Origin of the sequence: Saccharomonospora sp. NPDC046836, assembly GCF_040645195.1 — a bacterium.
Classification (GTDB): domain Bacteria; phylum Actinomycetota; class Actinomycetes; order Mycobacteriales; family Pseudonocardiaceae; genus Prauserella_A.
The window spans coordinates 167693-225363 of sequence record NZ_JBEYXW010000006.1 but is presented as its reverse complement, the minus strand read 5'-3'; the positions used below and the strand labels follow the sequence as shown (position 1 = coordinate 225363).

Here is a 57671-nt window from a genome sequence, read left to right as displayed (position 1 = left end):
TGCTGCTGGCATTACCGCTCGCGCTGCTGGCCAGTGCCCTGCCGGTGTGGCTGCTGGTGCTCTGGCTGCTCCTACTCGCCGCCGCGGGCTGGATGGCGTGGCTACTGGTGCGGCGGCATCTCGCCACACTGCGCGCAGTGCGGGCGTTTCGCGGCGAGTTCGGCGGTAGGCGTGTGTTCGGTACACCGGGAGCCGACGCCGATCAGGTGGCCGAGCGGCTCACCGCCGACCTGCTCGCCCGCTACCTCACCCGGCTGCCCGGCGTGCGCATCTTTCATGGTCTCGCCTGGCCGGACTCCGTGTTCGCCGATATCGACCATGCCGTCCTGTGTGGCAGGCGCCTCGTGCTGATCGAGTCGAAGCTGTGGCTGCCGGGGCACTACGACAGCGACGAGACGGGGCAGCTCTACCGCAACGGGCAGCGCTTCCGGGGCGGCGGCAGCAGGCTGGCTGACGGTGTCGCGGCGTTCGAGGTGCTGTTGCCCGGTGTCGAGGTCTGTGGCGCGCTCATCCTGTATCCGAGCCGCTCGGGCGACATCACCACGGAACCGGAGCCCGCCGGGGCAACCCCGCCGACGACCCCGGAGCAGTTCGTTCGCGACATCGGCGACTGGCTCGCGATCGAACCATCCACAGTGGACCGTGAAGTGTTCCGAACCGTACTCGCCCAGGTGGTGGGCTGACACCGCGCTCACGCTCCCTATGGCTCAATACCTGCAAGGGCCGAGTCGCTAGCGGAGGGAGCCATGCGGGACGCCGCGGAGAGCCGGAACCGTACCCTGCCTGCGGCGGGGCTCGCCGCACTGGTCATCGGAAGCCTCCTGATGGGGCTGCTGCACGTGCTGCCGTTCGCCACGGAGGTGGACCCGGTGCGGCGCACGATCAGCGAGTACGCGCTGGGTACTGGCAAGTGGCTCTTCGACGTCGCGGTCCTGCTCATCGCCGCCGGGTCGGCGCTGGCGTTCGCCGCGCTCGTACGCAACGGGCGGGTACGACCACTGTCGGCGACCACCGTCTTCGCAGCCGGCTGGATACTGGGCCTGCTGACCATCGTCGTGTTCCCCAAAACCGACTGGTCAGTCGGGCCGAGCCTAGGCGGAACGATCCACCGTTATGCCAGCGTGCTTGCCTTCGTGTGCCTGCCGCTGGCGGTACTGGCGGCCGCGAGGGCGACGTTCCCGCACTCCCCCGCCGCCCGCCTGCTCACCCGGCTGCTGGCGATCACCTCGCTGGGCTGGTTCGGGGTGATCCTCGGTGCGGTCGGGCTCATGCTGGCCGGTGGTGAGCCGTGGTGGCGTGCGATCCCGCTCGGTCTGGTGGAGCGCCTGCTCGCGCTCAACGAGGTGCTCGCCGTGGGCGCGCTCGCGCTCGGACTGCTGCGGCGGCGCACTGCCGCTCCCACGGGGACGGCTCCCCTGGTACGTTGCTAAGCGCACGCTTACTCGATGAGGAGGTAACCAGTGCCGAACTCGCCTTCCCGTGTCGCGATCGTCACCGGGGCCGGCCGTGGTATCGGAGCCGCCATCGCCCGCAAGCTCGCAGGTGACGGATTCGCCGTCGGACTGCTCGACCTCGACGAGGCCAACGCCAAGGCGGCAGCCGACGCGATCGTGGCCGGCGGCGGCAAGGCGCTCGCGGTCGCACTCGACGTCAGCGACGCGGGCCAGGTCGCCTCAGCCGTCCAGACGGTCGCCGACGAGCTCGGCCCGCCGACGGTGCTGGTCAACAACGCCGGCATCATCCGCGACAACCTGCTGTTCAAGATGAGCGAGGGCGACTGGGACGCCGTCATGGGCGTGCACCTGCGCGGTGCCTTCCTCATGAGCCGCGCGGTGCAGAAGCACATGACCGAACAGGGCTGGGGCCGCATCGTCAACCTCTCCAGCACCTCCGCGCTGGGTAACCGCGGGCAGGCCAACTACGCGACGGCGAAGGCCGGACTGCAGGGGTTCACCAAGACGCTGGCGATCGAGCTCGGCCAGTTCGGTGTGACCGTGAACGCGATCGCACCCGGCTTCATCGCGACCGAGATGACCGCCGCCACCGCCGAGCGGGTCGGCATGCCGTTCGAGGACTTCAAGAAGGCCGCGGCCCAGCAGATCCCGGTGCGCAGGGTCGGCGAGCCCGAGGACATTGCCAACGTCGCCGGGTTCCTGGTCAGCGACGGTGCCGGGTTCGTCTCCGGCCAGGTGATCTACGTGGCCGGCGGCCCGAGGGCATGAGCGGCATGCGCATTTTCTCCGACCTCGGCGAGTTCACCGCAGCCGCTGATGAGCGGCTCGGCCAGAGCGACTGGCACACGGTCACCCAGGAGCAGATCAACCTGTTCGCCGACGCCACCGGTGATCACCAGTGGATCCATGTCGACCCCGAGCGGGCCGCGACCGGCCCGTTCGGCGCACCGATCGCCCACGGGTATCTGACCCTGTCGCTGATCCCCATGTTCGGCCGGGAAATCTACCGGGTCGAGGGGCTCCGCATGGGCATCAACTACGGGCTCAACAAGGTGCGCTTCCCGCAGGCGGTCACGGTCGGCTCGAAGATACGGGCGAGCGCTGAGCTCGCCCAGGTCACCGATGTGCCGCAGGGCAAGCAGGCGGTGGTGCGCTGGACGATCGAGATCGACGGCGAGCCGAAGCCGGCATGTGTCGCCGAGATGGTCTCGCTGCTGGTTCCCTGACTGAGTGCCGGCCGCTCACAAGGAGGGTCTCCCATGGGCGATGAGGACCCGCCGGGTCTTGATCTGACCCGGCTGCGCGCGTACCTCGACCGCGAGCGGCCTGGCCTGGTGCGGGGCCCGCTGACCGCCGAGCTGGTGGAGGGCGGCCGGTCGAACCTGACCTACCTCGTCACCGATGGCGCGAAGCGGTGGGTGGTGCGCCGCCCACCGCTGGGTCATGTCCTGCCCACCGCGCACGACATGGCGCGGGAACACCGGGTCATCAGCGCACTCGGACCGACGAGCGTGCCGGTACCGCCGACCTTGCTGCTCTGCCAGGACGACACGGTGCTCGGCGCGCCCTTCTACGTCATGGACTTCGTGGCCGGGACGCCGTATCGAACCAAGGAGCAACTGGCGCCGCTCGGCCCCGAGCGGACCCACTCGATTGCCAACGCGCTCGTGGACACCCTGGTCGACCTGCACAGTGTCGACCCCAGCCAGGTCGGCCTTGCCGACTTCGGTCGCCCGGACGGTTTCCTCGAGCGACAGCTGCGCCGCTGGAAGAAACAGCTCGACGCCTCGCGCAGCCGCGACCTGCCCGGCATCGAGTCACTGCACGAGCGGCTCGCCGCACACATCCCGGACTCCCCGGCGCCTGCGATCGTGCATGGCGACTACCGCCTCGACAACGTGCTCGTCAGCGCGCACGACAGGATCACCGCCGTACTCGACTGGGAGATGTCGACGCTCGGTGACCCGCTCACCGACCTCGCACTGCTGGTCGCCTACACCGAACGGAGGAAGCTCGATCTGAGCTTCGTCACCAACGTCAGCGGGGCACCCGGCTATCCCGGCAGCGACGAGGTGATCGCGCGGTACGCCGAGCGTTCCGGGCGCGACGTCTCGGCACTCAACTGGTACATCGGGTTCGCGTTCTTCAAGCTGGCCGCGATCCTCGAAGGCATCTACTACCGGTTCAGCCAGGGCAAGACGGTTGGCGAGGGGTTCGCGAAGATCGGCGCGGGAGTCGCTCCGCTCGTGGCGCACGGCAACGCCACTCTCGAGGAGGACTGATGGATTTCGGCTTCGACAGCACGACCGAGAAACTCCGCGAACGGCTCCTGGCGTTCATGGACGAGCACGTCTACCCCGCCGAGCCGGTGTTCCATGAACAGCTCGAGGCACGGGAGAACCCGTGGACCAGCGTGCCGGTCGTCGCGGAGCTCGCGGCCGAGGCGCGCAGGCGCGGGCTGTGGAACTTCTTCCTGCCGGGTGAGTACGGCGCGGGGCTGACCAACCTGCAGTACGCGCCGCTCGCCGAGATCACCGGTCGCAGCCCGGCGCTGGCACCCATCGCGCTGAACTGTGCCGCCCCGGACACCGGAAACATGGAGGTCCTCGCCATGTTCGGCACCGAGGACCAGCGCAAGCAGTGGTTGCGGCCCCTGCTGGACGGCGAGATCCGCTCGGCCTTCGCCATGACCGAGCCGGATGTCGCGTCCTCCGATGCTCGCAACATCACGACACGCATCGAACGCGACAGTGGGGGTATCCCCGCCGAGAAGGCCGTAGCCGGCCGGGGAGACGACTACGTCATCAACGGGCGCAAGTGGTACATCTCCGGCGCGATGAACCCGAACTGCCGGATCTTCATCGTCATGGGCAAGACCGATCCCGGCGCGGCCCCGCACCGCCAGCAGAGCATGGTGCTGGTCCCGCGGGACACGCCCGGCGTGCACGTCAAACGTGGCATGCAGGTGTTCGGCTACACCGACGGCGACCACGGCGGGCACGCCGAGGTCGTTTTCGACGACGTGCGAGTGCCGGCTGAGAACCTCATCGGTGCGGAGGGCGACGGTTTCGCGATCGCGCAGGCCCGGCTGGGCCCAGGCCGTATCCATCACTGCATGCGGCTGATCGGCATGGCCGAGCGCGCGATCGAGCTGATGTGCAGGCGCGCGTCGTCTCGTGTCGCGTTCGGCAAGCCACTCGCCGAACAGGGCGTGATCCAGGAGTGGGTTGCCGAGTCGCGCGTGCGTGTGGAGCAGCTGCGACTGCTGGTGCTCAAGACCGCCTGGTTGATGGACAACAAAGGCAACAAGGGTGCGCACACCGAGATCCAGGCGATCAAGATCGCCACACCGGCCTCGGTGGAGTGGATTCTCGACAAAGCCATCCAGACCCACGGCGCCGGTGGCGTCAGTCAGGACTTCCCACTCGCCGAGCTCTGGGCGGCCGCGCGGATGCTGCGGCTGGCTGATGGCCCCGACGAGGTGCACAAGCGTTCCCTCGGCAGGCACGAACTCACAAGGTATCGGTGATGAACGCACCCGCTGTCACGGCCTGACGTCTAGTCGACCGGTCGCGTTTCCCTGTCCAGCCACGACAGGTAGGCAGTGCTGCCGCCGGTGACGGGCGTGACGATCACCTCGGGCACGTCGTAGCTGTGTTGTGCGATGAGGTGGTCGGCCAGCGCCGCGGCACGGTCGGCAGCGGCCTTGACCTCGACCCGCCATTCCCGCGCGGTCTCCACCGCGCCCTCCCAGCGGTAGACGCTGGTGATGGGGCCGACGATCTGAGCGCACGCGCCGAGCCGTGCTTCGACGGCACCGGCTGCCAGGCGCCGAGCGGCGTCCTCGGAGTCGACGGTGGTCACGACGACGACGTGTTCGGCAGACATGGCACCAGGGTAGAAGCCCTCGCTCGACCTGCTCGCCTCTCCTGACAGAAGTAATGCACGGTCGGCTCAGTCACCGGAGAACTGCTCGACCTAGCGCTGCAGCTTGTTCATGCCGCCCAGCCAGCGGTCGGTCTCGGTGGTCCGATTCGATTGCGACGCGCCCATGATGAGCTCACCGTCCTTGCCGGTGTCGGTGAGCATCCTGGTGCGCACGCCCAGCGGACAGATCGAAGTGTCCACGACGGCGTGCGCGCCGCCCGGCAGCAGCTCCCAGGCGGCCCACGTGTGCCATGACAGTGACCTCCCAGGACAGGGCCCAGTCGGCCTCCGCCGCATCGGGGCCCGTGCCGCAGGACACCGGCGTTGGCGCAGAAAAGGTCGATCTCGCCAGCACCGCTTGCGCCTCGGTGATCAGCCGGCGCACACCTTCCTCGCCTGCTGTGTCCCCGGCGATCGCGACCCCACGGACCTCACCGGCGACCGCGGACGCGCCACCGCCGCCGGTGAGGACCACCCCGGCGCCGACCACCTCGAGAGTCACAACCCACCGCCCAAACCGACACCGCCGTCGACAACGAGGGTCTGCCCGGTCATCCAGCCGGCCTGCTCCGACAGCAGGAAACCGACGGCGCCCGCGATGTCGGCAGGCACGCCCAGCCGCTTCATCGGGTACCTGGCGGCGACCTCCTCCTCGCGGTCGGCGTAGAGCGCGGTCGCGAACTTGGTCTTCACCACGGCGGGCGCGACAGCGTTGACGCGGATGGCCGGTGCCAGCTCAGCCGCCAGTTCCATGGTCAGCCGGATGAGCGCGGCCTTGCTGACGCCGTACATCCCGATGCCCGGTGAGGTCCTGAGGCCGGCAAGCGAGGCGACGTTGACGATCGCGCCGCCGTGCTCGCCCATCCACGCGTCACGCGCCTTGCGTGTCCAGACCAGTGGAGACAACACGTTGACGTCGAAGAGCTTGGCCGCCGCCTCGGCATCGACGTCCAGAATGGAGCCGTACACCGGGTTGATCCCGGTGTTGTTGACGAGGAAGTCCAGGCCGCCGAACGTCTCGATCGTGCGGGCGATCGCATCGTCCTGGTGCGCCGGGTCGTCGGCCTTGCCCGGCACGCCGATCGCCGCGCCGCTACCGCCCAGTTCCCCGACCGCCTCCGCGAGCGGATCGGGCTTGCGCGCCGCGCGCGACCAGGTCCTTGGCTATACCGAGTCCGATGCCCCGGCTGGCGCCTGTCACAATGGCAACGCGATCATTGAGCGAGTTCACCGGTGCCGATCTCCTCTCCACGCTAAGCGCTCGCTTACAATCCAGACATGTCGATGTCGTTGGCGGCCGAGTTGTGGCCCGACGTCCAGCCGGAGACGGCACGGCGGCTGATGCTGGCCGGCGTGGAGTCCTTTGCGCAGCGGGGATATCACGCGACCACCACGCGCGACATCGCCACGAATGCGGGCATGAGCCCTGCCGCGCTGTATGTGCACTTCCCGTCCAAGGCGGCGTTGTTGTTCGCCATCAGCCGAAGCGGCCACCAGCAGGCGCTGGCTCTGGTCGAGCAGGCTGCCGCCAGCGCGGAGTCGCCGCCGGCGGCGATGCGCGCGATCGTCGAGCAGTTCGTCGCCTGGCATGCCCGGCGGCACCTGGTGGCGCGCGTGGTGCAGTACGAGCTCGGCGCGTTGCCGGAGGAGGAGTACGCGGTGGTGGCCGGGCTGCGCCGCGACATCGAACGCATCGTGCGTGATCTGCTCGCCGCCGGTGTCGAGTCGGGCCACTTCCACGTCGGCGATGTCGGGACGGCCGCACGCGCCGTGCTGTCGCTCGGCATCGACGTGGCGCGCTGGTACAGCGACCGATCGCGCCAGTCCCCCGCCGCACTCGGCCGCGAGTACGGCGAATTGGCGCTGCGCATGCTGGGCGCCGACACCACAGCCTGAACGGCGGGCCACCTGCACCTCCGAACTGTCGTCGCGGCGACATACTAAGCGGTTGCTCACCCATTGCGCCACGTCTCGCACGCCTGGCCCCCAGCCGACTGTGCTTGCCAGCCGGCTGGGGGCTGCACAAGGCTGGGATCATGGACATGAACGCCGCCATGGCAATGCTTACCGTCGCGCGGGAGGAAGCCCGCACAGGCGCTGCCGCGGGCGGTGTCCCCATCGGCGCCGCACTGTTCACGGTCGGCGGCGAGTTACTCGGCCGCGGGCACAACCGCCGCGTGCAGGACGGCGACCCGTCGATGCACGCGGAGACGAGCGCGTTCCGCGATGCTGGTCGTCGCGCGCACTACCGCGACACGGTCATGGTCACGACCCTGTCGCCGTGCTGGTACTGCAGTGGCCTTGTGCGCCAGTTCGGCATCTCCCACGTCGTCATCGGCGAGGCGACGACCTTCTCCGGCGGCCACGACTGGCTCGCCGAGCACGGCGTCGGCATCACCGTCGTCGGCGACGCCGAATGTGTCACGATGATGCGGCAGTTCATCGCGGCGCGACCGGACGTGTGGTTCGAAGACATCGGCGTTGAACGTCCCCCAGGCGAGTAGCGCCCCCTCGCCGGGAGGGCTCCCCTACAGGCGCGCGAGTCCCCCGCCCCAGCGCGCGAGTTGCCCATTCCGGCTCGCGAGTTGCCCGCTCGAGTCGGCGAGTCCCCCACTGCGGTCGGCGAGTCCCCCGTTCCCGCTCGCGAGTTGCCCGCTCGAGTCGGCGAGTCCCCCACTGCGGTCGGCGAGTCCCCCGTTCCCGCTCGCGAGTTGCCCGCTCCCATCGGCGAGTCCCCCACTCGGGTGCGCGAGTTCTGCGCTCAGGACGGCGAGTTCCTGCTCCGCTGCGGGAGCCCCGCTGCGGGGCCGCCAGTTCCGCACGCTGAGGCCCGTCCACAGGCAACTCCCGGGACCCGAGCGGGCAACTCACGAAGGGGGAACGGACAACCCGTGGGCCCCGACGGGCAACTCACCAGCCTGGGCGGGGAACTCGTCGGTCCGAGCGGGGAACTCGCGAGCCTGGGCGGGCAACTCACCAGCCTGGGCGGGCAACTCGCCGGCCTGGGCGGGCAACTCGCCGGCCTGGGCGGGCAACTCGCCGGCCTGGGCGGGGGACTCGCGCGGTCGTCAGGAGCCTGGCTGGGTTTCTGCCACCGTCGGTTCCAGGATCTTCGCCCATTGGCGGGTGATCTGCCTCCGGCGCCTGGTGTCGTCGGCCAGCAGGTTCGCCAGCCCGAGACCGCGGGCAAGGTCCAGGGTCGCCTGCACGGTCTCACGCACGCCCGGCTGGGATTCGTCGGCACCGAGCAGCTCCAGCGCCACGCGGTGGGCTTCCCTGCCGACCTCGGCCTGCAGCGGCACCAGGACCGCACGCAGGCTCTCGTCGCTGGAGGCCGCGACCCAGAGGTGCAGTGCCGCGCGAAACTTCGGTCCGATGTAGAGGTTCAGCAGCATCTCGGCGACCGGCAGTGCACGGGACGGCCCCGCCGGCAACGCCGCCGCCTGAGCGCGCAGCTCGGCGATCTGCTCGTCGGCCAGGTAGGCCACCGCGGCCACGACCAGATCCTCCCTGGTCGGGAAATGGTGCTGCGCCGCACCGCGGGACACCCCCGCTCGCTCGGCGACGACCGACACCGTGGTGCCCTGCCAGCCCCGTTCGGCCAGGGATTCGACGGCAGCATCAATCAGCCGCCGCCGCGTCGTACGGCTTCGCTCCTGCTGGGGTTGCCGTGTCGAGGTCAAGCCGGATCCACCCAGAATTCGAGCTGCAGGTCCTTCTCGCTGTCCCCGATCCGGTACTTCGACAGGTCGGTGACACCTCCGGCGGCCGCCGCGAACGTCGCCGACGATGGGCAGCGCCGTGCCGCTCGCGTCCTCGACGGCCTTCGCCGCCGTGTAGATCGTGCCTGGCAGCGCGGGGTGCGGTTCGGCGGTCTTGGCGAGCAGCCCGACGTTCCCGCCGCCGTGCCACCCGCCTCGCCGATCCCCCGGCTCCCGCCCGACATGATCAGCGTCATACCCGCCAGCGTGGTCATGCAGCGCTCCCGTTCGGTTGATCAGTAGGACTTGGGCAGGCCGAGGCTGTGCTGGGCAACGAAGTTGAGGACCATCTCCCTGCTCACCGGTGCGATCCGGCCGACCCGCGCGGCGCCGAGCAGCGTGCCGAGACCGTACTCAGAGGCCAATCCGTTGCCGCCGTGCACCTGCACCGCCTGGTCGACAGCCTTGATCGCGACCTCGGCGCCCGCGTACTTGGCCATGTTCGCCGCCTCCCCCGCGCCGAAATCGTCGCCGGAGTCGTAGAGCGCGGCGGCCTTTTGTGTCATGAGCTTGGCCAGTTCCAGCTCGATCTTCACCTGCGCGAGCGGGTGGGCGATGCCCTGGTGCGATCCGATCGGCGCACCGAAGACGCTGCGCTGCTTCGCATAGGCCACCCCCTTGTCCAATGCGTAGCGCGCGATGCCCACCGAGAACGACGCACCCATAATGCGTTCGGGGTTGAGCCCGGCGAACAGCTGCGCGATCGCGGCGTCCGCCGACCCGGCCAGCGCATCGGCAGGCAGCCGCACCTCGTCGAGGAACAGACCGAACTGTTTGTCGGCCGACACCAGGTCCATCGGGATCTGCCGGTACTCGAAGCCGGGCGTATCAGTGGGCACGATGAACAGTGCGGGCCTGAGCTTGCCCGTCCTGGCGTCCTCGGTGCGGCCCACGACGAGCACCGCGTCGGCCTCGTCGACACCCGAGATGAACACCTTCCGCCCGGTGAGTACCCAGTCGGAGCCGTCGCGGTGAGCCGTTGTGGTGATGCGGTGGGCGTTCGATCCAGCGTCGGGTTCGGTGATGGCGAAAGCCATGCGCACGGTGCCCGCGGCGAACCCGGGCAGCCAGCGCTGCTTCTGCTCGCCGGTACCGAATCGGGCGATGACTGTGGCGCAGATGGCCGGCGAGACGACCATCAGGAGCATCGGTGTCCCTGCGGCGCAGAACTCCTCGCACACCGCCGCCAGCTCACCGATCCCGGCGCCACCGCCGCCGTACTCCTCGGGCACCGAGACCCCGAGGTAGCCGAGCCGCCCTGCTTCGTCCCACAGCTCGGTGGTGTGCCCGCCGGAGCGGGCCTTGTCCTGGTAGTACTCGTGGCCGTAGCTCGTCGCGAGAGCCGCTGCCGCCGTGCGCAGTGCCAGCCGTTCCGGCGGCTCCGTGAAGCTCATTCCGCTTGCTCCTCACTGCTCACCACGGCGAGCACCGCGCCGAGGTCGACCTGCTGCCCCACCGTCACGGGCAGCTCCGTCACCACACCGTCGGCGGGCGCGGCGATCCGGTGTTCCATCTTCATCGCCTCGAGCCACAGCAGCGGCGCACCGGCAAGCACCCGTTCGCCCGGCGATACGGCGACGCGAACCACGGTGCCCGGCATCGGCGCGAGCAGCGAACCGGCCACCACCTCTGTGCCGGGGTCGCGTAACCGTGGCACCGGCGTCAGGCGCACCGGCCCGAGCGGCGAGTCCACTGTGACCAGACCGGGGTAGCGGCCGATGTGGAAGGTTCTGCGCACGCCGGCGGTCTCCAGCACCACCTGGTCCGGCCGCGCCGCCACGAGCGTGACGCTGTCGAACCCCTCGGCGCGTAGCCCATGCCTGGCGAGCCGGTAGCGGATCTCGTGTTCCTGCCCCGCCACGAGGTAGGCCTTGCGCTGCGGGACCGCGGCGACGTTGCGCCAGCCGCTGGGCAGCCCACCCAGCACAACCGCACCGGCGCGGTTGTGCGCGGCGTCGGCGAGCGCTGCCGCCAGCACCGACAGCCGCACGGCGTTCGCACCCGCAAGCGGGGCGGCGAGTACCCGCCCGTGCCGGTCGAGGAACGTCGTGTCGGTGCGACCGCCGAGGAACTCCGGATGCCGCAACACGTTCACGAGCAGGTCGCGGTTGGTCGTCACACCGTGGATACGCGCGCGTGCCAGCGCCGCCGCCAGACTTCGCGCAACGCCCGCCCGGTCCGGACCGCACGCGATCACCTTGGCGAGCAACGGGTCGTAGTGGACACTCACGACCGAACCAGCGGCGACACCGCTGTCGAGCCGGATCGTGTAACCATCGGAACGCGGCACCGTGAACTCGGCCGACACACCCGGCACGTCGAACCGGTGCAGCACACCGCTCTGCGGCTGCCAGTCCGCCGCGGGATCCTCGGCGTAGAGCCGCACCTCGATGGCATGCCCGCACGGCTGAGGCGGCTCGGGCGGCAGGCGATGCCCCTCGGCGACGCGCAGTTGCAGACCGACCAGGTCGAGACCGGTCGTGCATTCGGTCACCGGGTGCTCGACCTGCAGGCGCGTGTTCATCTCCAGGAAGAAGAACTCGCCGTGGCCGGTGGCCAGGAACTCCACGGTGCCCGCACCCACATAGTCGACGGCCGTGGCGGCGGCACGGGCGGCAGCGAGGAGACGTTCCCGCATTTCCGCGTCGACCAGCGGTGAGGGTGCCTCCTCGACGACCTTCTGGTGCCGCCGCTGGATCGAGCACTCCCGCTCCCCGACCGCCCACACCGTGCCGTGTGTGTCGGCCATGACCTGCACCTCGATGTGCCGTCCTTGTTCGAGGTAGCTCTCGCAGAACACGGCCGGGTCACCGAACGCCGACGCCGCCTCTGCCCGCGCACTCCGCACGGCATCGGCGAGGTCGGCCAGCTCCCGCACCACCCGCATTCCGCGCCCGCCGCCACCGGCGGAGGCCTTGACGAGCACCGGCAGGTCGGCCTCGGTCACCTCGGCGGGCAGCAGCTCCGGCAGCACAGGCACACCCGCCTTGGCCATGAGCCGTTTCGCCGCGACCTTGTCGCCCATCGCCTCGATGGCCTCAGGTGAGGGGCCGGCCCACACCAGCCCGGCATCGCGCACCGCGCGGGCGAACGCCGCGTTCTCCGCGAGGAAACCGTACCCGGGATGGACCGCGTCGGCGCCGGCGTCCACCGCCGCTTTGACGATCAGGTCGGCGCGTAGGTAGGTGTCCGCGGGGGCCGCACCCGGCAGCCGGACCGCGGCGTCGGCCGCCGCCACATGCGGCGCGTTCGCGTCGGCGTCGGAATACACGGCGACGGTGCCGATGCCCGCGTCCCGGCACGAGCGGAAGATCCGGAGCGCGATCTCACCGCGATTGGCGACCAGAAGTGTCTCGATCACGAACGAGCCCTCACATCCGGAAGACGCCGAAGCCGGTTCCGTCGAACCGGGCACGCTCGACAGGGTTGTTGTGGATGACGGAAAGGCACAGGCCGAGCACGGTCCTGGTGTCGCGCGGGTCGATCACGCCGTCGTCGTAGAGCCGGCCGGACAGGAACATCGGCAGCGACTCAGCCTCCACCTGTGCCTCCACCGCGGCCCGCAGCGCTGCGTCACCGTCCTCGTCGTAGGCCTGACCGCGGGTCTGCGCGGCCGCGCGGGCGACGATCGAGAGCACGCCCGCGAGCTGCTGCGGCCCCATCACGGCCGATTTGGCGCTCGGCCACGCGAACAGGAACCGCGGGTCATACGCGCGGCCGCACATGCCGTAGTGCCCGGCCCCGTAGGAGGCCCCGATCAGGAGCGAGATGTGCGGCACCTTGCTGTTGGCGACAGCGTTGATCATCATCGCACCGTGCTTGATGATGCCGCCCTGCTCGTAAGCTCTGCCGACCATGTAGCCGGTCGTGTTGTGCAAGAACAGCAGCGGTGTGCCGGTCTGGTTGGCCAGCTGGATGAACTGCGTGGCCTTCTGTGACTCCTCGCTGAACAGGATGCCCCGCGCGTTGGCGAGCACCCCGACCGGATAACCGTGCACGCGCGCCCAGCCGGTCACGAGGCTGCTGCCGTACAGCGGCTTGAACTCGTCGAACGCCGAGCCGTCCACCACCCTGGCAAGCACCTCACGCGGATCGAACGGGACCTTGAGCCCGTCTGGCACGATGCCGAGCAGTTCCTCGGCGTCGTGGCGCGGCGGGACCACCGGCCCCGGCGCCTCGCCGAGCTTGCGCCGGTTCAGCCTGCTGACGATGCGCCTGCCGATCCGGATGGCGTCGGGCTCGTCGCGTGCCAGGTAGTCGGCGAGCCCGGAGGTTCTGGCGTGCATCGCGGCGCCGCCCAGCGACTCGTCGTCGGACTCCTCGCCGGTGGCCATCTTCACCAGCGGCGGGCCGCCGAGGAACACCTTCGACCGTTCCTCGATCATCACCACGTAGTCGGACATTCCGGGCACGTAGGCGCCGCCCGCGGTGGAGTTGCCGAAGACCAGCGTGATCGTCGGGATCCCGGCGGCCGAGAGCTGGGTGAGGTCGCGGAACAGGCGCCCGCCGGGGATGAAGATCTCCTTCTGTGTGGGCAGGTCCGCCCCACCGGACTCCACGAGGTTGATCACCGGCAGCCGGTTCTCCAGCGCGATGTCGGAGGCACGGAAGATCTTGCGCATCGTCCACGGGTTACTCGAACCGCCCCGCACGGTCGGATCGTTGCCGATGATCATGCATTCGACGCCCTCGACGACGCCGATGCCGGTGACCACGCTGGCCCCGACCTGGAACTCGCTGCCCCAGCCCGCCAGCGGCGACAGCTCGAGGAACGGCGCGTCCTCGTCGAGCAGCAGCTCGATGCGCTCCCGCACCAGCAACTTCCCCCGCGCACGGTGCCGGACGACGTACTTCTCCCCGCCACCCGCGACGGCTTTCGCGTGCTCGGCCTCCAGTTCGTCCAGTTTGGTCAGCATGGCCACCCGGTACGCAGTGAACTCCGCGCCCGAAGTGTCCACTGTGGAGCTCAACGTTGTCACAACAGCACCTCCGGGATGTCGAGGTGCCTGCTGCGCAGCCACTCGCCGAGCGCCTTGGCCTGCGGGTCGAACCGCGCCCGCGCCGCTACGCCTTCGCCGAGCAGCCCGTCGATCACGAAGTTGACGGCGCGCAGGTTCGGCAGCACGTAGCGGCGCACAGGCAGCCGCTCGGTCTCCGGCAGCAACCGCCGCAGTTCGGCGACGGTGAGGGTATGCACGAGCCAGCGCCAGGCCTGCTCCGAACGCACCCACACGCCGACGTTGGCGTCGCCGCCCTTGTCCCCGCTACGCGCGCCGGCGACCAGTCCGAGCGGGGCCCGGCGCACCGGACCGGCAGGCAAAGGCTGCGGTAACAGCGGTTCGTCCACTTCGGACACTGTTCGGGTTCGCGCAGGGGCCGGTACGTCGATGCGTGAGCCGTCCGGCAGCACGGCGACGTGGGGCACCTCGCCTGCGCCGACAAAGGCCGCCGTGTAGACGCCGTGGGGCGCCGCGTCCGCGGGCGGCGCCGTCACATGGAAGCCCGGGTAGCCGGCCAGCGCCAGCTCGATCGCGGCACCGCTGAACGCACGCCCGGCGACCTGGGGATCGGCGTCTTTGACCGCGCAGTGCAGCAGCGCGCTCGCGGTCTCCTCGGTCGGCGCGTCCTCGTGGTCGGTACGCGCGAGCGTCCAACGGATATCGGCGGGCCTGCCGCCGGTCAGGGCGGCCTCGAGCTGCTCGCGGACCAGCGCCGCCTTCGCTTCGATGTCGAGTCCCGTGAGGACGAATGTCACCTCGTTGCGGAACCCGCCGAGCCGGTTGAGGCCCACCTTCAATGCCGGTGGTGGTGGCTCGCCGCGGACGCCGCTCAGGCGCACCCGGTCGGGACCGTCCTGGGCGAGCTCGACCGTGTCGAAGCGTGCGGTGACGTCGGGTCCGGCGTAGCGGGCGCCGCCGATCTCGTACAGCAGCTGTGCGGTGACGGTGCCGACGTCGACGACGCCGCCGGTGCCCGCATGCTTGGTGATCACGCTCGACCCGTCGGCATGGATCTCGGCGATCGGGAAGCCGGGGACCCCCAGCGTGTGCTCGGTGAAGAACGCGTAGTTCCCGCCGGTGGCCTGCGTACCGCATTCGATGACGTGACCGGCGGCGACGGCACCGGCGAGCGCGTCGTAGTCCTCACGTGCCCAGCCGAAGTGGGCGGCGGCAGGGCCGACGACCACCGACGCGTCGGTGACCCGGCCGGTGACCACCACATCGGCACCGGCCCGCAGGCATTCGGCGATGCCCCAGGCGCCGAGGTAGGCATTCGCGGTGAGCGGCTCGCCAAGGCCGAGCTCGCCCGCGCGTGGCAGCAGATCGTCACCCTCGACGTGGGCGACGGCGATCTCGATACCGAGCCGTCCTGCCAGTTCGCGCACCGCCTCAGCCAGCCCAGCCGGATTGAGGCCCCCGGCGTTGGTGACGATCCGCACGCCCTTGTCCTTGGCGAGCCCGAGACTCTGCTCGAGCTGGCGCAGGAATGTTCTGGCATAGCCGCGGGCGGGGTCCTTCAGGCGGTCCCGCCCGAGGATGAGCATGGTCAGCTCGGCCAGGTAGTCGCCGGTCAGCACGTCGAGCGGGCCGTCGCTGAGCATCTCGTGCACGGCTGAGAACCGGTCGCCGTAGAACCCGGACGCGTTGCCGATCCGGATCATGTGAACTGCCCGGGTTCGCGTCCCCGCCCTGGCAGCCCGGCGAAGGCCTGCGCGATGCCGAGCCACTGCCCGGCTCCGGCACCAGTGGCCCGGACATCGGTGTCGGCGAGATGGCGTCGCTGCGTCACCACCAGGCAGAAGCCGAGCGCACTGCCGGTGACACGCTGGGCCGCGTCCTCGGGGCCGAACGCCCAGGTGCTGCCGTCCGGTGCGGTGAGCTCCACCCGGAACTCCTCCTCCGGCGGCGCCAGCGAATGGAGCTGGAAGGAGAAGTCCCTGGTGCGCACGCCGAACCGGGCGATGTGCCGCAGCCGCGCCGTGGGGCGCCGCTCGGCACCGAGCGTGTCGGCGATGTCCTGGCCGTGTGCCCAGGTCTCCATCATGCGGCCGGTGGCCATCGATGCCGCGCTCATCGGCAAGCCGTACCAGGGCAGCCGTGTCCCCGCGGGCAGCGCCGCCAGTGCCGCGCTGAGCTCCGCGCGGTCCTGCCGCCACTGCGCCAGGAGGTCCGGAACCGGCTGACCGGCGCCCTCGGCGGCACCCTCGTCGATGTAGTCCCCGCCCGCGGCCAGTGCGCACTGGTACTCGTCGCCGAAGTCGTCGGGCGCGCGCGCCGCGAGGAGCGCCTTGCGATCGGTCCACGCGAGATGGGCGATCTGGTGGGCGATGGTCCAGCCGGGCGCCGGGGTCGGTAGGCGCCATTGGTCGGGCGGCAGGGTGGCCACGAGGCCGTCGACCTCCCAGCTCTCCGCGCCGAGATCGTCCAGGATCGCCGTCAGATCCGCCACGCCAGCACCTCCTCGGGCTGTCTTGGCCCAGCGTCGCACCACGCTCGCGGAAAAATCAAGCACGCTCGCTTGTTTTTGTTGGCAGCTAGCCAGCAAGCAGGTGGGGAACTACCGTTGCCGTCACCGACGACCGTGGGAGACCTTCGTGGGGGACTACACCGACATCACGTACCGGGTAGCCGATCGGGTGGCCACGATCGCGCTGAACCGGCCACACGCACGCAACGGCTACACCATGCGCATGGCCGACGAGCTGACGGCCGCGCTCGACCGGGCGGACGCCGATGAGGACGTCCGGGTCGTTGTGCTCACCGGCGAGGGCCGCCACTTCTCGGTCGGCGCCGATCTGTCCGGGGGCGGGTTCGACTTCGACTCCTCCCCCGAATGGCAGGAGCCTGCCGGACGGTGCTCGAAACGGATCTTCGCAATGAACAAACCCGTCATCGCCGCCCTCCGCGGCGCCGCCATCGGCGCCGGCATCACCGTCACCCTGTCCGCCGACTACCGGCTGGCCGCCACCGACGCACGGTTCGGTTTCGTGTTCGTCCGGCGCGGGATCTATCCCGAGGGCGCCTCGGCGTGGTTCCTACCGCGCCTCGTCGGCATGGGCCGGGCGCTGGACTGGATGATCAGCGGCCGGGTGTTCGGCGCCGAGGAGGCGCATGCCGCGGGGCTCGTGCACAGCCTGCACCCGCCGGAGCGGCTGCTGGACGCCGCCTACGAGCTGGCCGCCGACCTGGTGGCCAACACAGCCCCGGTGTCCGTGGCCGTTACCCGCCAGCTGCTCTACCGGATGTCCGGAGTGGACTCTCCGTTCCCGGTGCACGAGCTGGACTCCAAGCTCATCGCCACCATCGGGACCAATCCGGATGCGGTCGAAGGTGTCCTGTCGTTCCTGCAGAAGCGCCAGCCGGAGTTTCGCCTGAGCGCCAACACCGACCAGCCCGGATTCCTCCCCTGGCGCCAAGACCCGTGAGCTTGTGGGGCTCCGGTTCGGCGCCTGAACCACCCCGGGGCTCCGGCGACCGGGTGAAGGCGTCCCGCTCACTGGAGCAATGGCCACTGTGGTCCTAGCCTTTGCCAGATGACCATGATCCGCACGACCGCCCTCATCGTCGGCGCCGGATTCGGCGGTGTCGCCATCGCGGCCGAGCTGCGTCGCGCGGGCATGCACGACTTCGTCGTACTGGAGAAGGCCGCGGATCTCGGCGGTGTCTGGCGCGAGAACACCTACCCCGGATCAGGCTGTGACGTACCGTCGCCGTTGTACTCGTTCTCGTTCGAGCGCAACCACGCCTGGCCCCGCCGCTACGCCTGGCAGCCCGACATCCACGCCTACCTGCGGCGCACCGCGCGGCGACACGGCCTGCTCGCGCACCTCCGGTTCGACAGCGAGGTCGTCTCGGCGGAGTTCGACAGCGGCAACGCGGAATGGCGCGTGCGGACCGCGGGTGGCGAGGAATACGCCACCCGCGTGCTCATCCCCGCCACCGGGCAGCTGTCCCGACCGTCCTACCCGGACATACCAGGTATTGACAGCTTCGCAGGCCCGTCTTTCCACTCCGCACAGTGGGATCACGACTGCGAGCTGACCGGCAAGCGGGTTGCCGTCATCGGCACCGGTGCGAGCGCCGTCCAGTTCGTACCCAGGATTCAGCCCCGCGTGGCGCGGCTGACGGTGTTCCAGCGCTCGGCGCAGTACATCATGCCCAAACGCGACCGTGTCTACACACCGTGGCAGCACAAGGCTTTCCGGACACTGCCACTACTGCAGTCACTCGACCGGCTCAGTTTCTGGCTCTACGGCGAGTTTGCACAGCAGGCGCTGTCGAAGTGGCCTGCTCTCACGCGGATCTTCCTGTGGCAGACCCGAAAACGCCTGCGTTCTCAGGTCGCCGACCCCGACCTGCGCCGCAAGCTCACGCCGGACTACGCCTTGGGCTGCAAACGGATCCTGTTCAGCAACGACTACCTTCCCGCCCTCACAGAATCCACTGTGGACCTCGTCACGGAGAAGATCGTCGAGGTGACCCCGCGGGGCGTACGAACAGCGGACGGGACTCTCCACGAGGCCGACGTCATCATCTACGGAACCGGCTTCGCCACACAGGAACTGCTAGCCCCCATGACGATCCGCGGTCTCGCCGGCAGGCTGCTCAGCGACGCCTGGCGAGACGGCCCACGAGCGCACCTGGGCATCACGGTTCCCCGCTTCCCCAACATGTTCCTGATGTACGGCCCCAACACCAACCTCGGCGGCAGCTCGATCCTCTACATGCTGGAGAGCCAGGCGCGTTACATCGCCGACGCCGTACGCAGGCTCGCCGACCACCCCGGCCGCTACCTCGACGTCCGCCCCGAGGCGGAGCAAGCCTGGGACGACGAGGTACAGGGCAGGCTCGCGCACTCGGTGTGGTCGCGCTGCAGCAGCTGGTACCGCAACGAGCACGGCCGGATCGTCGCGAACTGGCCCGGCCGCACCCACGAGTACCGCAGCCGCACCCGCCGTGTCGACCTCGCCGACTTCCGGGTCTATGCGACGAGTCACTGAGTCGCTCCTACGTTGCCACGCTGCCTATCAGGCTCCACCGCCGATGATCACGGACAGTCAGCATCTGAGCGTGCGCACCACTCGGACGGACGGTAGACACCATGCCGTGTGCATGATGCGGTTGCGGGGCTCCGGGCCCTTCCAGGGCCTGCGTATGCTGATCATCAGCCGCGCCGGCCACACGCCGGTCATCAACCCTTCGGAGAGGTGCACGGTGCCCGAACCTGGTGACACACCAGGGTTGGTGGACATCGCCCGGCGGTGGGCGACTCAGCTGGCCGGCACGGAAGGGGTGGCTCTCCCCGCCGCCGAGCTGGAGCCCATCCTGGTCGCGGTGGCCGAGGAGGCACACGCACAGGCGGCGGTAGCCAAGGATGCGGCCATGCGCCGCTTCGCGGGCCTCTACTCGGCGTCGCCCAACGGGGTGGTGCTGGCCGATGAGGCCGGCGACATCCTCGACACCAACCCGGCGTTCACACGGCTGCTCGGCCACCGGCCCGAGGACCTGACCGGCACCGCGCTCACCGAACTCGGCGCCGCCGAGGAGGACATCGAGGTGATCAGCAAGGCGCTGGCGGAGCTGCGCGTACTGGGCCGGACCCAGCGCCGGGAACAGGTCGAGCTCGGCCACGCCGAGGAGGGCCTGCTGCGCGCCGACATCACGGTCGCCGGCCTGCCCGGCGACCGACCCGGCTCGGTGTACCCGGTGCTGATCGTCGAGGACGTCAGCGAACTCAGCCTGCTTCGCGAGGCGCTGCGCAAGCAGAACATTCAGGACCCGCTCACCGGCCTGCCGAACGTGAAGAGCTTCTTCACCACGCTCGAGGCCAGCCTCGGCGCACCCGAGGACGACCAGATCGCGCTGGTCTACCTCGACATCGACGGCTTCAAGGTGATCAACGACGGGCTCGGGTCCGGCGCGGCCGACACAGTGCTCGGCCATGTCGGCCGCAAGCTGAAGGCTGCCTTCGCCCAGCAGGACGCATTCGTCGCCCGGATCTCCGGCGACGGGTTCGCGGTGCTCATGCGCGGGCAGTTGACCAGCGCCGCGGTGATCGACCTCGTCGAGGACGTGATGGCCGACCTCGCCGAGCCGGTCTACGTCGACAACCGTGGCATCGGGGTCAGCGTGAGCGTCGGCATCGTCGTGCAGGACATCAAGGGCCGCACCCCGGAGGGCCTGCACCGCGCCGCCGAGATCACGCTGCATCGGGCCAAGGAGAACGGCCGCGCGCAATGGATGCTGTTCGAAGCCGAGCTGGACAACCGTGACCGGCGCCGCTACAAGATCGGCGCCGTCATCGGCGGGGCACTGGAGAACGGCGAGTTCGAGCTGGAGTACCAGCCGACCGTGAAACTGGACGGCAGCGAGGAGATCGCCGTCGTCAACGCGGTGCTGCGCTGGAACCACCCCGAGCACGGCATGCTGCGGCCCGAGGAGTTCTACCCACTCGCCGACACCACGGGGATGACGCTCAACCTCGGCCGGTGGCTACTCACCCAGTCACTGTCGGACGCTGCCGCATGGCATCACGGCTTTCCCACCGCGCCGGACCTGTGCGTGCGGTTGCCGAACCGGCTCGCCATCGACCCCAACCTGGTGGGCATCATCCGCGACGAGCTGGAACGCACTCAGCTACCACCGCAGAAACTGCGCATCTGCACCGACAGCATCGCGTTGATCGACCCGCGCGGTGAGGTGCTGGAGACCCTCGCCGTTCTCTCGGAGCTGGACGTCAAAATCACCCTCGCCGTGTCCGGCGCGGCGGATCTCGAGCTGATCCACGCCCACAACCTGCCGGTCGGCTTCGTCATCCTGTCCGGCCCGCTGATCGAAGCGCTCGCAGCCGAGGGCGCCGAGGCCGACACCGCACGCAAGAACCTCACCACGCTGCTGGAGCGAGCCCGACAACTCGGCGTGAAGCGGATCGGCGCGGAAGGCGTGCACACCCCGGAGCACGCGCGCCGCCTGCGGGAGCTCGGGATCGTCGCCGGGCGGGGCGAGCTCTACGGCGGTGCGGCCAGCGGAGCGGAGATCGCCGCGCTCATCGCGCAACGCAACTGACCCCTCGCGCGTACGATCACGGCCATGAAGCAGGGAGACCACGCACCGGAGTTCACGCTGCCCGACGACAACGCCAAGCCGCGCAGCCTGGCGGAGTTCCTCGAGACCGGCCCCGTGGTGCTGTTCTTCTACCCGGCCGCGATGACGCCCGGCTGCACTGCGGAGAGCTGCCAGTTCCGCGACCTCGCAGCGGAGTTCCGCGATGCCGGCGCTCACCGGGTCGGCATCAGCCCCGACCCGGTCGACAAGCAGCGGCAGTTCTCCACCACGAACGGCTTCGACTTTCCCTTGCTCTCCGATGCCGACGGCGCGGTGGCGACCCAGTTCGGTGTACGCCGCAGGTTCGGTCCCCTGCTCACCAAGCGGCACACGTTCGTCATCGACACCGACCGCACGGTGCTCGCCGTGATCAAGAGCGAGCTACGGATGTCCGTGCACGCCGACCAGGCCCTAGAGGTGCTCCGCACCCGCACCAGCTGAAGCGCGCAACCAGGTAAACCCCTCACGAGCGGCGAAGCCGCTTGCGACCACGCACCCAGCCCACACCGCTACCCGCACCGCCAAGCAAACCAACCACAAGACCCTCTAATTGACGATGACGCTGTCGGGGATGGGGGTGTCGTTGCGGAGGGCGTCGAAGAGCTGCTGCGACTTCTCCTCGTCCCACTGCTCTGCGGAGGCCGACGTGATGGGCATCGTGGTGGTCACCACGCCACCGTCGGAGATGCCGCGCATGGCCCACGCGAGCCCGACCAGGTTGTGCAGGTGGTCGTTGGTGTCGATGGTCAGCGCGTCGGGAGCGTCTGCCAGCAGCGGGAACACGGCGAACGGGTTCAGCAGCGTCGACGGGCTCGCCATCTGGCTGACCATGGCGCCGATGAACTTCCGCTGGTTGGCGATGCGGTCGAGGTCCGAACGGGGCGTGGCTGAGCTGTAGCGCATGCGCACGAACCCGAGTGCCTGCGCGCCGTCGAGTGTTTGCGTGCCCGCGGGGATGACGATGCCGGTTTTGGTGTCGCGCATCTCCTCGGGGATGTCCATCTCCACGCCGCCCATGGCGTCGACGACGTTGGCGAACCCACCGAAGCCGATCTCGGCGTAATGGTCGATTCGCAGTCCGGTGGCCTGTTCGACGGTCTGCGCGAGCAGCGGCGCGCCACCGAACGCGAAGGCGGCATTGATCTTGCTGACGCCATGCCCGGGGATCTCGACCCTGGAGTCACGAGGCAGGCTGAGCAGTGTGGGCGCCGTGTCGTTGTCCGGGATGTGGGCGATCATGATCGTGTCGGTGCGCTGCCCACCCGCGTCACCGGTGTTCAGCTGCGCCTGCTGTTCGGCGTCCAGCCCCGCCCGCGAGTCGGAGCCCACAATGAGCCAGTTGGTGCCGGACGCCGCCGCGGGCCTGCCCTCGTAGTCGGGCAGCGCGTCAATGCGGTTGATCGAGTTCTCGAGGTAGAGCCACACCCCACCGAGCGCCAGGACGAACACCAGCAACAGCACCATCAGCACCCGGCCGAACGTCAGCCTCCTGCGCTTACGCGGGCGCTCGGGCGGCAGCTGCTCGTCCCCGGGCGGCGCGAACGACGGCTGGGGCGCCACGCGGGTGGGCTGCTGGGGCGGGCGGTTCCGCGGTGGCGGTGCCTGCCCGGCACGCTCGCTGCCTGGCACGGGCATCATCTGGGCGCTCTGGTGCTGCCGTGGTCCACGTGGCGGCCGGCGGTGAGGAGGCTGCTGTCCGCCGTAGTGCCCGCCATACGTCATCGCCGTCTCCTGATCGGTGCGTCGTGGCCTGCGTGCGGCATTACTTAACCGCACCCGTCCATCCCATGGACGCGCAGTCCCCCGAACAGGTTGTGCGCGCCACGCTCCGCCGCCGGAAGAAAGACACCGGACGCTCAGCTATCCGGAAAACAGCTGCCAGCCGGTCACACCGGTATCCGCAGCCGCTCCCCGGTGGGCTTGGCCCATGCCCCGGCCAGCATCGGATCGGCGGGAGCGAGGCCGAGCAGGTCCGTCATGAACGCCGCGACCAGCCGGTTCCACACCCCCGGCCTGCGCAGCATCGCGTGTCCCTCACCGGCCAGCTCGAACCGCGCCAGCCGGGCCGCCGCCGAGTCGGCCCGCCCGGCGAAGTCGTAGGAGCTTCCGGGGCTGGTGATCTGGTCCCGCGTGCCGTGCACGATCACGACGGCGCGGCCGCCGACCGCGTCGACCGGCTCACCGGGCGGTGTCCATGGCGCCAGCGCGCACACACCGGTCACGGCGGGGTCATCGGCGACCCGCAGGGCCACCCTGCCGCCCATCGAGTGGCCGACCAGCAGCACGGGCAGGCCGGGGCGTTCGGCCCGGATGCGGTCGAGCGCCCACCGCGCGTCGACGACCGGGTCGAGCACCGGCTCGTTCCAGCCCCGCACCCGGTTGCGCAGCAGCCGCACCTCGAGCCCATGGCGGGCGCCTGCCGCGCGCAGCACTTGGCCGAAGGGAACCATCCGCAGGTACGCCAGCCGCCACGGCTGCACTGTTCCGGCACCGTGCTCCGCACCCCCATGCAACACAAGGGCGACCGCGCGAGCGGGAACCGCAGGCCGCTGGACACTCAGCACCGGCTCATCCGCCGTCAACCATGACCTCCTCATGCCGCGGTAGGCGTCTCTTCCCGGAACTGCGTCCGGTAGAGCTCGGCGTAGCGGCCATCAGCGGCGAGCAGCTGCTCGTGGGTTCCGTGCTCGACGATGCGTCCAGCCTCCACCACGAGGATGCGGTCGGCGGCCCGGATGGTCGACAGCCGGTGTGCGATGACGAGCGCCGTGCGGCCCTCGAGTGCGTCGGCGAGCGCCTCCCCGACCGCCGCCTCGGACTCCGAGTCCAGGTGTGCGGTGGCCTCGTCCAGCACGACCACACGGGGATGCGCGAGCAGCAGCCGCGCGATCGTGAGCCGCTGCCGCTCCCCGCCTGAGAGCCGATAGCCGCGCTCACCGACGATCGTGTCGAGCCCGTCCGGCAGCGAGCGCACCAGCTGGGCCAGCCGTGCGCGCTCCAGCGCCGCCCACAGCTGCGCGTCGGCAGCTCCCGGCCGGGCGTAGGCGAGGTTGGCGCGAATCGTGTCGTGGAACAGGTGCCCGTCCTGCGTCACCACGCCGATGGTGTCCCGCAGCGAGGCGAAGCCGAGGTCGCGGACGTCCACACCGGACAGTCGCACCGCACCCGCATCCACGTCATAGAGGCGGGGCAGCAGCGAGGCGATCGTCGACTTCCCCGCACCCGAGGAGCCGACCAGCGCCACCAGCTGCCCCGGCTCGGCGCGGAAGCTCACCCCGTGCAGGACCACCTCCCCGCCTCGATTGTCCAGTGTGGACACCTCTTCCAGTGAGGCGAGCGAGTACTTGTCCGCCGCCGGGTAGGCGAAACGGACGTTGTCGAACTCCACCGACACAGCACCGGCGGGAACCTCCCGCGGGTTGTTCTTCTCCTTGATCATCGGGTCGAGGTCGAGCACCTCGAACACCCGCTCGAACGACACGAACGCCGTCATGACGTCGACGCGCACGTTCGCCAGCGCGGTCAGCGGTGTGTAGAGCCGCGTCAGCAGCAGCGCGAGCGACACGACCGTGCCGGCTGCGAGCTCGCCGCGCAGGGCCAGCGTGCCACCCAGCCCGTACACCAGCGCCAGCGCGAGCGCCGACACCAGCGTGAGGCTGGTCATGAACCAGCGCGTCAGCATCGCCGTCCGTATACCGATGTCACGCACCCGGCCCGCCCTTGCGCCGAAGTCCGCGGCTTCCACCTGCGGCCTGCCGAAGAGCTTGACGAGCGTGGCGCCCGGAGCGGAGAACCGCTCGGTCATCTGCGTGGTCATCGAGGCGTTCAGCTGGGCGGACTCGCGCTGCAGGTCGGCCATGCGCTTGCCGATCCGCCGCGCAGGCAGCACGAACACCGGCAGCAGCACCAGCGCCAGCAAAGTGACCTGCCAGGACAGCGTCACCATCACAGCCACCGACAGCACGAGCTGGATCACGTTGGTGACCAGCCCGGACAGGGTCGCGGTGAAGGTGCGCTGCGCGCCGATGACGTCGTTGTTGAGCCTGCTGACGAGCGCGCCCGTGCGGGTGCGGGTGAAAAACGCGATGGGCATGCGCTGCACGTGCTCGAACACCGCCCGGCGCAGGTCGAAGATGAGTCCCTCACCGATGCGCGCCGACTGCCAGCGCTCGGCGAGGCCGAGCCCCGCATCGGCGATCGCCAGCGCCGCAATGATGATCGCCAGCCAGACGACTGTGCTGACCGCTCCCCCGTGCACGATCTCGTTGACCACCCGGCCTGCGAGCAGCGGGGTGCTCACCGCCAGCACCGCGGAGACGACCGTGAGCACGAGGAAGACGACGAGCCGGGGCCAGTGCGGCCGCGCGAAACGCGCGACCCGCCGGACTGTGCCGCGGCGCAGGCCCTGTGGCAGGTCCGCCGATCTCATCGCCCCGTTCAGCAGAGACCAGGTGTTGTCCATCCGCCCGCCAACCCTTCCCGAATACCTCGACAATAGTCGAGCTTCTTCACCGATATGTCCTGCACAACACCAGGTGACACGTGATCCTTCCCAACGCGTCAGCTTATTTTGCGCCAGCGGTCCGACGCCTCCCGCGCCATCACCTAACCTGATCACCATGGGGAGAGTTCCGGTTCCAGGGTGGCTGCGCGCGAGCTGGCAGGAACGCCCACTGGGACTGGACATCGTTTTCTACCTGCTGTGCACCGGTTACGCGGTCGCGCTGGCGCTGACGGACAAGCACTACGGATTCCGGGTCTGGGCGACCGTCGCGGTCGCCGGCTACGGCCTCGCACTCGTGCACGCCTGCTGGCTGCGGCTGACGCCCCGCGCGCGGGATGGTTGGTGGCGGTCGCGCTGGATGGGCGTCGGAGCCGTCGGGGTGGTCGCGATGATCGTGCCGTTGACGCTCCTCGTCGCCCGCAGACTGTACGGCGGCGACTGGGTGGAGACGCCGGGGGCGTGGAGTGCGCAGCCCGAGGTCTGGGTGATCGAACGCTCGGCGAGCCTGCTGCTGTCGACCGGGACCCCCTATGTCGACGTCGACGCGCTCGGCCGCGCTCCCGTCGTCAACGACTACACGCCCTACGGTCCCGTGATGGCGCTGTTCGGTCTGCCGCGCGCACTGGTCGGCGGCACACCTGTGGTGGACGCGCTGACCGATGCGCGGTTGTACTTCGCGCTCACCGCGGTGCTCTGCGTGTGGGGTGCACTCCGGCTACTGGGCAGGCCCGCGGTCCCCGTTCGCGCGGCACAGCTCGTCGCGATCTTCCCGCTCACCGCGCTGACCTGGGCCACGGCGGGACCCGATCTGGCGATTGCCGGCCTGCTCGTGCTGGGTGCAACGCTCGCCGCGATCGACCGCCCACTGGCCGCTGCCGGCGTGGTCGCGTTGGTCACCAGCGCGAAGCTGATCGTGCTGCCCGCCGTCGTGGTACTCGGGGCGCTGGTGCTGGCCCGGCTCGGCCGCGGCGCACTCGCCCGGTTCACGCTGGTGTTCCTCGGCGTGTGCGCGGCAGTGAACGTGCCTGTGTACCTGGTAAACCCCCAGGCGTTCGTCGAGCACGTGATCCGGTTCCCAGCCGGGCTCGGGGCCGTGACCTCACCGGCCGCGAGCCCGCTACCGGGCCACCTGATCGCCAGCACCGGCACTGTCGGCAAGGCGATTGCCTTTGGTCTGCTCGGCACCGCGGCGCTGGCGATCTTCGTGTGGATCGTGCGGCGGCCGCCCACGACCGGCGCGCAGGCATTCCTGCGCATCGCGGTCGGCCTCGGCACCTTCACAATGCTCACGCCGGCCACACGCTTCGGTTATCTGGTGTACCCGGTTGTCCTGCTCGGGGCGATGCTGTGCCTCCCGGATCGCGATGCGACTCCCCTTGCTACCGCGAAACGCGGCCCCGCCACCGAGCCTGGGACTGCCCCTCTTACTTCTTCTTGACGCGCGTCGCGCCGCCGCGACCGCGGAGCTGCACGCCGGATTCCGAGAGCACCCGGTGCACGAAACCGTATGAACGTCCGGTCGACTCCGCCAGCGAGCGAATGCTCGCCCCCTTCTCGTATTTCTTCTTCAGATCGGCGGCTAACTTGTCGCGCGTGTTTCCGGTGATGCGCGCGCCCTTCTTCAGGTCTGCCACGTCCATCCACCTTCCGCCCGTATGGTGTTTTCGGGCCACATTTGACCCCTGCCGCCGCAATGATCGAACACCAAGCGGCCGAATGCCAGACGACGGGCCAAAAACCTGCGAAACCCATCACGATATTGGGCCGACTCGGTGTTTACCGAACATCAACTAACGATGTAGGTGGGTATTTGGTAGCGGCCCAACTTACGCGAGTTGGACAAGCTCCAGATAATCGGACGACCAGTGGTCTTCGGTACCATCCGGCAGCAAGATCACACGTTCGGGCTCCAACGCCTCGACCGCACCGGGGTCGTGTGTCACCAGGACGACCGCGCCGGTGTAGCTGCGCAACGCATCCAGCACCTGGGCCCGGCTCGCGGGATCGAGGTTGTTCGTGGGCTCGTCGAGCAGCAGCACGTTGGCGGCGCTCGACACCAGCCCGGCCAGCGCCAGCCGGGTCTTCTCGCCGCCGGACAGGGTGCCCGCAAGCTGGTCGAGCTGCTCGCCGGAGAACAGGAACGACCCCAGCAGGTTGCGCAGCTCCTGCGCCCCGGTGTCCGGTGCGAGGTGGCGGATGTTCTCCCAGACGCTGGCTTCGTGGTCGAGCGTCTCGTGCTCCTGCGCGTAGTAACCGAGGCGCAGGCCGTGCCCGGGCACCATGCCACCGGTGTCGGGGGTCTCCATGCCGCCGAGCAGGCGCAGCAGCGTCGTCTTGCCGGCACCGTTGAGCCCGAGGACGACCACCTTGGAGCCGCGGTCGATGGCGAGGTCCACCCCGGTGAAGATCTCCAGCGAGCCGTAGGACTTGGACAGGCCGTCCGCCGTGAGCGGGGTGCGGCCACACGGGGCGGGCGCGGGGAACGTGATCCGTGCGACCTTGTCGGCCTGACGCTGGTCGTCAAGTCCGGCCAGCATCTGTTCGGCGCGGCGCGCCATGTTCTTCGCGGCGACCGCCTTCGTGGCCTTCGCGCCGAGTTTGGCCGCCTGCTGCTGCAGTGCGGCCGCCTTCTTCTCGGCATTGGCTCGTTCCCGGCGGCGGCGCTTCTCGTCGGTGGCGCGCGCCTCCAGGTACCGCTTCCAGTTCATGTTGTACGCGTCGAGCTCGCCACGGGTCGCGTCGAGGAACCACACCTTGTTGACGACCTCACCGAGCAGGTCGACGTCGTGGCTGATCACCACGAGACCGCCGTTGTGCGCCTTGAGGAACCCGCGCAGCCAGTTGATCGAGTCGGCGTCGAGGTGGTTGGTCGGTTCGTCGAGCAACAGGATGGTGCCGGACCCACCGCCCGCACCGGCTTCCGAGGCGGCGAAGAGGATGCGCGCGAGCTCCACCCGGCGCCGCTGGCCACCGGAGAGGGTGCGCAGCGGCTGGCCGAGTACGCGCTCCTCCAGCCCGAGGTTGGCGCAGATCCGCGCGGCCTCGCTCTCCGCGGCGTAGCCACCCAGCGCGGCGAAGCGCTCCTCGAGCCTGCCGTAACGGCGGACCGCCCTGTCGCGCTCGGCGTCGTCCACCAGTTCGGACATGGCGGTCTGCGCCTTCTCCATGTCCCTGACGAGCGCGTCGAGCCCGCGCGCGGACAGCACACGGTCCTTCGCCGCCACCGAAAGGTCACCCTCGCGCGGGTCCTGCGGGAGATACCCGATCTCGGAACCGTGCTGCAGCTGGCCCGCGTACGGCTCGCCCTCCCCGGCGAGGACCTTCAGCGTGGTGGTCTTGCCCGCGCCGTTACGGCCGACGAGGCCGATCCGGTCACCCGGCTGGATGCGCAGCGTGGTGCCGGCGAGCAGGACGCGCGAACCCGCGCGTAGTTCAAGGCCGGTGGCCGTGATCAAAGCAGTCTCCGTGGCGTCGAAGCGGAACTGGGCAGCATGGATCTCCCACGCGGGGCGGGGCTGCTACTCCAGGCGAACGACCACGACACCCAGTGTACGGACTGCGTTATTGCTCGCGGTCGCGCACCACGATCTCCACCGCACGCGCCCGCTCGGCGGCCTCGTCGAGTACCGACCGGCGGGGCTCGGCGATGTCGAGCACCCGCGGCGTGGCCAGCGCGAACAACGGCGCCAGCCGGGTGTCGGCACCGAGGTCGTCGAGCGCACGACGGTCACCGCCGAGCACCACACCGTCCAGTTCGGACAGCCTGGGCAGGAGTACCTCGGCAGCGTCGTCCGCGGCGGCGCGCAACGCCTGCCGTGCCTGGCCCGCACGGCGGCGGGCGAACCGTTGCTGGGACCAGCCACCCGCCGCGCTACGGCCGTGCACGAGGTGCCGGTCGGTGCGCGAGAGCACCACGTTGCCGTGCTCGGCGATTCCGACGCTGTGCCCGCCCAGCCGCACCAGCAGCAGGCCGATCCGGCGCGGCGTGGCGGCGTGCGCGACGAGCGGGCCGACGTCCAGCCCCGCCAGCGCGCCGTCCGCGGCCAGCGGCGGGAACGGCACCGCCACGGTCGCGGTGGCACCGTTGCCTGCCGTCACGACCACCTCGGCCGACGTGTACCGGGTGCCGGTGGCGCCGTCGTTGCGTTCGGCGAAACGCTCGAACCAGCCCGCCAGCCGTTCCGGCTGCACCTCGACGGCACGGCCGCCGCCGCGCACCTGCCTGGCCCGCGTGCTCACAGGACGAACGACTCCGACCAGGGCTGGGTCGCGCGGCCGGAGATCGCGTCGAGCATGCTGCCGGCCTGCCGGTCGGTCAGTGAGGCGACGAAGTCCGTCACCGCACGCCCCCGCGCCAGGACACGCACGGCGTCGGTCCCCCGGACGGGCTCACCGGTCGCGCCGATGAGCAGCCCCGGCGCACCCTGCGCCAGCGCGGTGTACTCGGCACGCGCCAGCTCCACCAGGTCGTGCAACCGCCGTGGCAGGCGGTGGGCCTCGTCGCGGTCGGTCAGCCACGCGTCGAGCGCGTCCACGAGGTTGGTGAGCATGCTCGCCTGCCCGCGCTGGTGCAGCGCCAGATCGGGTCGTTGCAACACGAACCGCCGGTGGACGAACTTGAGCACCTGCACCTCATGCCACTGCGCCGGCTGCAGTGTCACGTGCCCGGTGCGGGTGGACGGCGCGGGAGTCACCAGGACGCCGTCCACCAGCCGCGTGGTCCACCGTGCCGAGAACCGCGCCATGGCCTGCTCTGCCTCGATCGACCCGTCGAACGGGATGGCCAGTAGCTCGTCCACCAGCTCTGCGCGTACCCGCGCGACCGCCTGGGCGAACGCCTCGTCGTCGACCACCCAGCTGTCCTTGGCGTGCATTCGCCTGCGCAGCCACTCCAGCGCGCGCCCGGGATTGCGGTGGTCGTCGCGCAGCGCGGCCGTGGGCAGCGCTGCGAGCTCGCCGAGGCGCGCCACCCACTGGCCGAGCTCCGTCGCCACGGCGGCATGCTGCAGCACGCCGATCCGGTGAAAGTCCTGAATGTCGTGGATGGCGTAGGCGATGTCGTCGGCGAGGTCCATCACGGAGGCCTCGACCGTCTGCTGCCAGCTCTCGATCCGCCCGGCGAACGGTGCCCTGGACTGTTCGAAATCGTCCAGATCGGTGGAGTAGACGGAGAACTTCACCGAGCCGGTCCCCGGCGCCTCGTCCGGCTCGGCGGCGCCACGCGGGGGCACCCGCATGCCGGAGGGGTGCGGATCGGGGTAGTGCAGCCGCGCCCACGGGTATTTCAGCACCGCCGCGCGGGCCGCCGCCGTGAGGTTGAGCCCCTGCGGGGTGGGGCCGCCGACCTCGGTCGTGGTGATGATGCGGAACGTCTGCGCGTTGCCCTCGAAACCATCGGGCAGGCCGTACCGGTGCCGTGCGATGCGGTCGAGAACCTGCTCGCCGAGGTGCCCGAACGGTGGGTGGCCCAGATCGTGGCCGAGTGCGGCCGCCTCGGCGACATCCGGATCGCAGCCGCCGAGCTTGGCGACGAGCTCGCGGGAGTCCTCGCTCGTGGTGACCCGCTCCGCGATGGCCCTGGCGACCTGGGCCACCTTGAGGCTGTGGGTGAGCCGGTTGTGCAGCAGGCCCGAACCGCCCGCGCTGACGACCTGTGTGACGCCGCCCAGCCGGGCGAAGAACGGCGACGCCGCGATGCGGTCCCGATCGAGCCGGAACGGGCTGCCGATGAGATCGGCGAACCCACCCGACTCGGCCGCCTCGTCACGGCGCCGTGCTCGCGGATCCGGCTCAGCTCGCATGCGCATAACCGTACGTGACGTCGACTCGTGAGGTGTCCACACCGCGAACCCGGCACCGCCGTGCTGGGATCGGGGCATGGTGGACGTCGCGGTACTCGGCGGCGGGCCAGCCGGACGGGCGATGGCCGCCGCGTGCGTGCGAGAAGGGCTGGCCACCGCGCTCGTCGATCCGGCACCGGAGCGCCGATGGCGGCAGACCTACGCCCTCTGGCGGGATGAGCTGCCCGCGCTGCCGGCCGGTGCGATCGCCGCCGCACCCGCGACGGTGCTGGCGGGCGGCAGGGCACTGGACCGGGAGTATCTCGTGCTCGACAACGCCGGGCTGCGGCGCTGGCTGGCCGACGACCGGGTCGAAGTGCGCAGCGGCACGGCCGTCGACATCGCCCACGGCCCGCACGGCAGCCTCATCCGGCTCGCCGACGACAGCCGGATCGCCGCCCACGTTGTGGTCGACGCGCGCGGCACACCACCCGGCCACGGCGCCGCACAGACCGCGTTCGGTCTCGTTCTCCCGGCCGGGCAGGCGGCACCGCTCGTCCCCGCGGGCACTGCCGTGTTCATGGACTGGCGCGACGCCCCGGCGGTGGATCCGAGCTTCCTCTACGCCGTGCCCCTCGCCGCGGATCGCGTCCTGGTCGAGGAGACCTCGCTCGCACGCAAACCGGCGCTGCCGCGCTCGATCCTCGCCGCCCGGTTACGGCAACGGCTCGCCGCCGCAGGGATCGCCACAGACGGCCTGCCCGAAGAGCACGTCCACATCCGGCTCGACACGCCGCTGCCCCGGCCGGGTCGCACCGTCCCGTTCGGCGCGAGGGCCGGGCTCGTCCATCCCGCGACGGGGTTCAGCGTGGCAGCGTCACTGGGCCTCGCTCCGCGCGTCGCGACCGCGCTCTCCACCGAGCTGACCCATGGCCCCGGGCGAGCGGCCTCAGCCGCACGACATGTGCTGTGGCCACCCCGCGCAGTCGCGGTGCACACGCTGCGCAGGCAGGCGCTGCGGTCACTGAGCAGCATTCCGGGCTGCGAACAGCCGTACTTCTTCGACCTGTTCTTCGCGATGGCACCCCGGCACCAGCGGGCGTTCACCTCGGGCCGCGAGGACCTCACGGGCCTGCTCGGCGCGATGACGGCGCTTTTCTGTGCCACACCGTGGCGCCTGCGCCCCGCCCTGTTCCGGTGACAACGACTCCTCTGTGGACAGACCAGCCGGACAGAGCGGCACAGTATAGGACGTTATACATGCCGGAAAGCGGCGGATCCGGCAGCGTTACGCTGAACAGACCTGTGCGAATCCGCGTGCAGCGGCCGACCGACCTGGGGTATCCATGATCGCCTCCCTGATCGAGCGCCTCTTCGACCGCAGGGCCACCCCGATGCGGGTGGCCCTGCTCTTCGTCATGGCGGGCGGCTACCTGTTGCTGCTGACCAGCCCCGGCGAACTGCCCGGGCTCAGCGGATGGCTGCTGCTGCTCGCCACCGTCGGCGCGGCGTGGTTCTCTCCCCAATGGCCGCTGGGCAGCGCGCTCACCCAGACCGGGTTACTGGCCGTTGCCGAGTTCGTCGGCGTGGCGAACATCGTGCCGCTGAAAGTACTGGCCAGTTTCGCGGTGTTCGAGCTGGCCATGCGCCGCACGGGCTGGGCGCTGCCCATCGGTGCGGGTGCGCTGGCCGCGGTCTACGCCCTGATCGGTTTCTCCCATGCCGTGCACGATCCGGCCCAGATCGCGTTCCAGACCATCGTGGTGGTGGGCGGCCCGCTGGTGCTCGGCTCCTACATCGCCGGCGCACACGGACGGGCGCGGCAGGCCGAGGAACGCGCGGCGGAGCAGGAACGACTGCGCCGCACCGAGGCTCAGGTCATCCGTGTCGCCGAACGCACAGCGATCGCGCGCGAGCTGCACGATCTCGTGGCTCACCACGTCGCGTCGATCGTGCTGCGCGTCGGCATCGCGCGACACCTGCTGCACGACGGTGACGGGCGCATGCGCGAGGTGCTCGACGACGTCCACGCGACCGGCACCTCCGCGCTGACCGACCTCCGACGGCTCGTTGCTGTGCTCCGTGACCCGGCAGCCGACACGGCCGGAGGCGACCTCGTCGACCCCACCGAGCTGCCCGCGGCCATCTCCGCCGTCGTGACTCGGGGGCGCCAGGTCGGGTTGCGCATCGACGCCACAGTGGACCCGGCCATCGCACGGCTGGACGCGGTCAAGGCGCTCGCGGTGCTGCGGCTGGTCCAGGAAGGACTCGCCAACGTCGCCAAACACGCGGGCGCCACGGCATCCGTGCGCCTGCTGGTGGAGTGCACTGAGGACGGCGTGCGAGTGGAGATCAGCGACGACGGCGCGAGCGGCCGGTCACTGGCGGGTCCCGCCGAACACCCCGGTCATGGGCTGATCGGGATGCGGGAACGCGTCGAGCTACTCGGTGGCACCCTGCACGCGGGCCCCAGCGACGACGGCTGGTCGCTGTCGGCCCGGCTGCCCGCCGCGGAGGTACAACACGCGAGTCCCGCACTCTGACGCGCGAGTCCCCCGCCCGGGCGCGCGACTCGCGTGCTGGAGCGGGGAACTCGCGTGCTGGAGCGGGGAACTCGCGTGCTGGAGCGGGGAACTCGCGTGCTGGAGCGGGGAACTCGCGGGTTGTCAGACGGTGAAGCCGAGGGCGCGCAGCTGCTCGCGGCCGTCCTCGGTGATCTTCTCCGGGCCCCACGGCGGCATCCACACCCAGTTGATGCGGAAGTCCTTCACCAGGCCTGCGCTGCCGGTGAGTACCGACGCGGTCTGGTCCTCGATCACATCCGTCAGCGGGCATGCCGCCGACGTCAGCGTCATGTCCAGCGTCGCCGTGTTGTCCGGCTCGACGCGGATGTCGTAGACCAGCCCGAGGTCGACGACGTTGATGCCGAGCTCGGGATCGACCACGTCACGCATGGCCTCCTCGACGTCCTCGACCTTGGCAACGTCGGTCACATCCGGCTGAGTCTGTTCGGGGAGGTCGGCGGCGGTGCGCCCCTCGCGGTGTGTCTCGGTCATGCTGGTTCCTCCGCGTCCGATGTCCTGGCCAGTGCATCCTTGAACGCCATCCAGCCGAGCAACGCGCACTTGACCCGCGCGGGGTACTTCGCGACGCCGGCGAAGGCGACGCCGTCCTCGAGCACGTCCTCGTCCGGCACGACCTGACCGCGCCCCTGCATCAGCTCCACGAACGCGTCCATCGTCGCCAGCGCCTCGTCGACCGTGTGGCCGGTGACGAGATCGGTCAGCACCGACGTCGAGGCCTGGCTGATCGAGCAGCCCTGCCCCTCGTAGGACACGTCCGCGACCTTGCCGTCGGTGACCTTCAGCCGCAACGTCACCTCGTCGCCACAGGTCGGATTCACCTGGAACGACTCGGCGTCGTACGGCTCCCGCAGACCACGACCGTGCGGGTTCTTGTAGTGGTCCAGGATGATCTCCTGGTACATGCTGTCCAGGTTCACGACTGGCTCACCCCGAAGAACCGCTGCGCCTCCTTGACACCGGCAACGAGAGCATCCACTTCGGACGGTGTGTTGTAGAGGTAGAACGTGGCGCGCACGGTCGCCGGGATGTGGCGTGCCCGGTGCAGCGGCCACGCGCAGTGGTGGCCGACGCGCACCGCGATGCCCAGGCTGTCCAGCACCTGTCCGGCATCGTGCGGGTGCACACCGTCGAGCACGAACGACACCGTGGCACCCCTGTCAGCAGTGTCCTCGGGGCCGACGATGTGCACCCCGGGAATCGCCTTCAGCCCGGCCAGCGCACGCTCGGCGAGCAGGTGCTCGTGGGCGGCGACGCGGTCCATGCCGATCGCGTTGAGGTAGTCGACGGCCGCGCCGAGCCCCACCGCCTGTGAGGTCATCGGCACGCCGGCCTCGAACCGCTGCGGTGGCGGAGCGAACGTCGAGCCCTCCATGCGCACCAGCTCGATCATCGACCCACCGGTGAGGAAGGGCGGCATCGCCTCGAGCAGCTCCCGCCGCCCGTACAGCACACCGATACCGGACGGGCCCAGCATCTTGTGCCCGGAGAACACCGCGAAGTCGACACCCAGCTCGGTGAAGTCGACCGGGAAGTGCGGCACCGACTGGCAGGCGTCGAGCAACACCAGCGCACCGACCTCGTGGGCCTTGCGCACCAGCTGCCGCACCGGGTTGACCGTACCGAGCACATTGGACTGATGCGCGAACGCGACCACCTTCGTGCGTTCGGTGATCAGTTCGTCCATCGTGGACAGATCCAGCCTGCCCGACTCGGTGACACCGAACCAGCGCAACGTCGCCCCGGTGCGCTGGCACAGCTGCTGCCACGGCACCAGGTTCGCGTGGTGCTCCATCTCGGTGACGACGATCTCGTCACCGGGACCCACCACGAAGCGGTCCGCTTCCCTGCCCGCCGTCGCCGCGTTGCTCATCGCGTAGGCCACGAGGTTGATGCCCTCGGTGGCATTCTTCGTGAACACGACCTCGCCCGGCGTCACGCCGACGAACGCCGCGATCTTGGCGCGCGCACCCTCGTAGGCGTCGGTCGCCTCCTCCGCGAGCTGGTGGGCACCACGGTGCACGGCCGCGTTGGCCGTCTCCAGGAACCGCCGCTCGGCGTCGAGCACCTGGGCCGGACGCTGTGAGGTCGCCCCCGAGTCCAGATACACCAGCGGCTTGCCGTCGCGGACGGTGCGGGACAGGATCGGGAAGTCGGCGCGCACAACCGCGACATCCAGAGGCAGCGAGTCCGTTGTGGTCATCGCGCCAGCTCCTTTCGATGTCGTTCCAGCCGCCGGCGTCAGACCGCCGCCGGCTCGGCCTTGTCGGTGTACTTCACGTAGCCCTTGTCCTCCAGCTCGTCGGCGAGTTCCTTACCGCCCGACTCGACGATCCGGCCACCCGCGAAAACGTGCACGAAATCGGGGTGGATGTGCTTGAGGATGCGGGTGTAGTGCGTGATCAGCATGACGCCGACCTCGCCCGAGGCCTTGTACTCGTTGACCGCCTCGGAGACCACCCGCAGCGCGTCGACGTCCAGACCCGAGTCGGTCTCGTCGAGCACCGCGATCTTCGGCTTCAGCAGCGCGAGCTGCAGGATCTCGTGGCGCTTCTTCTCGCCGCCGGAGAAGCCCTCGTTCACGCTGCGCTCGGCGAACTCGGACGAGATGCCGAGCTTGCCCATCTCCTCCTTGACCTCCTTGACCCAGTGCCGCACCTTCGGCGCCTCCCCGCGCACCGCGGTGGCCGCCGAACGCAGGAAGTTCGACATCGAGACGCCGGGCACCTCCACCGGGTACTGCATCGCGAGGAAAACACCAGCACGAGCCCGCTCATCCACGGTCATGTCGAGGACGTTCTCACCGTCCAGCAGCACCTCGCCGGAGGTCACCACGTACTTCGGGTGGCCGGCGATGGCGTAGGACAGAGTCGACTTGCCCGAACCGTTCGGGCCCATGATCGCGTGGGTCTCGCCCGAGCGGATCGTCAGGTTGACGCCGGTGAGGATCTCCTTGTTGCCCTCGTCGGTGACGACGTCGGCACGCAGATCCTTGATCTCCAGTGTGGCCATGCCTCTTCGTTTCTCTCGTCAGTAGCTCAGAAGTTCTCGGATGTGGTGGGTCAGGCGCCGATCGCCAGCAGTTCGTCCTCGATCGCCGCCTCGAGGCGCTCCCGCACCTCCGGGATGTCGATCTTCATGAGGACCTCGTGGAAGAAGCCGCGCACCACCAGCCGGCGCGCCTGCTCTTCCGCGATTCCACGCGACTGCAGGTAGAACAACTGCTCGTCGTCAAACCTTCCCGTCGCACTCGCGTGCCCGGCGCCGGTGATCTCGCCGGTCTCGATCTCCAGGTTCGGCACCGAGTCGGCCCGCGCCCCCTCGGTGAGCACCAGGTTGCGGTTGAGCTCGAAGGTCTCCGTGCCCTCCGCGGCCGCTCGGATCAGCACGTCACCGATCCACACCGTATGGGCGCCCTCACCCTGCAGCGCGCCCTTGTAGCGCACGTTGGACTTGCAGTGCGGCACCGCGTGGTCGACGAAGAGACGGTGCTCCTGGTGCTGACCGGCGTCGGCGAAGTACAGGCCCAGCATCTCGACGTCACCGCCGGGGCCTGCGAAGGTGGCCGTGGGGCTCACCCGCACCACGTCGCCGCCGAGCGTGACGACGATGTGCTTGAGCGTGGCGTCGCGCCCGAGCCGCAGGTGCTGTTCGGACACGTGCACCGCGTCGTCGGCCCAGTCCTGCACGCTCACCACGGTGAGCCGCGCGCCGTCGCCGAGCAGGAACTCGACGTTGTCGGCGTAGGTGCCGGAGCCGACATGGTCCAGCACGATCGCGGCCTCGGCGAACGCCTCGGCCCGCACCTGGACGTGCCCGTAGGCCGCCTTGCCCTCACCCGGCCCGGTCAGCCGGACCACGGTGGGCTTGGACGCCTTCGTCTCGGCGGGCACGGTCACCAGCGTGGCGGTCTCGAAGGAGGAGTACGCCTGTGCGGCGACCCGGTCGCTCGGGACCCCGGCCTGGCCGAGGCGCTCGTCCTCGCGGCCCACGGTCTCGACACTCACCTCGGGTGCGGCGTCAGCGTCGACCTTGACCTCACCGGTCACGACCGCGGAACCGTCATGCAGGCCGCGCAGCCGCTTCATCGGGGTGAAGCGCCAGTTCTCCTCGCGGCCCCCCGGGACCTCGAAGGCCTCGGCGTCGTAACCCGTGAAGCGCTCGCCGCGCGAGGCCGCAGGCACGCGGGCTTCGGCCGCGGCAGCGGTGTTCTCAGCCACCGTCATATCAGCCGACGGCTCCTTCCATCTGCAGCTCGATCAGGCGGTTCAGCTCCAGCGCGTACTCCATCGGCAGCTCGCGCGCGATGGGCTCGACGAACCCGCGCACCACCATGGCCATGGCCTCGTCCTCGGTGAGACCACGCGACATCAGGTAGAACAGCTGGTCCTCGCTGACCTTCGACACCGTGGCCTCGTGCCCCATCGACACGTCGTCGTTGCGAATGTCGACATAGGGGTAGGTGTCCGAGCGCGAGATGGTGTCCACCAGCAGCGCGTCGCACTTCACCGTCGAGCGCGAGTGGTGTGCCCGCTTGGCGACCTTCACCAGACCGCGGTAGGAGGTGCGGCCACCACCGCGCGCCACCGACTTCGACACGATCGTCGAGGAGGTGTGCGGCGCGAGGTGCTCCATCTTGGCACCGGCGTCCTGGTGCTGGCCCTCACCGGCGAAGGCGACCGAGAGCACCTCGCCCTTGGCGTGCTCGCCCATCAGGAACACCGACGGGTACTTCATGGTGACCTTGGAGCCGATGTTGCCGTCGATCCACTCCATCGTCGCGCCCTCTTCGGCCTTGGCGCGCTTGGTGACCAGGTTGTAGACGTTGTTCGACCAGTTCTGGATCGTCGTGTAGCGGCAGCGGCCGCCCTTCTTCACGATGATCTCCACGACGGCCGAGTGCAGCGAGTCGGACTTGTAGATCGGCGCGGTGCAGCCCTCGACGTAGTGCACGTAGGCGCCCTCGTCGACGATGATCAGCGTCCGCTCGAACTGGCCCATGTTCTCGGTGTTGATCCGGAAGTAGGCCTGCAGCGGGATGTCCACGTGCACGCCCGGCGGCACGTAGATGAAGGAACCACCCGACCACACAGCGGTGTTCAGCGCGGAGAACTTGTTGTCACCAGCCGGGATCACCGAGCCGAAGTACTCCTTGAACAGCTCGGGGTGCTCGCGCAGCCCGGTGTCGGTGTCCAGGAAGATGACGCCCTGCTTCTCCAGGTCCTCGCGGATCTGGTGGTACACGACCTCGGACTCGTACTGCGCCGCGACGCCGGCGATGAGGCGCTGCTTCTCCGCCTCCGGGATACCGAGCTTGTCGTAGGTGTTCTTGATGTCGGCTGGCAGCTCGTCCCAGCTGGTGGCCTGCTTTTCCGTGGAGCGGACGAAGTACTTGATGTTGTCGAAGTCGATCCCCGACAGGTCCGCACCCCAGTTGGGCATGGGCTTGCGCTCGAAGAGCCTGAGCGCCTTCAGTCGTGTCTCGCGCATCCACTCCGGTTCGGACTTCTTCCCGGAGATGTCGGTGACGACGTCCTCGTTGAGTCCGCGCCGGGCGCTCTCGCCCGCCGTGTCCGGATCCGCCCAGCCGAATGCGTACTTGCCCAGGGAGTCGATGGTCTCTTCCTGGGTCAGCGGCGTGGTGGGATTGCGCTGCTCAGCAGCGGCAGTCATGCGGTTGTCCCTCCGTTCGGAGTTGGTGCGTCGATACCCGATGTCTGGCCGGGTACGTGCGTGGTGCACACGGTGTCACCGCGTGCGATGGTCGCCAGTCGCTGCACGTGGGTCCCCAGCAGCGCGGCGAACGCCTCGGTCTCGGCTTCGCACAGCTGCGGGAACTCAGCTGCGACGTGCGCGACCGGGCAGTGGTGCTGGCACAGCTGCGCCCCGGTGCCGGCATCCGCCGCGCCGACCTTCCGGGCCGACGCAGCGTAACCCTCCCTGGTCAGGGCCGCGGCCAAGGCCTCAGCCCGCGCGGCGGGACCGCCCGCGCGAGTGACGGCGTCCCGGTACGGCTCGACCAGTGCGGCGACCCGGCGCTCGGCGAAGGCGCGTACCGCGTCCTCACCCGCGTGCTCGGCGAGGAACCGGATGGCGGCCACCGCCAGGTCGTCATAGGCCTGCCCGAACCTGGCCCTGCCCTGCTCGGTGAGCAGGAAAAGCTTGGCGGGCCTGCCACGGCCGCGCGGCCCGCGTCGCGGCGCGTTGCGGATTTCGGCCTCGTTGTCGGCGAGCAGCACGTCCAGATGGCGGCGTACCGCCGTCGGGCTGATGCCGAGCTGCTCGGCGACCGCCACCGCGGTCAGCGGCCCCTGCTCCAGCAGCAGCCGGGCGACCTCATGGCGGGTCCGGCCCTCGGCCGTCACCTGAGCAGGGACACCCACGGTGGCGGATACGGCTCCGCCACGTTCGCCGAAGGTGTCCTGCTTTTTCACAACATAAGTGTGTCGTATTTCCTCGCTCGCGGCAAAGAGGCACGAAAACCGAGTGACCGGACTCACGTCCCGCACCCAGTCGATACCCTTCGCTCGTGGCTTTGGGCAAGGGCGGGACACAGCAGGACACCGAAGGCGCACTCGACGTCACCAGTTCCGCATTGCCGGCACGCTCGCCGGCGCATCCCGGGGAGCCCGAACCACTCAACCCCGAGGAGCGGCGGGCGCTCGACGTCGTCCGGCGTTTCGGCACGATCGGCGCGCTGTTCCTGGCCTTCGGCTCGCTCGGTGCCGGTGCCGCACCGATCCTGAACCCGGTACTCGAGATCCCGGTGCTGCGGCTGTTCGCGCGTATCCCCACGGTCTCGCTGGCCATCGCCTTCGCCGGCATGCTGATGATGGTCATCGCCTGGCTGCTGCTGGGCCGCTTCACCCGGCCCGGCCGGACCAGGCTCGCCAGCAGGGGCCAGCTGCACCGCACACTCGCCCTGTGGATCATGCCGCTGCTGCTGATCCCGCCTCTCTTCTCCCGCGACGTCTACAGCTACCTGGCACAGAGCGAGATCGTCGCGCGCGGCATGGACCCCTACACCATGGGCCCCGCGCAGGCGCTCGGCGTCGCCGATCCGCTCACCGCGGGCGTGGCCAACATCTGGCGCGAGACGCCGGCCCCCTACGGCCCGCTCTTCCTCAGGATCGGCAGCTGGATCACGAGCCTTACGGGCACGGATGTCGCGGGCGGGGTGCTGCTGTTCCGGCTACTGACACTCGTCGGTCTCGGGCTCATCGTGTGGGCGCTGCCGCGGCTGGCCGAGCGCTTCGGCGTGCACCCCAGCACGGCACTGTGGCTCGGGGCGGCCAATCCGCTCGTGCTGTTCCACCTGGTGGCGGGTGTGCACAACGACGCACTCGGCATCGGGCTCATGCTCGCCGGCCTCGAGCTGGGGCTGCGCAGACTGCCCTACCGGGTCGCGGGCGACGCCCCACCACCGCTGGTCAAGGGCGAGCTCGCCTGCATCGTGCTCGGCGCGAGCGTCATCACGCTGGCGGCCACCATCAAGGTGCACGCGATCGTCGCGCTCGGGTTCTTCGGCGTGATGATCGCCAGACGCTGGTACGGCAGGATCACCGACCTGCTGTGGGCAGGCGCGCTGATGCTCGTCATCTGCGCCGCGGTGATGGCCGGCATCACGTTCGGCACCGGACTGGACTTCGGCTGGGCCGGCGCGCTGGACGCACCCGCCCAGCTGTGGAACTGGATCGCCCCGGTCGCCGAGCTGGGTCAACTGGGCGGTGTGCTCGGCATCTCGCTGGGCCTCGGCAACCACACCGCCTCGATCATCGCGATCCTCGCCGTGCTCGGCTATGCGGTGGCCGGGGTGATCACGGTCAAGTTCCTCTTCGACAGCCTGCGCTGGCGGTACCGGCCGATCATCGGGCTCGGCGTCTCGCTCGGCGCGTTCATGATGCTCCACGTCGCCATGCAGCCGTGGTGGCTGCTGTGGGCCGTCATCCCGCTGGCCGCGTCGGCGGGGACGTCCCGCTTCCGGGCCATGGCCACCATCGTCAGTGCGGTGCTGGCCGTGCTCGTTCCCCCGACCGGCAGCCCGTTCGACGGCCGCACCTACATCCAGCACCAGGCCTACCTGGCGGGCGCCGTCGTCGTCATCGGTGCGCTCGTCGTCGTGTGGCGCACGGCTCCCCTGCTGCTGCGCCGGGGTTTCGCCGAGACTCCCGCCGGACCTCGCTAGAGCTTCACGCCGTACCCTTGATTTTTGTGAGTGCAGCCGCCGTCGAGATAACCGGGCTGGTGAAGCGCTTCGGATCGGTGACCGCCGTCGACGGGCTCGACCTGAAGATGCAGCGAGCAACAGTGCTTGCTCTGCTCGGCCCCAACGGTGCGGGCAAGACCACCACCGTCGAGATCTGCGAGGGGTTCCTTCGTCCCGATGCCGGCGCCGTGCGCGTGCTGGGACTCGACCCGGTACATGACGGCGCCGCGCTGCGCCCCCGCATCGGCGTGATGCCGCAGGGCGGCGGCGCCTACCCCGGCGTCCGAGCCGAGGAGATGCTGCGGCTGGTGGCCGCGTGCGCGGCGACGCCGCTCGACCCGGACTGGCTGCTCGACGTGCTGGGCCTGACCTCCGCCAGGCGGATCCCGTTCAAGCGCCTCTCCGGCGGGCAGCAGCAGCGGCTGTCGCTGGCCTGCGCGCTGGTCGGCCGGCCCGAGCTGGTGTTCCTCGACGAGCCGACCGCGGGCATGGACCCGCAGGCCCGGCGGCTGGTGTGGGAGCTGCTGGACGCACTGCGCACCGACGGGGTGAGCGTGCTGCTCACCACACACCTCATGGAGGAGGCCGAGACGCTGGCCGACGAGGTCGTGATCGTCGACGGCGGACACGTGATCGCGCAGGGCTCGCCGAGCGCGCTCACGGCGGAGCACGCCGCGGACGCCCAGCTGCGCTTCCGGGCGCGGCCCCGCCTCGACACCGACCTGCTCACCGCAGCGCTGCCCGAGGGCTACCTGGTGCGGGAGTCCTCCCCCGGCGCCTACCGCGTGGCCGGTCGCGTCGATCCGCAGGTCGTGTCGACGGTCACCGCCTGGTGCGCACAGCAGGGCGTCCTCGCCGAGGAGCTGCACGTCGGCAGGCGGGACCTGGAGGAGGTCTTCCTGGAGCTGACCGGACGGGAGCTGCGCACGTGACAGGGACATCGCCCCGCTTCGCACCGGGCACCTTCATCCCGGCGCCCGGCCCCGGCCGGCTCGGCCGGATGCTGCTGACGCACGCCCGGATCGAGACCAGTCTCACGCTGCGTCACGGCGAGCAGATCCTGATCACCCTGCTCGTCCCACTCGCCCTGCTGCTGGGCCTGAGCCTGCTGGACATCGTTCCCACGGGCGAGCTCGGCACGCTGTCACGCGTGGACTGGGTGACACCGCGGATCCTGGCGCTCGCGGTGATGTCCTCGGCTTTCACCGGGCAGGCCATCGCGCTCGGCTTCGACCGTCGCTACGGCGTGGTCAAGCGGTTGTCGGCCACGGCCCTGCCCCGCTGGCTGCTGGTGGCGGGCAGGCTCGTCGCCGCGCTCGTCGTCGTGGCCCTGCAGGCCGTGGTGCTCGGTGTGGTCGCGGCGCTGCTCGGCTGGTCGCCCTCAGGCAGCGGGATCGCCATTGCCGTCCCGCTCCTCGTGCTCGGCACGCTCTCGTTCGGCGCACTGGGCGTGCTGCTCGGTGGAGCGCTGCGTGCCGAAATGGTTCTCGCGCTGGCGAACATCGTGTGGTTCGTGCTGCTGCTCGCCGGCGGGATCCTGCTGGCGCCGTCCGTGCTCCCTGGCGCGCTCGGCGACGTGGTGGCGCTGCTGCCGTCCGGCGCGCTCGCCGAGGGCCTGCGTGCGGCGCTCGTGGACGGCACGCTGGCCGGCGGGCCGATCGCCACCCTGGCCGTGTGGACCGCCCTCGCCGCCGCCCTAGCCACCAAGACCACCAAGCTCACCTGAGGTCCCCCAAGGCCACCTTGGTTGCGTTGAACGCAACCAAGGGGCCCTTGGGGGCTTTGAACTCAGCCCACCCGTCACCCCCCACCACCCAAACGGTGGCGCTTCGCGCCGCTCTACTCCCACCCGTCTCCCACCACCACCCAAACGGTGGCGCTTCGCGCCGCTCTACTATCTAGTGTCGTGCAGTTGACTTCGCTCGTCGCCCGGCTTCCTTACCCGTCCCGCGCGGTGCAGCAGGCACTGGCGATCGCGGCGATCGTCACGCAGGGTGGCATCGGTGTCACCGGGTCGATCGTGCGGGTCACCGGGTCCGGCCTCGGGTGCCCGACCTGGCCACAGTGCTTCGCGGGCAGCATGTTCCCGGTCGAGCACCCGGAGTATGAGTCGCTCACCCAGTGGATCGAGTTCGGCAACCGCCTGCTGACCGGTGTCGTCGGCATCGTCGCCGCACTGTGCGTACTCGCCGCGTGGCGGATCCAGCTGACCTATCCCGAGCGCAGACGACTGGTCGCGCTCGCCTGGACCATGCCCGGCGGCGTGGTGGCACAGGCGCTGATCGGCGGCGTGACGGTCCTCACCGGGCTGCTGTGGTGGACGGTCGCCATCCACTTCCTGGCCTCCGCCGTGCTCGTGTGGCTGGCCACGCTCCTGCTGCACGCGTTCAACGAGGGCGACGAGCCGCCACGCCGGCAGGTGAGCGAGAGCGGGCGCACGCTGCTGGTGACCCTCGTGGTCGCCATGGGCGGCATCCTCACCGCCGGAACCACCGTCACCGGAGCAGGGCCGCACGGTGGCGACCCCGACACGCCACGGCTGCAGGCGCCGATCGAGTCCCTCACGTTCGTGCACGGCACCTTCCTCGTCGTCTACCTCGTCGTCCTGGCGATGCTCGGCCTGCAATGGCTGCGCACCGGGGCCACGCCACGGCTCTGGCGGCGCTACGCCGCGGTCTGGATCGTCGCGCTCGCCCAGGGCGGCCTCGGCAGCCTGCAGTACGCGCTCGGAGTGCCGGAGGCGCTCGTGTCGTTCCACGTCCTCGGCTCGATGCTCGTCATCATCGCGACCGCCGCACTGTGGTGTGCCGCCCGCGACCGCGGTCCTGTCGTCAGCCTCACCCCCGGCCCCGCCAAGCACGCCGCGGCGGTCAGCCACTGACCCGGCGTCGGCCTGATGTCACACCTTCGTCATCCCGGTGGCGCATGCAGGCCAGCATGCGCGGTTACGCTGTGTCCGACCCGATTTTTGTCCGAATGATCATGTTCGCGCCCAGACCGGGTGCCGCATAGTCACCAAGCCCGTCCCCCGATGCGAGGTCGCACCGAACCATGACCAGTCCCGCAAGCCTGTCCGGAACCAAAACCGAGCCGAAACCACTCATTGGCGAGCACCGGACGACCAGCCAGATGATCGTCCTGAAGGCGTTCCTGCTGATTCCCTTTCTCGCACTGGTCGCGGCCGTTCCCTTCGCCTGGGGTTGGGGGCTGAGCTGGGTCGACCTCGTCCTCGCCGTCGTCTTCTACACGGTCGCGACACTCGGTGTGACGGTCGGCTACCACCGCTACTTCACGCACGGTTCGTTCAAGACCAACCGCGCGCTGCGGGTCGCGCTGGCCATCGCCGGGAGCATGGCGGTGCAGGGCTCGGTGATCTTCTGGGTCGCCAGCCACCGGCGCCACCACGCCTTCGCCGACCGCGAGGGTGACCCGCACTCGCCGTGGCTGTTCGGTACATCCCCGGCCGCGCTCCTTCGCGGCTTCTGGCATGCCCACATGGGCTGGATGTTCAAGCGTGAGGTGACCAACTACGAGCGGTTCGCCCCGGACCTGCTCGCCGACAACGACCTGCGCGTGGTCAACCGGTTCTTCTGGCTGTGGATCACGCTGAGCCTGGCCCTGCCCGCCATTCTCGGCGGCCTGTTCACCTGGTCCCTGTGGGGCGCGGTCACCGCGTTCTTCTGGGCCGGGCTGGTCCGGATCGCGTTCCTGCACCACGTCACCTGGTCGGTGAACTCCATCTGCCACATGATCGGCTCACGCCCGTTCACCAGCCGCGACAAGGCAGCCAACTTCTGGCCGCTGGCGATCCTGTCGATGGGCGAGTCCTGGCACAACTCCCACCACGCCGACCCGACGTGCGCCCGCCACGGCGTGCTGCGCGGGCAGCTCGACGTGTCGGCGCGGCTCATCTGGATCTTCGAAAAGCTCGGCTGGGCACACAACGTCCGCTGGCCGAAGCCGGAACGTCTCGCCGCCAAGCGCATCGCCGCCTAAGCCGGTACCGACACGCGACCCGCCGGTGGCCCTGACGGGCTGCCGGCGGGTCGTTGTGGGTTCAGCGGCGGCTACGCGGGCCTGCCATCCGGCGCCGGTGCCCGGCGCCGATGACGGTCGCGTTGACGGTCTCGGCGTCCCAGGTGGCCGGTTCGAGGTCCTCGACCGCGTCGACCAGCGCAGCGCCGGTCTCCGCGCTGGGTACGACGATGTCGCCTAGCGCACCGTCGGCGCCGACCAGCACAACCCTGGCACCAGCGCGACCGATGCGTTCCACCACTGCCTTCGACGGCTTGCCATGGGCGGCGACGAAGGCACGGGCGGCAGCCAGCTGGCGGCCGGTGGGTGCGGCGGGGGCCTGGACGTTGCTTTCGGTGTCAGCCACGGGGCAAGTCTAGGTGCAGATCACCGAGCGCCGCTCGTGGCCGCGAACTCAGAGGGCGGCGGGTTTCGCGCCGAGGCGCAGCGTCACGCCGGGCAGTTTGCTCAGTGCCCGCCAGCCGTGCGCCGCTGTCACCGCGATCGTCAGCGCGGTGAGCAGGCCGCTGAACACCCCGCGGGAGAGGAGGCCGGCCTCGAGGCTCCAGTGGAGAAAACCGACCGTCATGGCAGCGTCGATCAGCCGCGAGCCGCCCCAGAGCAGGGCGACGTTGATGAAGACCCGCCGCACGGCGTGGTTGGCGAACAGCTCGGCAGGCAGTTGCACGAAGTCGCGGGCGAGCCGGGCTGTGATGGGTTTGCCGATCATCGCGCTGCCGACGAACAGCAGGAACATCAGCACCGAGCCGGCCGCGGGTTGCAGTACGTACACCACCGCGCTCGACGTCACGAGCGCGAGTGCGGCCTTGCCGGCCAGCATGCCCGTGCACAGCAGCAGTGTGCGTGGGAGTTCGAGGCCGAAGGCACGGCGGGCGCCGATCACGAAGACACACCAGCCGATGACCGCGCACATCCCGGCCACGAGTCCGACGAAGTGCAGCAGCAGCATGAGCAGCACGGTCGGCACGACCGCGGTTTCCAGTGCCATCGCGAGCGCGCGGGTCACCGTGGAACGGAGATGGGGGATCTCGATGACGAGATGCCGCTCAGATGACGGCCGATGATGCACGGGCCAGCCTCCGGGGTTGTCCTGCATAATGCTCCGGCGCTCACTTCTGTGGGCACGGATCCGAGCCCCGTGGGTGGGCCCTGGTACTTCTAGTCGCTGTCACCTTACCCCGAACGGGGTAAGGCCCGTGTACTGCTTGTGCGGGAGGTCTCCCGCCTGGATGGTCAGCGAGTGTGCCAGACCGACCGCGCCAAGGATAGGTCGGCGCTGCGGATCGGTTTCCGGCTCAGGTAAAACTGCGCATGAGGACCACAGCACCCGGCACGGGTAACACCGCCACGAAAGAGGAGGATTCGCATGCCCACGGCGATTGAGATCCGCCAGAACGGGGGTCCGGAGGTGCTCCAGGTCGCCGAGGTCGACGTGGGTTCGCCCGGACCGCGACAGGTCCTCGTCGACGTCGCCGCCGCAGGCGTCAACTACATCGACACCTACCAGCGCAGCGGCGCCTATCCAGTCCCGTTGCCGTATGTGCCCGGGTTGGAGGGCGCCGGAACGGTGTCGGCGGTCGGCAGTGACGTCACCGAGGTCGCCGTCGGTGACCGGGTCGCCTGGCAGGGCTCGCCCGGCGGATACGCCCAGCAGGCGCTGGTACCCGCCGACATCGTGGTCCGCGTGCCCGACGGCGTCTCCGACGAGACCGCGGCGGCCACCCTCCTGCAAGGCATCACAGCGCACTACCTGGTGAACTCGACGCATCCGGTGGCCGAAGGCGAGACCGTGCTCGTGCACGCCGCGGCCGGTGGTGTCGGCCTGCTGCTCGTCCAGTTGGCCAAGGCCCGCGGCGGCCGCGTCATCGGCACGGTGTCGACCGCGGAGAAGGAGGAGCTTGCCCGTGCGGCCGGCGCCGATGAGGTCATCCGCTACACCGAGGAGGACTTCGCCGCGGCAGCACGCAGCCTGACCGGCGGCGAAGGGGTCGCGGTCGTCTACGACGGCGTCGGCAAGGCGACCTACGAGGGCAGCCTGACGAGCCTGCGGCGGCGCGGCCTGCTGGCACTGTTCGGCGCCGCCAGCGGCCCCGTTCCGCCCATCGATCCGCAACGACTCAACGTGGGCGGCTCCCTGTTCCTCACCCGGCCGAACAGCTACGACCACGTGACGACCCGTGCGGAACTGGACTGGCGCGCCGGTGAGCTGTTCGACGCCATCGCGAAGGGCACGCTCACCATCCGGATCGGCGGCCGGTACCCGCTGGCCGAGGCTCGCCGGGCACACGAGGACCTGCAGGGACGCCGCACGACCGGCAAGCTGCTCCTGCTCCCTTGAGAGGTCACGCAGATAGGGAACGTTCGGGCGCCCGCTGATCCGAGACCCCCATCTGCGGGACCTCTGACGACAGCGACCCGGTACCCGCCAGAGGTGCGGGTACCGGGTCGGGTCGTGCCGGCTACGCCGTGGTCACCTGCACGGCCTCGGCGACGACCACGAGGCTGTCCCCGGCATGGGGGTTGCCGTCCTGCGGGTTGTAGCCAAGGTCCGGCGGCAGGACCAGGAGCCGGGTGCCGCCCTGCCGGATGCCGGTGAGCCCCTCGCTGAGACCCTCGATCTCCTGCGTCGTGCCGAGCTCGACGGACACCGGCTGGCCCGGTCCGAACGTGCTGTCCGCGACCTGGCCGGTGGACCAGGCGACGACCTCGTAGTTCAGCTCGATGGTGCTGCCCGCAGCTGCCGCGGTGCCGCTGCCCGGCGCGAGGTCGCGGGTCAGGGCGGTCGCGGGAGCCGCGCAGTCGCGCGGGATCTCCACCTGCGGCTGCTCACCGGCCAGGTTCACGGTGACGTCCTCGGCGGTGCACTCGCGAGCCTGCTCACCCTGGTGCGCGGGGCTCGGGGAGGCCGACACCGAGGCAGGCGCCGGTGTGTGGGTGGGCTGCTCGCCCGGCGGCAGGTCGCTCGGCTCCTCGCGGGACGGCGAGCACGCCGCGAGTGCTGTGGCAACGACCGCCACGATCATGATCTTGCCAGCATTGCGCATGCGCAACACCCTAGCTGGGGGCCTGACCGCGGCTTTGCGCACCTGAGAGCGCATCGATCGGGGCTCCGGTGTGGACGATGCCGAGCCGTTGCGTGGCGCGGGTGAGAGCGACGTAGAGATCGTTGAGCCCGCGCGCGGACTGGCCTGCGATCTCGTCCGGCGCCACCACGACGACGGCGTCGAACTCCAGTCCCTTCGCCCGCTCCACGGTGAGTACCGATACGCGGGGGTCGTCGTCCTCGGCCGCCGCGTCGGCGTCCGCGAGTTCAGCCGCGACCGGGCCCTCCAGCCCGGCGGGCACCAGCACCGCGACGGTGCCACCGGCCACCTCGGCGAGCTCGGTGTCCACAATGGAACGGATACAGGTGGTGATTTCGGTGCGCGGCAGTGACTCCTGCCACGGCGCGACACCAGCTTCGCGCACCGATACCGGTGCCCGCAGGTCCGGGTCGATCGTGGCGAGCACCCGCGCCGCGAGGTCCATGATCTCGGCCGGGGTGCGGTAGTTCACGGTCAGCTCGCGCAGCCGCCAGCGATCGGCGACGTAGGGACTGAGCACGTCCCCCCACGACGAGGTGCCCGCCGGCGAGCCGGTCTGCGAGACGTCACCGACGATGGTCATCGACCGGCTCGGGCAACGGCGCATGAGGGTCCGCCAGTCCATCGCGGAGAGTTCCTGCGCCTCGTCCACGATCACGTGCCCGAAAGTCCAGCTGCGGTCCCGGGCCGCCCGCTGCGCCGCCGTCAGCTCGCTCCTGGCCTCCTGGCGCTCGGCCAGCAGTTCGGCGTCGAGGACGTCGCGGACGCGGATCATCTCCTCGTCGATGAGCTCGTCGTCCTGCTCCAGCACGTGCAGCACGCCCTCCGCGTAGGCGCGCTCCTCCCGCTCGCGGCGGGTGCGCCGCGCCCGCGCTTCGGTGTCGTCCTCGCCGAGCAACTCCGCGAGCTCGTCCAGCAGCGGCACGTCCGCGGGCGTCCACAGCGAGCCGGGAAGACGCAGCAGCGCAGCACGCTCCTGCTCCGTGAGGTACTCGCCTGCAGCCGATTCCAGCCGCTCGCGCGTCGTCAGCAGGTCGCTCAGCAGCTCCTGCGGGGTGAGCCTCGGCCACAGCGACTCCAGCGCTGACCGCACGGCCTCGTCGTCGTCGAGCTCCTGCCGGATCGCGGCGTGGTCGTGGGCGTCGAGGAGGTCGCCGTCGTCGTCCTCGTCGTCGTCGAGCGGGATGTCCGGCACGTCGTCGAGCACACTCGACTCCAGCCGCTCGGCGGCTTGCACGGCGAGCGCGTCCAGCAGGCGGTCGGCGAACACCCGGCGGGCCAGGTTGTGCGGCCGCAGCGTGCGGCGAGCCCGCTCCCGCGCCTTCTCGCAGGTCGCCCTGTCCAGCGTGAGCACATCGCCCTCGACATCGATCTCCAGCACGCTCTCGGGCACCGCCTGGCGGTCGCGGACGGCCTCGGCGAGGACGTCGGCCAGCACGGCACGGCCCTTGATCTCGGCGGCCTCGGGGCTGTCGGTACCGGTCGCGGCGAGCCCCGGATACAGCTCACCGACGGTGGCCAGCAGCACGCCGGTCTCCCCCAGCGACGGCAGCACCTGACCGATGTAGCGCAGGAAGGTGCTGTTCGGACCCACGACCAGGACACCACGCGTGTTGAGCTGGTGGCGGTAGGTGTACAGCAGGAACGCGGCGCGGTGCAGCGCCACGGCGGTCTTGCCGGTGCCGGGTCCGCCCTGCACGACCAGCACGCCGCCGGGGTCGGCCCTGATGATCCGGTCCTGCTCGGCCTGGATGGTGGCGACGATGTCGGACATCTCGCCGGTCCGCCTGCGCTCGAGCGCGGCCAGCAGTGCCGCCTCCCCGGCCAGTCCCAGGTGGTCGCTGGTCTCGGCGGAGCCGAGGTCGAGGACCTCGTCGTCGATGCCGACGACCCGTCTGGTGAGCGTGCGGAGGTGACGACGGCGCCGGACGCCGTCGGGCGAGGCGGCCGTTGCCAGGTAGAACGGGCGCGCGGCGGGGGCACGCCAGTCGACCAGCAGTGGCCGGTAGTCGTCGTTGTCGTCGAACAGCCCCAGCCTGCCGATGTAGAGCGGTGAGTCGCCGTCGTGGCCGTCGACGAAGTCCAGCCTGCCGAAGCACAGGCCCTGTTCCACGGCCCCCAGCTGGGCGAGGCGGTCGCTGTTCGCCGCCGTCGCGGCCTCACGCTCCGCCTGCGCCTGCGGCGGCCCGCCACCGGACCGCAGCGCCTCGGTCAGACGCCGCTCGGCGAGGTCACGTTCGTCGTCGAGCCTGCCGTAGAGCAGCGAGACGTAGCGCTGCTCCGCGACGATCTCGGCGTTCTTCTCGGTGCTGTCGGGTTCCCGGTCGGACGGGGACACGGACAAGGGCCAGCCCACTTTCGGATCAAGGGGAATCGATGACCGTGGAACAACGAGCGCCGGCTGCCGAGAATTCCCGCGCTGGAGCGGGGCGGGTCAGAAGGGCAGGCCGAGCACCGGAAGGCCGATCGCGGAGTCGGCGGCCAGCGCGACGAACACGATCATGAGGTAGGTGTTCGACCGGTGGAACAACGCCATCGGCTTGGTCTCGACACCGCGCCGCACGGCGGCGTACAACCGGTGCGCGTAGAACAGGAACCACGCACCGGCCAGCGCGGCGAACGCCGCGTACAGCCAGCTCGTAGCCGGCGCCAGCAGGAGCGTCCAGCCGACCATCACCCAGGAGTAGATGACGATCTGCTTGGTGACGTGCTGCGGCGTCGCCACCACCGGCAGCATCGGGACGCCGGCGCGCTCGTAGTCCTCGCGGTACTTCATCGCCAGCGCCCACGTGTGCGGCGGCGTCCAGAAGAAGATGACACCGAACATCACGAACGCGGGCCACTGCACGGTGTCCTGGACCGCGGCCCAGCCGATGACCACCGGCATGCAGCCCGCGGCCCCGCCCCAGACCACGTTCTGCGGCGTGCGGCGTTTGAGCAGCAGGGTGTAGACGAAGATGTAGAACAGGATCGTGACGATCGCGAGCAGCGCGGACAGCAGGTTCACGGTCAGGTAGAGCACCGCGAACGAGGCCACCCCGAGCGCGAGACCGAACAGCAGCGCGTTGCGCCGGGGCACCGAGTTGCGCACCAGCGGCCGCCGCTTCGTGCGGTTCATCACCTTGTCGATGTCGGCGTCGATCACGCAGTTGAGCGCGTTGGCGCTACCCGCGGCCATGGTGCCGCCCAGCAGGGTGGCCAGCACCAGCCACGGCGACGGGATCTCGCGGCCGGCGAGGAACATCGCCGGGATCGTGGTGACGAGCAGCAGCTCGATGACCCTGGGCTTGGCGAGGGCGGCGTAGGCGCCGATGACGTCGCGGACACCTCGCCGGCCACCGGCGGGCGGGGTGCCGGTGGGATGCACGGCGCTGGTGTTGTCACTGCGCCCGTGCGCAGCGTGCACCAACGACATTTCACTCCCTGGGTCAGACTCGGGGACGTGCGGGGCGGCGAGCATGCCGGGCCGCACACTGACAGATCGTAGTAGGTGGCGTTTCCGGTCGGTGTGGCGGCACCCGGCACCCACTGTTCGGCAACACCTCACGCACGTGTGTGCCGCCGCGGGCCCGCAGCGTACCCACTAGGCTTGCCTTGTCGGCCCCAACATGCCTGGTTACCTCGCCAGATGAGCAGGTGATTGGCTCGGGATCGATTAAGATAAGTGGCGGCCGGAACCACCGGGTGACCACGAAGAGCTGCACGCGAACGACTCAGGAGCCGAGTTCAGTGTCGGAAATCGCCCCTACCGCGGAGAACAACCCACTACTGCGCCGGAACCACCCGGCCGACTGGACCGATCTGGACACCCGCGCGGTGGACACGATCCGCGTACTGGCCGCCGACGCGGTCGAGCACTGCGGCAGCGGCCACCCCGGTACGGCGATGAGCCTCGCGCCCCTCGCCTACTCACTGTTCCAGCGCGTCATGCGGCACGACCCGAGCGACCCGCAGTGGCCAGCGCGCGACCGGTTCGTCCTCTCCGCGGGGCACAGCAGCCTCACGCTCTACATCCAGCTCTTCCTCGCCGGCTACGGCCTGGAGATGGCGGACCTCGAGCAGCTGCGCAGGTGGGGCTCGAAGACCCCCGGCCACCCGGAGTTCCGGCACACGCCGGGCGTCGAGACCACCACGGGGCCACTCGGCCAGGGCCTAGCGAACGCGGTCGGCATGGCGATGGCGGCCCGCCGCGAGCGCGGCCTGCTCGACCCCGACGCCCCGCAGGGCGAGAGCATCTTCGACCACCACGTCTACGTGATCGCCTCCGACGGTGACATCGAGGAGGGCGTCACGTCCGAGGCGTCCTCGCTCGCGGGCAGGCAGGAGCTCGGCAACCTCGTCGTGATCTACGACGACAACAAGATCTCCATCGAGGACGACACCACCATCGCGCTGTCGGAGGACACCGCGAAGCGGTACGAGGCCTATGGCTGGCACGTCCAGGTCGTCGAGGGCGGCGAGGACGTGGTGGCGATCGAGCAGGCCATCGAGGCCGCCAAGGCCGAGACGTCCCGGCCCTCGTTCATCCTGCTGCGCACCGTGATCGGCTACCCGGCGCCGAAGAAGATGAACACCGGCAAGGCACACGGCGCCGCGCTGGGCGCCGACGAGGTCGCCGCCGTCAAGGAGATCCTCGGTTTCGACCCGGAACGCAGCTTCCAGATCGAGGACGAGGTGCTCGCCCACACCCGCGGGGCGCTCGAGCGCGGCACGGCCGCCCGCGCGCAATGGCAGGAGCGTTTCGACGCGTGGGCCGCCGCCAACCCCGAGCGCAAGGAGCTCGCCGACCGGCTGCGCACCAGGGCACTGCCTGCCGGCTGGGCCGAGAAGCTGCCCGGCTGGGAGCCCGACGCGAAGGGCATGGCCACCCGCAAGGCCTCCGGTGAGGTGCTGTCCGCGGTCGCCGACGTGCTGCCCGAACTGTGGGGCGGCTCCGCCGACCTCGCGGAGAGCAACAACACCACGATGAAGGGCGCGGACTCGTTCGGCCCGGCGAGCGCCTCCACCGAGATGTGGCGGGCCAACCCCTACGGCCGCACGCTGCACTTCGGCGTCCGCGAGCACGCCATGGGCTCGATCCTCAACGGCATCGCGCTGCACGGCGGCACCCGGCCCTACGGCGGTACGTTCCTGATCTTCAGCGACTACATGCGGCCCGCCGTGCGGCTCGCGGCGCTGATGCAGGTGCCGGTCATCTACGTGTGGACCCACGACTCGATCGGTCTCGGCGAGGACGGCCCGACGCACCAGCCGATCGAGCAGCTCGCCGCACTGCGCGCCATCCCCGGCCTGAACGTGGTGCGGCCTGCCGACGCCAACGAGACCGCTGCCGCCTGGAAGGCGGTGCTGGAGGACGTCCACGCGCCGTCCGGGCTCGCACTGACCCGGCAGAACGTGCCGATCCTCGAGGGTACGAGCGCCGAGGGCGTCGCCAGGGGCGGCTACGTGCTCGCCGAGGCCTCCAGCGGGTCGCCGGAGGTCGTGCTGATCGCCACCGGTTCCGAGGTCCAGCTGGCCGTCGAGGCCAGGAAGACCCTGGAGGCCGAGGGCGTTGCCACCAGCGTGGTGTCGATGCCGTGCGTCGAGTGGTTCGACCAGCAGGACCAGAGCTATCGCGACGCGGTGATCCCGCCGACCGTCAAGGCCCGTGTCGCGGTCGAGGCGGGTATCGCGCAGCCGTGGTACCGCTTCGTCGGCGACGGCGGTGAGATCGTCTCGATCGAACACTTCGGTGCCTCGGCCGATTTCAAGACCCTGTTCCGCGAGTTCGGCTTCACCGCGGAAGCCGTGGTCGCCGCGGCCCGGCGCTCGCTGGAGAAGAAGAACTCCTGACAAGCTGACCAAAGGGGACGAACGTCATGAGCAACAACGGCAACGACCGGCTCGCCCAGCTCTCGCAGGCCGGCGTGTCGATCTGGCTCGACGACCTGTCGAGGGAGCGGCTCACCTCGGGCAACCTCGCCGAGCTCATTCGCGACAAGCATGTGGTGGGGGTGACCACCAACCCGACGATCTTCGCGGCGGCTCTGTCCAACGGCGCCGTCTATGACGACCAGGTCCGTGAGCTCGCGGCCCGCGGCACCGAGCTGCACGCGGTGGTGCGGGAACTGACCACCACCGACGTCCGCAACGCCGCGGATCTCTTCCGCGACGTCTACACCGCCACCGGCGGTGTAGACGGGCGGGTGTCCATCGAGGTCGACCCTGGGCTCGCCAAGGACACCGCGCAGACCGTCGCCGAGGCGGCGGAGCTGTGGAAGGCGGTGGACCGGCCGAACCTCCTCGTGAAGATCCCGGCCACCGAGGAGGGTCTGCCCGCCATCACCCGCACGCTCGCCGAAGGCATCAGCGTCAACGTCACGCTGATCTTCTCCGTCGAGCGCTACCGCGCCGTCATCGACGCGTTCTTCGCGGGCCTGGAGCAGGCCAAGGCCAACGGCCACGACCTGCGCGGCATCCACTCCGTTGCCTCGTTCTTCGTGTCCCGTGTGGACAGCGAGGTCGACAAGCGGCTGGACGCCATCGGCACCGATGCGGCACTGGCACTGCGCGGCGAGGCGGCCATCGCCAACGCCCGGCTCGCCTACGCCGCCTACGAGGAGCTCTTCGCGACCGACCGGTGGAAGGCGCTGGCTGCCGAGGGCGGCAACCCTCAGCGTCCGCTGTGGGCCTCCACCGGCGTGAAGAACCCCGAGTACTCCGACACGCGCTACGTCGACGAGCTGGTGGTCGCCGGCACGGTGAACACCATGCCGGAGAAGACGATGCTGGCCACGGCCGACCACGCGCGCTTCGAGGGCGACAAGGTCACCGGGACCGGGGCACAGGCACAGGAGGTGTTCGACCAGCTCGCCGCCGTTGGCATCGACATCGCCGACGTCTTCGTGACGCTCGAGAACGAGGGCGTCGAGAAGTTCGACAAGTCCTGGGCCGAGCTGCTGGAGACCGTCACCGGGCAGCTGGCGCAGGCGAAGGGCTGACGCGCTGATGGCCGGCGAACAGACATCAGTCAGCATCGAGGCCGCCGCGCTCGAGGCCGCTGCCGCGCCGCTGCTGGACAAGCTCGTCGCCGACGGTGTGGCGGGCAAACTCGCCGCACAGGACGCGACGATATGGGGCGCCGACGCGGAGCCCGAGGCGTCCATCCGGCTGTCGTGGACCAGCCTGCACAGGTCCTCCCGGCCGCTGATCGGCGAGATCGAGGCGCTACGCACCGAGCTGCGCTCGGAAGGGGTGGACCGGGTGGTCCTCGCCGGGATGGGTGGCTCGTCGCTGGCCCCGGAGGTGATCACCGGCACCGAGGGCGTTGCGCTCACGGTGCTGGACACCACCGATCCCGGCCAGGTGGCCGACGCGCTCGCGGGTGACCTGGAACGGACCGTGCTCGTCGTGTCGTCGAAGTCCGGCACCACGGTCGAGACCGACAGCCACCGCCGGGTCTTCACCGCGGCGTTCGCCGACGCCGGAATCGACGCGGCAAGGCGGATCGTGGTCGTCACCGACCCCGGTTCACCACTGGCCGCACTCGGGCAGGCGGAGGGATACCGGATGGTCTTCCTCGCCGATCCGCACGTCGGCGGGCGCTACTCGGCGCTCACCGCGTTCGGGCTCGTCCCGGCCGGGCTCGCGGGTGCCGACGTCGCGCGACTGCTCGACCAGGCCGCCGGTGTGGCCGACGCGCTCGCGGCCGACTCGGCGGACAACCCGGCGCTGCGGCTGGCCGCCGCGCTCGGCGCAGCGCACGGCGACGGCGCCGAGAAGGTGGTCCTCGCCGACACCGGGTCCGGCATCGCCGGGCTCGGCGACTGGGCCGAGCAGCTGATCGCGGAGTCCACCGGCAAGCGGGGCACCGGCCTGCTTCCGGTCGTCGTGGAGGGCCCGGACGCGACCGGTTTCGCCGACGCCGGGCCGGATGCGACACCGATCGCGATCGGTGCGCCCACGGCGGCGGCGAAGGTCGCTGTCACCGGCCCGCTCGGCGCCCAGTTCCTGCTCTGGGAGTACGCGGTCGCGATCACGGGACGCCTGCTGGCCATCAACCCGTTCGACCAGCCGGACGTGGAGGCCGCGAAGCGGGCAGCCCGCTCGCTGCTGGACGACCCGGCAGCGCTGCGCGGTGGTGCCGAGCCGTCCGCGGTCTTCGGCACCGTCGAGGTATACGCCTCGACGGGCACCTCGGGCGGCTCGCTCAGCGACGTGCTGCGCGAGTTCCTCGGCACCACACCGGAGGGCGGA

Annotated in this window: 51 protein-coding genes and 2 pseudogenes (2 of these 53 running past the window's edge); 24 read left to right on the top strand and 29 right to left on the bottom strand. The window is 70.0% G+C overall.

The window, feature by feature from the left end; all coding sequences use genetic code 11:
* From ABZ863_RS10940 to ABZ863_RS10915, 6 genes are all read left to right on the top strand, one after another.
* On the top strand, positions 1–683 hold the 3' portion of the coding sequence (locus ABZ863_RS10940) for a DnaJ domain-containing protein (RefSeq protein ID WP_358533743.1). It extends 445 nt beyond the left edge of the window; 683 of the gene's 1128 nt are visible here — the last part of the coding sequence; the start codon falls outside the window, past its left edge; the stop codon is at positions 681–683.
* Between the two features lie 63 nt (positions 684–746).
* Positions 747–1430 carry a DUF998 domain-containing protein gene (locus tag ABZ863_RS10935; RefSeq protein WP_358533741.1) on the top strand — a complete coding sequence of 228 codons (684 nt, stop codon included), beginning with the start codon at positions 747–749 and terminating at the stop codon, positions 1428–1430.
* A 30-nt stretch (positions 1431–1460) separates the two neighbouring features.
* On the top strand, positions 1461–2222 hold the full coding sequence (gene fabG / locus ABZ863_RS10930; protein WP_358533739.1) for a 3-oxoacyl-ACP reductase FabG: 762 nt from the start codon (positions 1461–1463) through the stop codon (positions 2220–2222).
* On the top strand, positions 2219–2680 hold the full coding sequence (locus ABZ863_RS10925) for a MaoC family dehydratase (RefSeq protein ID WP_358533736.1): 462 nt from the start codon (positions 2219–2221) through the stop codon (positions 2678–2680). The genes fabG and ABZ863_RS10925 overlap by 4 nt, the downstream gene beginning before the upstream one ends.
* Positions 2681–2713: 33 nt before the next feature.
* Complete coding sequence (locus ABZ863_RS10920) at positions 2714–3736, top strand: phosphotransferase family protein (RefSeq protein WP_358533733.1); 1023 nt, start codon at positions 2714–2716, stop codon at positions 3734–3736.
* Positions 3736–4983 carry an acyl-CoA dehydrogenase family protein gene (locus ABZ863_RS10915; protein ID WP_358533730.1) on the top strand — a complete coding sequence of 416 codons (1248 nt, stop codon included), beginning with the start codon at positions 3736–3738 and terminating at the stop codon, positions 4981–4983. The genes ABZ863_RS10920 and ABZ863_RS10915 overlap by 1 nt, the downstream gene beginning before the upstream one ends.
* Before the next feature lie 29 nt (positions 4984–5012).
* Here ABZ863_RS10915 and cutA read toward each other — a convergent pair whose 3' ends face one another.
* From cutA to ABZ863_RS10900, 3 genes and pseudogenes are all read right to left on the bottom strand, one after another.
* Positions 5013–5342: a divalent-cation tolerance protein CutA gene (gene cutA, locus ABZ863_RS10910; protein WP_358533727.1), complete on the bottom strand. Its 330-nt coding sequence runs from the start codon at positions 5340–5342 to the stop codon at positions 5013–5015.
* 172 nt (positions 5343–5514) lie between these two features.
* Positions 5515–5883 (bottom strand): hypothetical protein, encoded by a 369-nt coding sequence (locus tag ABZ863_RS10905; RefSeq protein ID WP_358533724.1) that lies wholly within the window; start codon positions 5881–5883, stop codon positions 5515–5517.
* Positions 5880–6612: pseudogene (locus tag ABZ863_RS10900) on the bottom strand (SDR family oxidoreductase). Before ABZ863_RS10900 ends, ABZ863_RS10905 begins: the two are co-directional and overlap by 4 nt.
* A 47-nt stretch (positions 6613–6659) precedes the next feature.
* Here ABZ863_RS10900 and ABZ863_RS10895 point away from each other — a divergent pair.
* Positions 6660–7277 carry a TetR/AcrR family transcriptional regulator gene (locus ABZ863_RS10895; RefSeq protein ID WP_358533722.1) on the top strand — a complete coding sequence of 206 codons (618 nt, stop codon included), beginning with the start codon at positions 6660–6662 and terminating at the stop codon, positions 7275–7277.
* 140 nt (positions 7278–7417) lie between these two features.
* Entirely contained in the window at positions 7418–7885 is a 468-nt protein-coding gene (locus ABZ863_RS10890; protein WP_358533719.1) for a nucleoside deaminase, read from the top strand.
* Positions 7886–8449: 564 nt separating this feature from the next.
* Here ABZ863_RS10890 and ABZ863_RS10885 read toward each other — a convergent pair.
* From ABZ863_RS10885 to ABZ863_RS10855, 7 genes and pseudogenes are all read right to left on the bottom strand, one after another.
* Positions 8450–9064 (bottom strand): TetR/AcrR family transcriptional regulator, encoded by a 615-nt coding sequence (locus tag ABZ863_RS10885; protein ID WP_358533927.1) that lies wholly within the window; start codon positions 9062–9064, stop codon positions 8450–8452.
* 90 nt (positions 9065–9154) lie between these two features.
* A pseudogene (locus ABZ863_RS10880) lies at positions 9155–9357 on the bottom strand (short chain dehydrogenase); the annotation flags it as partial.
* A 21-nt stretch (positions 9358–9378) separates the two neighbouring features.
* Positions 9379–10536 (bottom strand): acyl-CoA dehydrogenase family protein, encoded by a 1158-nt coding sequence (locus ABZ863_RS10875; protein WP_358533717.1) that lies wholly within the window; start codon positions 10534–10536, stop codon positions 9379–9381.
* Positions 10533–12503, bottom strand: a complete 1971-nt coding sequence (locus tag ABZ863_RS10870; protein ID WP_358533714.1) for a biotin carboxylase N-terminal domain-containing protein — start codon at positions 12501–12503, stop codon at positions 10533–10535. The genes ABZ863_RS10875 and ABZ863_RS10870 overlap by 4 nt, the downstream gene beginning before the upstream one ends.
* A 10-nt stretch (positions 12504–12513) precedes the next feature.
* Entirely contained in the window at positions 12514–14121 is a 1608-nt protein-coding gene (locus ABZ863_RS10865; protein WP_358533711.1) for a carboxyl transferase domain-containing protein, read from the bottom strand.
* On the bottom strand, positions 14118–15803 hold the full coding sequence (locus tag ABZ863_RS10860; RefSeq protein ID WP_358533708.1) for an acyclic terpene utilization AtuA family protein: 1686 nt from the start codon (positions 15801–15803) through the stop codon (positions 14118–14120). The genes ABZ863_RS10865 and ABZ863_RS10860 overlap by 4 nt, the downstream gene beginning before the upstream one ends.
* A complete protein-coding gene (locus tag ABZ863_RS10855; RefSeq protein ID WP_358533706.1) occupies positions 15800–16591 on the bottom strand; it encodes a TIGR03084 family metal-binding protein in 792 nt (263 codons plus the stop codon). Before ABZ863_RS10855 ends, ABZ863_RS10860 begins: the two co-directional genes overlap by 4 nt.
* A gap of 145 nt (positions 16592–16736) precedes the next feature.
* Here ABZ863_RS10855 and ABZ863_RS10850 point away from each other — a divergent pair, with 145 nt between their 5' ends.
* The 4 genes from ABZ863_RS10850 to ABZ863_RS10835 all read left to right on the top strand — a co-directional run bounded on the left by ABZ863_RS10850 (position 16737) and on the right by ABZ863_RS10835 (position 21687).
* Positions 16737–17567 carry an enoyl-CoA hydratase-related protein gene (locus ABZ863_RS10850; protein WP_358533703.1) on the top strand — a complete coding sequence of 277 codons (831 nt, stop codon included), beginning with the start codon at positions 16737–16739 and terminating at the stop codon, positions 17565–17567.
* Positions 17568–17675: 108 nt separating this feature from the next.
* A complete protein-coding gene (locus tag ABZ863_RS10845; RefSeq protein WP_358533700.1) occupies positions 17676–19142 on the top strand; it encodes an NAD(P)/FAD-dependent oxidoreductase in 1467 nt (488 codons plus the stop codon).
* A 214-nt stretch (positions 19143–19356) separates the two neighbouring features.
* Complete coding sequence (locus tag ABZ863_RS10840; RefSeq protein ID WP_358533924.1) at positions 19357–21207, top strand: EAL domain-containing protein; 1851 nt, start codon at positions 19357–19359, stop codon at positions 21205–21207.
* A 24-nt stretch (positions 21208–21231) separates the two neighbouring features.
* Positions 21232–21687 carry a peroxiredoxin gene (locus ABZ863_RS10835; protein WP_358533697.1) on the top strand — a complete coding sequence of 152 codons (456 nt, stop codon included), beginning with the start codon at positions 21232–21234 and terminating at the stop codon, positions 21685–21687.
* A gap of 105 nt (positions 21688–21792) precedes the next feature.
* Here the strand turns inward: ABZ863_RS10835 and ABZ863_RS10830 are convergent, their stop codons facing one another.
* From ABZ863_RS10830 to ABZ863_RS10820, 3 genes are all read right to left on the bottom strand, one after another.
* Complete coding sequence (locus ABZ863_RS10830; RefSeq protein WP_358533694.1) at positions 21793–22968, bottom strand: LCP family protein; 1176 nt, start codon at positions 22966–22968, stop codon at positions 21793–21795.
* Between the two features lie 164 nt (positions 22969–23132).
* A complete protein-coding gene (locus ABZ863_RS10825) occupies positions 23133–23828 on the bottom strand; it encodes an alpha/beta family hydrolase (protein ID WP_358533691.1) in 696 nt (231 codons plus the stop codon).
* An 11-nt stretch (positions 23829–23839) separates the two neighbouring features.
* Positions 23840–25708 (bottom strand): ABC transporter ATP-binding protein, encoded by a 1869-nt coding sequence (locus ABZ863_RS10820; protein WP_358533688.1) that lies wholly within the window; start codon positions 25706–25708, stop codon positions 23840–23842.
* 157 nt (positions 25709–25865) lie between these two features.
* On the opposite strand from ABZ863_RS10820, the gene ABZ863_RS10815 reads away from it, so the two are divergent.
* Positions 25866–27188 carry a glycosyltransferase 87 family protein gene (locus ABZ863_RS10815; protein ID WP_358533685.1) on the top strand — a complete coding sequence of 441 codons (1323 nt, stop codon included), beginning with the start codon at positions 25866–25868 and terminating at the stop codon, positions 27186–27188.
* Here the strand turns inward: ABZ863_RS10815 and ABZ863_RS10810 are convergent.
* The 4 genes from ABZ863_RS10810 to dgt form a co-directional block, all read right to left on the bottom strand.
* Positions 27175–27390, bottom strand: coding sequence for a helix-turn-helix domain-containing protein (locus ABZ863_RS10810; protein ID WP_255565726.1), 216 nt, complete (start codon positions 27388–27390; stop codon positions 27175–27177). The two genes, ABZ863_RS10815 and ABZ863_RS10810, sit on opposite strands and share 14 nt — an antisense overlap.
* 186 nt (positions 27391–27576) lie before the next feature.
* Complete coding sequence (locus ABZ863_RS10805; protein WP_358533681.1) at positions 27577–29205, bottom strand: ABC-F family ATP-binding cassette domain-containing protein; 1629 nt, start codon at positions 29203–29205, stop codon at positions 27577–27579.
* Between the two features lie 106 nt (positions 29206–29311).
* Positions 29312–29989, bottom strand: a complete 678-nt coding sequence (locus ABZ863_RS10800) for an acVLRF1 family peptidyl-tRNA hydrolase (protein ID WP_358533679.1) — start codon at positions 29987–29989, stop codon at positions 29312–29314.
* Positions 29986–31551 (bottom strand): dGTP triphosphohydrolase, encoded by a 1566-nt coding sequence (dgt, locus tag ABZ863_RS10795; protein ID WP_358533677.1) that lies wholly within the window; start codon positions 31549–31551, stop codon positions 29986–29988. The genes ABZ863_RS10800 and dgt overlap by 4 nt, the downstream gene beginning before the upstream one ends.
* Positions 31552–31627: 76 nt before the next feature.
* On the opposite strand from dgt, the gene ABZ863_RS10790 reads away from it, so the two are divergent.
* Positions 31628–32731, top strand: a complete 1104-nt coding sequence (locus tag ABZ863_RS10790) for a lycopene cyclase family protein (RefSeq protein WP_358533675.1) — start codon at positions 31628–31630, stop codon at positions 32729–32731.
* Between the two features lie 145 nt (positions 32732–32876).
* Complete coding sequence (locus tag ABZ863_RS10785; protein WP_358533673.1) at positions 32877–34073, top strand: sensor histidine kinase; 1197 nt, start codon at positions 32877–32879, stop codon at positions 34071–34073.
* 123 nt (positions 34074–34196) lie between these two features.
* On the opposite strand, the gene ABZ863_RS10780 is transcribed toward ABZ863_RS10785, so the two are convergent.
* Genes ABZ863_RS10780 through ABZ863_RS10750 form a run of 7 tightly spaced genes read right to left on the bottom strand, consistent with a single transcriptional unit; the run spans position 34197 to position 40546 of the window.
* Positions 34197–34586, bottom strand: coding sequence for a metal-sulfur cluster assembly factor (locus tag ABZ863_RS10780; protein WP_358533671.1), 390 nt, complete (start codon positions 34584–34586; stop codon positions 34197–34199).
* On the bottom strand, positions 34583–35032 hold the full coding sequence (gene sufU / locus ABZ863_RS10775; protein WP_358533669.1) for a Fe-S cluster assembly sulfur transfer protein SufU: 450 nt from the start codon (positions 35030–35032) through the stop codon (positions 34583–34585). Before sufU ends, ABZ863_RS10780 begins: the two co-directional genes overlap by 4 nt.
* Positions 35029–36315, bottom strand: coding sequence for a cysteine desulfurase (locus tag ABZ863_RS10770; RefSeq protein ID WP_358533667.1), 1287 nt, complete (start codon positions 36313–36315; stop codon positions 35029–35031). The genes sufU and ABZ863_RS10770 overlap by 4 nt, the downstream gene beginning before the upstream one ends.
* A gap of 38 nt (positions 36316–36353) precedes the next feature.
* Positions 36354–37124, bottom strand: a complete 771-nt coding sequence (gene sufC, locus ABZ863_RS10765) for a Fe-S cluster assembly ATPase SufC (RefSeq protein WP_358533665.1) — start codon at positions 37122–37124, stop codon at positions 36354–36356.
* A gap of 50 nt (positions 37125–37174) precedes the next feature.
* Positions 37175–38338, bottom strand: a complete 1164-nt coding sequence (sufD, locus tag ABZ863_RS10760) for a Fe-S cluster assembly protein SufD (RefSeq protein WP_358533662.1) — start codon at positions 38336–38338, stop codon at positions 37175–37177.
* Between the two features lies 1 nt (position 38339).
* On the bottom strand, positions 38340–39785 hold the full coding sequence (gene sufB / locus ABZ863_RS10755; RefSeq protein ID WP_358533660.1) for a Fe-S cluster assembly protein SufB: 1446 nt from the start codon (positions 39783–39785) through the stop codon (positions 38340–38342).
* Positions 39782–40546 carry a winged helix-turn-helix transcriptional regulator gene (locus tag ABZ863_RS10750; RefSeq protein ID WP_358533657.1) on the bottom strand — a complete coding sequence of 255 codons (765 nt, stop codon included), beginning with the start codon at positions 40544–40546 and terminating at the stop codon, positions 39782–39784. Before ABZ863_RS10750 ends, sufB begins: the two co-directional genes overlap by 4 nt.
* 161 nt (positions 40547–40707) lie before the next feature.
* Here ABZ863_RS10750 and mptB point away from each other — a divergent pair, with 161 nt between their 5' ends.
* The 5 genes from mptB to ABZ863_RS10725 all read left to right on the top strand — a co-directional run bounded on the left by mptB (position 40708) and on the right by ABZ863_RS10725 (position 46314).
* Positions 40708–42297, top strand: coding sequence for a polyprenol phosphomannose-dependent alpha 1,6 mannosyltransferase MptB (mptB, locus tag ABZ863_RS10745; RefSeq protein WP_358533921.1), 1590 nt, complete (start codon positions 40708–40710; stop codon positions 42295–42297).
* A 26-nt stretch (positions 42298–42323) separates the two neighbouring features.
* Positions 42324–43250 (top strand): ABC transporter ATP-binding protein, encoded by a 927-nt coding sequence (locus ABZ863_RS10740; RefSeq protein ID WP_358533655.1) that lies wholly within the window; start codon positions 42324–42326, stop codon positions 43248–43250.
* A 68-nt stretch (positions 43251–43318) separates the two neighbouring features.
* Complete coding sequence (locus ABZ863_RS10735) at positions 43319–44044, top strand: ABC transporter permease (protein ID WP_358533919.1); 726 nt, start codon at positions 43319–43321, stop codon at positions 44042–44044.
* 180 nt (positions 44045–44224) lie between these two features.
* Positions 44225–45199: a COX15/CtaA family protein gene (locus tag ABZ863_RS10730; protein WP_358533652.1), complete on the top strand. Its 975-nt coding sequence runs from the start codon at positions 44225–44227 to the stop codon at positions 45197–45199.
* A 170-nt stretch (positions 45200–45369) separates the two neighbouring features.
* The gene (locus tag ABZ863_RS10725; RefSeq protein WP_358533649.1) at positions 45370–46314 is read left to right on the top strand and encodes an acyl-CoA desaturase; all 945 of its coding nucleotides are present in this window, start codon (positions 45370–45372) and stop codon (positions 46312–46314) included.
* A gap of 61 nt (positions 46315–46375) precedes the next feature.
* On the opposite strand, the gene ABZ863_RS10720 is transcribed toward ABZ863_RS10725, so the two are convergent.
* A complete protein-coding gene (locus tag ABZ863_RS10720; protein ID WP_358533647.1) occupies positions 46376–46699 on the bottom strand; it encodes a hypothetical protein in 324 nt (107 codons plus the stop codon).
* A 48-nt stretch (positions 46700–46747) separates the two neighbouring features.
* Positions 46748–47449, bottom strand: a complete 702-nt coding sequence (locus ABZ863_RS10715) for a hypothetical protein (RefSeq protein WP_358533644.1) — start codon at positions 47447–47449, stop codon at positions 46748–46750.
* 270 nt (positions 47450–47719) lie between these two features.
* On the opposite strand from ABZ863_RS10715, the gene ABZ863_RS10710 reads away from it, so the two are divergent.
* Positions 47720–48691 carry a quinone oxidoreductase gene (locus ABZ863_RS10710; protein ID WP_358533642.1) on the top strand — a complete coding sequence of 324 codons (972 nt, stop codon included), beginning with the start codon at positions 47720–47722 and terminating at the stop codon, positions 48689–48691.
* Between the two features lie 121 nt (positions 48692–48812).
* Here ABZ863_RS10710 and ABZ863_RS10705 read toward each other — a convergent pair whose 3' ends face one another.
* The 3 genes from ABZ863_RS10705 to ABZ863_RS10695 all read right to left on the bottom strand — a co-directional run bounded on the left by ABZ863_RS10705 (position 48813) and on the right by ABZ863_RS10695 (position 52851).
* On the bottom strand, positions 48813–49397 hold the full coding sequence (locus ABZ863_RS10705; RefSeq protein WP_358533639.1) for an FKBP-type peptidyl-prolyl cis-trans isomerase: 585 nt from the start codon (positions 49395–49397) through the stop codon (positions 48813–48815).
* A 10-nt stretch (positions 49398–49407) separates the two neighbouring features.
* Positions 49408–51780 carry an ATP-binding domain-containing protein gene (locus ABZ863_RS10700; protein ID WP_358533637.1) on the bottom strand — a complete coding sequence of 791 codons (2373 nt, stop codon included), beginning with the start codon at positions 51778–51780 and terminating at the stop codon, positions 49408–49410.
* A 90-nt stretch (positions 51781–51870) separates the two neighbouring features.
* Positions 51871–52851: a heme o synthase gene (locus ABZ863_RS10695; protein ID WP_358533634.1), complete on the bottom strand. Its 981-nt coding sequence runs from the start codon at positions 52849–52851 to the stop codon at positions 51871–51873.
* Positions 52852–53165: 314 nt separating this feature from the next.
* Between ABZ863_RS10695 and tkt the strand changes: the two genes are divergently transcribed.
* The 3 genes in view from tkt to ABZ863_RS10680 are tightly spaced (at most 26 nt apart) and all read left to right on the top strand, a layout consistent with a single transcriptional unit that may run on beyond the window.
* The gene (gene tkt / locus ABZ863_RS10690; RefSeq protein ID WP_358533631.1) at positions 53166–55268 is read left to right on the top strand and encodes a transketolase; all 2103 of its coding nucleotides are present in this window, start codon (positions 53166–53168) and stop codon (positions 55266–55268) included.
* Between the two features lie 26 nt (positions 55269–55294).
* Positions 55295–56416 (top strand): transaldolase, encoded by a 1122-nt coding sequence (tal, locus tag ABZ863_RS10685; RefSeq protein WP_358533629.1) that lies wholly within the window; start codon positions 55295–55297, stop codon positions 56414–56416.
* 7 nt (positions 56417–56423) lie between these two features.
* On the top strand, positions 56424–57671 hold the 5' portion of the coding sequence (locus ABZ863_RS10680) for a glucose-6-phosphate isomerase (protein WP_358533627.1). Its footprint extends 369 nt past the window's final position; the window shows 1248 of its 1617 coding nt (coding positions 1–1248); its start codon is at positions 56424–56426; its stop codon lies beyond the right edge, outside the window.

Coding starts and splice junctions, on each gene's coding strand:
- ABZ863_RS10935 (WP_358533741.1), top strand. CDS start 747: ATGCGGGACGCCGCGGAGAGCCGGAACCGTACCCTGCCTGCGGCGGGG.
- ABZ863_RS10925 (WP_358533736.1), top strand. CDS start 2,219: ATGAGCGGCATGCGCATTTTCTCCGACCTCGGCGAGTTCACCGCAGCC.
- ABZ863_RS10920 (WP_358533733.1), top strand. CDS start 2,714: ATGGGCGATGAGGACCCGCCGGGTCTTGATCTGACCCGGCTGCGCGCG.
- ABZ863_RS10915 (WP_358533730.1), top strand. CDS start 3,736: ATGGATTTCGGCTTCGACAGCACGACCGAGAAACTCCGCGAACGGCTC.
- cutA (WP_358533727.1), bottom strand. CDS start 5,342: ATGTCTGCCGAACACGTCGTCGTCGTGACCACCGTCGACTCCGAGGAC.
- ABZ863_RS10895 (WP_358533722.1), top strand. CDS start 6,660: ATGTCGATGTCGTTGGCGGCCGAGTTGTGGCCCGACGTCCAGCCGGAG.
- ABZ863_RS10890 (WP_358533719.1), top strand. CDS start 7,418: ATGGACATGAACGCCGCCATGGCAATGCTTACCGTCGCGCGGGAGGAA.
- ABZ863_RS10875 (WP_358533717.1), bottom strand. CDS start 10,536: ATGAGCTTCACGGAGCCGCCGGAACGGCTGGCACTGCGCACGGCGGCA.
- ABZ863_RS10860 (WP_358533708.1), bottom strand. CDS start 15,803: ATGATCCGGATCGGCAACGCGTCCGGGTTCTACGGCGACCGGTTCTCA.
- ABZ863_RS10845 (WP_358533700.1), top strand. CDS start 17,676: ATGACCATGATCCGCACGACCGCCCTCATCGTCGGCGCCGGATTCGGC.
- ABZ863_RS10835 (WP_358533697.1), top strand. CDS start 21,232: ATGAAGCAGGGAGACCACGCACCGGAGTTCACGCTGCCCGACGACAAC.
- ABZ863_RS10830 (WP_358533694.1), bottom strand. CDS start 22,968: ATGACGTATGGCGGGCACTACGGCGGACAGCAGCCTCCTCACCGCCGG.
- ABZ863_RS10820 (WP_358533688.1), bottom strand. CDS start 25,708: ATGGACAACACCTGGTCTCTGCTGAACGGGGCGATGAGATCGGCGGAC.
- ABZ863_RS10815 (WP_358533685.1), top strand. CDS start 25,866: ATGGGGAGAGTTCCGGTTCCAGGGTGGCTGCGCGCGAGCTGGCAGGAA.
- ABZ863_RS10810 (WP_255565726.1), bottom strand. CDS start 27,390: ATGGACGTGGCAGACCTGAAGAAGGGCGCGCGCATCACCGGAAACACG.
- dgt (WP_358533677.1), bottom strand. CDS start 31,551: ATGCGAGCTGAGCCGGATCCGCGAGCACGGCGCCGTGACGAGGCGGCC.
- ABZ863_RS10790 (WP_358533675.1), top strand. CDS start 31,628: ATGGTGGACGTCGCGGTACTCGGCGGCGGGCCAGCCGGACGGGCGATG.
- ABZ863_RS10785 (WP_358533673.1), top strand. CDS start 32,877: ATGATCGCCTCCCTGATCGAGCGCCTCTTCGACCGCAGGGCCACCCCG.
- ABZ863_RS10780 (WP_358533671.1), bottom strand. CDS start 34,586: ATGACCGAGACACACCGCGAGGGGCGCACCGCCGCCGACCTCCCCGAA.
- ABZ863_RS10770 (WP_358533667.1), bottom strand. CDS start 36,315: ATGACCACAACGGACTCGCTGCCTCTGGATGTCGCGGTTGTGCGCGCC.
- sufC (WP_358533665.1), bottom strand. CDS start 37,124: ATGGCCACACTGGAGATCAAGGATCTGCGTGCCGACGTCGTCACCGAC.
- sufD (WP_358533662.1), bottom strand. CDS start 38,338: ATGACGGTGGCTGAGAACACCGCTGCCGCGGCCGAAGCCCGCGTGCCT.
- sufB (WP_358533660.1), bottom strand. CDS start 39,785: ATGACTGCCGCTGCTGAGCAGCGCAATCCCACCACGCCGCTGACCCAG.
- ABZ863_RS10735 (WP_358533919.1), top strand. CDS start 43,319: ATGCTGCTGACGCACGCCCGGATCGAGACCAGTCTCACGCTGCGTCAC.
- ABZ863_RS10725 (WP_358533649.1), top strand. CDS start 45,370: ATGACCAGTCCCGCAAGCCTGTCCGGAACCAAAACCGAGCCGAAACCA.
- ABZ863_RS10715 (WP_358533644.1), bottom strand. CDS start 47,449: ATGCAGGACAACCCCGGAGGCTGGCCCGTGCATCATCGGCCGTCATCT.
- ABZ863_RS10710 (WP_358533642.1), top strand. CDS start 47,720: ATGCCCACGGCGATTGAGATCCGCCAGAACGGGGGTCCGGAGGTGCTC.
- ABZ863_RS10705 (WP_358533639.1), bottom strand. CDS start 49,397: ATGCGCAATGCTGGCAAGATCATGATCGTGGCGGTCGTTGCCACAGCA.
- ABZ863_RS10695 (WP_358533634.1), bottom strand. CDS start 52,851: ATGTCGTTGGTGCACGCTGCGCACGGGCGCAGTGACAACACCAGCGCC.
- tal (WP_358533629.1), top strand. CDS start 55,295: ATGAGCAACAACGGCAACGACCGGCTCGCCCAGCTCTCGCAGGCCGGC.